Annotated in this window: 39 protein-coding genes, 9 pseudogenes and 1 riboswitch (2 of these 49 cut by a window edge); of the genes and pseudogenes, 31 read left to right on the top strand and 17 right to left on the bottom strand. The window is 58.3% G+C overall.

Features of this window, described 5'->3' with window-relative positions:
- The 3 genes from LCM4576_RS12275 to LCM4576_RS36805 form a co-directional block, all read right to left on the bottom strand.
- A protein-coding gene (locus LCM4576_RS12275) for a 2-oxoglutarate and iron-dependent oxygenase domain-containing protein (protein ID WP_071032338.1) crosses the window boundary here: on the bottom strand, positions 1–65 show its 5' end (the start). The gene continues 865 nt to the left of window position 1, outside the view; only the first 65 of its 930 coding nucleotides appear in the window; it begins with the start codon at positions 63–65; its stop codon lies beyond the left edge, outside the window.
- Between the two features lie 923 nt (positions 66–988).
- On the bottom strand, positions 989–1,570 hold the full coding sequence (locus LCM4576_RS12270; protein ID WP_071032325.1) for a hypothetical protein: 582 nt from the start codon (positions 1,568–1,570) through the stop codon (positions 989–991).
- A 243-nt stretch (positions 1,571–1,813) separates the two neighbouring features.
- Positions 1,814–2,263: a hypothetical protein gene (locus tag LCM4576_RS36805; RefSeq protein WP_198540236.1), complete on the bottom strand. Its 450-nt coding sequence runs from the start codon at positions 2,261–2,263 to the stop codon at positions 1,814–1,816.
- Between the two features lie 156 nt (positions 2,264–2,419).
- On the opposite strand from LCM4576_RS36805, the pseudogene LCM4576_RS34725 reads away from it, so the two are divergent.
- From LCM4576_RS34725 to LCM4576_RS37165, 4 genes and pseudogenes are all read left to right on the top strand, one after another.
- Positions 2,420–2,969: pseudogene (locus tag LCM4576_RS34725) on the top strand (transposase); the annotation flags it as partial.
- Positions 2,970–3,467: 498 nt separating this feature from the next.
- Positions 3,468–4,439 (top strand): tyrosine-type recombinase/integrase, encoded by a 972-nt coding sequence (locus LCM4576_RS12265; RefSeq protein ID WP_071032324.1) that lies wholly within the window; start codon positions 3,468–3,470, stop codon positions 4,437–4,439.
- The gene (locus LCM4576_RS12260) at positions 4,436–5,266 is read left to right on the top strand and encodes a tyrosine-type recombinase/integrase (protein WP_244510789.1); all 831 of its coding nucleotides are present in this window, start codon (positions 4,436–4,438) and stop codon (positions 5,264–5,266) included. Before LCM4576_RS12265 ends, LCM4576_RS12260 begins: the two co-directional genes overlap by 4 nt.
- Positions 5,263–5,448 carry a hypothetical protein gene (locus tag LCM4576_RS37165; protein WP_244510788.1) on the top strand — a complete coding sequence of 62 codons (186 nt, stop codon included), beginning with the start codon at positions 5,263–5,265 and terminating at the stop codon, positions 5,446–5,448. The genes LCM4576_RS12260 and LCM4576_RS37165 overlap by 4 nt, the downstream gene beginning before the upstream one ends.
- 65 nt (positions 5,449–5,513) lie before the next feature.
- Here the strand turns inward: LCM4576_RS37165 and tnpC are convergent.
- The 3 genes and pseudogenes from tnpC to LCM4576_RS12245 form a co-directional block, all read right to left on the bottom strand.
- Positions 5,514–6,609 (bottom strand): annotated as a pseudogene (gene tnpC, locus LCM4576_RS12255) (IS66 family transposase); the annotation flags it as partial.
- A gap of 76 nt (positions 6,610–6,685) precedes the next feature.
- Positions 6,686–7,027, bottom strand: a complete 342-nt coding sequence (gene tnpB / locus LCM4576_RS12250) for an IS66 family insertion sequence element accessory protein TnpB (protein WP_071032323.1) — start codon at positions 7,025–7,027, stop codon at positions 6,686–6,688.
- Positions 7,024–7,407, bottom strand: coding sequence for a transposase (locus LCM4576_RS12245; RefSeq protein ID WP_071032337.1), 384 nt, complete (start codon positions 7,405–7,407; stop codon positions 7,024–7,026). The genes tnpB and LCM4576_RS12245 overlap by 4 nt, the downstream gene beginning before the upstream one ends.
- 780 nt (positions 7,408–8,187) lie before the next feature.
- Between LCM4576_RS12245 and LCM4576_RS34715 the strand changes: the two genes are divergently transcribed.
- Both LCM4576_RS34715 and LCM4576_RS12240 read left to right on the top strand, forming a co-directional pair.
- Positions 8,188–8,469, top strand: coding sequence for an SDR family oxidoreductase (locus tag LCM4576_RS34715; protein WP_244510787.1), 282 nt, complete (start codon positions 8,188–8,190; stop codon positions 8,467–8,469).
- Positions 8,470–8,477: 8 nt separating this feature from the next.
- Positions 8,478–9,242: an SDR family NAD(P)-dependent oxidoreductase gene (locus LCM4576_RS12240; RefSeq protein ID WP_071032322.1), complete on the top strand. Its 765-nt coding sequence runs from the start codon at positions 8,478–8,480 to the stop codon at positions 9,240–9,242.
- A gap of 36 nt (positions 9,243–9,278) precedes the next feature.
- On the opposite strand, the pseudogene LCM4576_RS12235 reads toward LCM4576_RS12240, so the two are convergent.
- Both LCM4576_RS12235 and LCM4576_RS34710 read right to left on the bottom strand, forming a co-directional pair.
- Positions 9,279–9,667: pseudogene (locus LCM4576_RS12235) on the bottom strand (transposase); the annotation flags it as partial.
- A 1,321-nt stretch (positions 9,668–10,988) separates the two neighbouring features.
- A pseudogene (locus tag LCM4576_RS34710) lies at positions 10,989–11,148 on the bottom strand (transposase domain-containing protein); the annotation flags it as partial.
- Between the two features lie 283 nt (positions 11,149–11,431).
- Between LCM4576_RS34710 and LCM4576_RS37160 the strand changes: the two are divergent.
- Positions 11,432–12,218: pseudogene (locus tag LCM4576_RS37160) on the top strand (IS5 family transposase).
- Here the strand turns inward: LCM4576_RS37160 and LCM4576_RS34705 are convergent.
- Both LCM4576_RS34705 and LCM4576_RS12220 read right to left on the bottom strand, forming a co-directional pair.
- A complete protein-coding gene (locus LCM4576_RS34705) occupies positions 12,181–12,861 on the bottom strand; it encodes a CmcI family methyltransferase (protein WP_157901210.1) in 681 nt (226 codons plus the stop codon). The pseudogene LCM4576_RS37160 and the gene LCM4576_RS34705 overlap by 38 nt on opposite strands.
- A gap of 678 nt (positions 12,862–13,539) precedes the next feature.
- Positions 13,540–13,771: pseudogene (locus LCM4576_RS12220) on the bottom strand (transposase); the annotation flags it as partial.
- A 101-nt stretch (positions 13,772–13,872) separates the two neighbouring features.
- On the opposite strand from LCM4576_RS12220, the pseudogene LCM4576_RS12215 reads away from it, so the two are divergent.
- Positions 13,873–14,238, top strand: a pseudogene (locus LCM4576_RS12215) (transposase); the annotation flags it as partial.
- 293 nt (positions 14,239–14,531) lie between these two features.
- Here LCM4576_RS12215 and metE read toward each other — a convergent pair.
- Positions 14,532–16,877 (bottom strand): 5-methyltetrahydropteroyltriglutamate--homocysteine S-methyltransferase, encoded by a 2,346-nt coding sequence (gene metE, locus LCM4576_RS12210; protein WP_071032318.1) that lies wholly within the window; start codon positions 16,875–16,877, stop codon positions 14,532–14,534.
- A 95-nt stretch (positions 16,878–16,972) separates the two neighbouring features.
- Positions 16,973–17,173: riboswitch (cobalamin riboswitch) on the bottom strand.
- A 1,476-nt stretch (positions 17,174–18,649) separates the two neighbouring features.
- Between metE and LCM4576_RS12200 the strand changes: the two genes are divergently transcribed.
- Together LCM4576_RS12200 and LCM4576_RS12195 are read left to right on the top strand one after the other, a co-directional pair.
- Positions 18,650–19,876, top strand: coding sequence for an acetyl-CoA carboxylase biotin carboxylase subunit family protein (locus LCM4576_RS12200; protein WP_042646757.1), 1,227 nt, complete (start codon positions 18,650–18,652; stop codon positions 19,874–19,876).
- Positions 19,877–20,125: 249 nt separating this feature from the next.
- A complete protein-coding gene (locus tag LCM4576_RS12195) occupies positions 20,126–20,671 on the top strand; it encodes a GNAT family N-acetyltransferase (protein WP_042646756.1) in 546 nt (181 codons plus the stop codon).
- A 92-nt stretch (positions 20,672–20,763) separates the two neighbouring features.
- Here LCM4576_RS12195 and LCM4576_RS37155 read toward each other — a convergent pair.
- Positions 20,764–21,311: pseudogene (locus LCM4576_RS37155) on the bottom strand (DDE-type integrase/transposase/recombinase); the annotation flags it as partial.
- Between the two features lie 84 nt (positions 21,312–21,395).
- Here LCM4576_RS37155 and LCM4576_RS37150 point away from each other — a divergent pair.
- Positions 21,396–21,591, top strand: a pseudogene (locus tag LCM4576_RS37150) (helix-turn-helix domain-containing protein); the annotation flags it as partial.
- A 202-nt stretch (positions 21,592–21,793) separates the two neighbouring features.
- On the opposite strand, the gene LCM4576_RS12190 reads toward LCM4576_RS37150, so the two are convergent.
- From LCM4576_RS12190 to LCM4576_RS12180, 5 genes are all read right to left on the bottom strand, one after another.
- Positions 21,794–22,636 (bottom strand): hypothetical protein, encoded by an 843-nt coding sequence (locus LCM4576_RS12190; RefSeq protein ID WP_071032317.1) that lies wholly within the window; start codon positions 22,634–22,636, stop codon positions 21,794–21,796.
- Complete coding sequence (ectB, locus tag LCM4576_RS12185) at positions 22,626–23,885, bottom strand: diaminobutyrate--2-oxoglutarate transaminase (protein ID WP_071032316.1); 1,260 nt, start codon at positions 23,883–23,885, stop codon at positions 22,626–22,628. Before ectB ends, LCM4576_RS12190 begins: the two co-directional genes overlap by 11 nt.
- A 545-nt stretch (positions 23,886–24,430) precedes the next feature.
- Positions 24,431–24,640 carry a hypothetical protein gene (locus tag LCM4576_RS34690; RefSeq protein ID WP_244510786.1) on the bottom strand — a complete coding sequence of 70 codons (210 nt, stop codon included), beginning with the start codon at positions 24,638–24,640 and terminating at the stop codon, positions 24,431–24,433.
- Positions 24,585–24,923 carry a transposase gene (locus tag LCM4576_RS37725; protein ID WP_407067373.1) on the bottom strand — a complete coding sequence of 113 codons (339 nt, stop codon included), beginning with the start codon at positions 24,921–24,923 and terminating at the stop codon, positions 24,585–24,587. The genes LCM4576_RS34690 and LCM4576_RS37725 overlap by 56 nt, the downstream gene beginning before the upstream one ends.
- 251 nt (positions 24,924–25,174) lie before the next feature.
- Positions 25,175–26,413: an acetyl-CoA carboxylase biotin carboxylase subunit family protein gene (locus LCM4576_RS12180; protein WP_071032315.1), complete on the bottom strand. Its 1,239-nt coding sequence runs from the start codon at positions 26,411–26,413 to the stop codon at positions 25,175–25,177.
- Between the two features lie 302 nt (positions 26,414–26,715).
- On the opposite strand from LCM4576_RS12180, the gene LCM4576_RS12175 reads away from it, so the two are divergent.
- The 20 genes from LCM4576_RS12175 to LCM4576_RS12085 all read left to right on the top strand — a co-directional run.
- Positions 26,716–27,729, top strand: coding sequence for an IS110 family transposase (locus LCM4576_RS12175; RefSeq protein ID WP_244510785.1), 1,014 nt, complete (start codon positions 26,716–26,718; stop codon positions 27,727–27,729).
- A gap of 317 nt (positions 27,730–28,046) precedes the next feature.
- Positions 28,047–28,205, top strand: coding sequence for a hypothetical protein (locus tag LCM4576_RS36500; protein WP_157901208.1), 159 nt, complete (start codon positions 28,047–28,049; stop codon positions 28,203–28,205).
- Positions 28,206–28,565: 360 nt separating this feature from the next.
- Positions 28,566–31,760 (top strand): VPS10 domain-containing protein, encoded by a 3,195-nt coding sequence (locus LCM4576_RS12170; RefSeq protein ID WP_071032314.1) that lies wholly within the window; start codon positions 28,566–28,568, stop codon positions 31,758–31,760.
- Between the two features lie 1,048 nt (positions 31,761–32,808).
- The gene (locus tag LCM4576_RS12165; RefSeq protein ID WP_071032313.1) at positions 32,809–34,407 is read left to right on the top strand and encodes an ABC transporter substrate-binding protein; all 1,599 of its coding nucleotides are present in this window, start codon (positions 32,809–32,811) and stop codon (positions 34,405–34,407) included.
- A gap of 210 nt (positions 34,408–34,617) precedes the next feature.
- The gene (locus LCM4576_RS12160) at positions 34,618–35,622 is read left to right on the top strand and encodes an asparaginase (protein ID WP_071032312.1); all 1,005 of its coding nucleotides are present in this window, start codon (positions 34,618–34,620) and stop codon (positions 35,620–35,622) included.
- A 186-nt stretch (positions 35,623–35,808) separates the two neighbouring features.
- Positions 35,809–36,972 (top strand): M20 aminoacylase family protein, encoded by a 1,164-nt coding sequence (locus LCM4576_RS12155; protein ID WP_071032311.1) that lies wholly within the window; start codon positions 35,809–35,811, stop codon positions 36,970–36,972.
- Positions 36,973–37,858: 886 nt separating this feature from the next.
- Positions 37,859–39,469: an ABC transporter substrate-binding protein gene (locus LCM4576_RS12150; protein ID WP_071032310.1), complete on the top strand. Its 1,611-nt coding sequence runs from the start codon at positions 37,859–37,861 to the stop codon at positions 39,467–39,469.
- Positions 39,469–40,410 carry an ABC transporter permease gene (locus tag LCM4576_RS12145; RefSeq protein ID WP_071032309.1) on the top strand — a complete coding sequence of 314 codons (942 nt, stop codon included), beginning with the start codon at positions 39,469–39,471 and terminating at the stop codon, positions 40,408–40,410. Before LCM4576_RS12150 ends, LCM4576_RS12145 begins: the two co-directional genes overlap by 1 nt.
- A 1-nt stretch (position 40,411) precedes the next feature.
- The gene (locus LCM4576_RS12140; RefSeq protein ID WP_071032308.1) at positions 40,412–41,293 is read left to right on the top strand and encodes an ABC transporter permease; all 882 of its coding nucleotides are present in this window, start codon (positions 40,412–40,414) and stop codon (positions 41,291–41,293) included.
- On the top strand, positions 41,293–42,300 hold the full coding sequence (locus LCM4576_RS12135; protein ID WP_071032307.1) for an ABC transporter ATP-binding protein: 1,008 nt from the start codon (positions 41,293–41,295) through the stop codon (positions 42,298–42,300). Before LCM4576_RS12140 ends, LCM4576_RS12135 begins: the two co-directional genes overlap by 1 nt.
- Positions 42,297–43,328, top strand: coding sequence for an ABC transporter ATP-binding protein (locus tag LCM4576_RS12130; RefSeq protein WP_071032306.1), 1,032 nt, complete (start codon positions 42,297–42,299; stop codon positions 43,326–43,328). The genes LCM4576_RS12135 and LCM4576_RS12130 overlap by 4 nt, the downstream gene beginning before the upstream one ends.
- Before the next feature lie 270 nt (positions 43,329–43,598).
- On the top strand, positions 43,599–45,023 hold the full coding sequence (locus LCM4576_RS12125) for a CapA family protein (RefSeq protein ID WP_071032305.1): 1,425 nt from the start codon (positions 43,599–43,601) through the stop codon (positions 45,021–45,023).
- A gap of 109 nt (positions 45,024–45,132) precedes the next feature.
- Positions 45,133–46,128, top strand: coding sequence for a succinylglutamate desuccinylase/aspartoacylase family protein (locus LCM4576_RS12120; RefSeq protein ID WP_071032304.1), 996 nt, complete (start codon positions 45,133–45,135; stop codon positions 46,126–46,128).
- Between the two features lie 1,020 nt (positions 46,129–47,148).
- Positions 47,149–49,428 carry a N,N-dimethylformamidase beta subunit family domain-containing protein gene (locus tag LCM4576_RS12115; RefSeq protein ID WP_198540235.1) on the top strand — a complete coding sequence of 760 codons (2,280 nt, stop codon included), beginning with the start codon at positions 47,149–47,151 and terminating at the stop codon, positions 49,426–49,428.
- A 932-nt stretch (positions 49,429–50,360) separates the two neighbouring features.
- Positions 50,361–51,959: an ABC transporter substrate-binding protein gene (locus LCM4576_RS12110; protein WP_071032302.1), complete on the top strand. Its 1,599-nt coding sequence runs from the start codon at positions 50,361–50,363 to the stop codon at positions 51,957–51,959.
- 482 nt (positions 51,960–52,441) lie between these two features.
- The gene (locus tag LCM4576_RS12105) at positions 52,442–53,695 is read left to right on the top strand and encodes a methylaspartate ammonia-lyase (protein WP_042646762.1); all 1,254 of its coding nucleotides are present in this window, start codon (positions 52,442–52,444) and stop codon (positions 53,693–53,695) included.
- 16 nt (positions 53,696–53,711) lie between these two features.
- Complete coding sequence (locus LCM4576_RS12100; RefSeq protein WP_071032301.1) at positions 53,712–54,863, top strand: CaiB/BaiF CoA-transferase family protein; 1,152 nt, start codon at positions 53,712–53,714, stop codon at positions 54,861–54,863.
- A gap of 113 nt (positions 54,864–54,976) precedes the next feature.
- Positions 54,977–55,879: a CoA ester lyase gene (locus LCM4576_RS12095; RefSeq protein WP_071032300.1), complete on the top strand. Its 903-nt coding sequence runs from the start codon at positions 54,977–54,979 to the stop codon at positions 55,877–55,879.
- A gap of 125 nt (positions 55,880–56,004) precedes the next feature.
- Positions 56,005–56,931, top strand: a complete 927-nt coding sequence (locus LCM4576_RS12090) for a LysR family transcriptional regulator (protein ID WP_071032299.1) — start codon at positions 56,005–56,007, stop codon at positions 56,929–56,931.
- 189 nt (positions 56,932–57,120) lie between these two features.
- A protein-coding gene (locus tag LCM4576_RS12085; protein ID WP_071032298.1) for an NAD-dependent succinate-semialdehyde dehydrogenase crosses the window boundary here: on the top strand, positions 57,121–57,671 show its 5' end (the start). It continues 883 nt past the right edge of the window; only the first 551 of its 1,434 coding nucleotides appear in the window; its start codon is at positions 57,121–57,123; its stop codon lies beyond the right edge, outside the window.

Below are 57,671 nucleotides of genomic sequence, written 5' to 3'. Positions count from 1 at the left end.
TGCTCCTCCAGTCGCGTTGCATCGGACGCCAGTTTCGCCACTGATATTTGCGGTAGTGTGGTCATAATCGTTTCTCCTTTGGTGCTTTGCCCCAACGGGCTCCTGAAACTACAGTTCACATTCTTGATCGCGATTTCTCAGTCGTCACCTAGCCAGTATGCTGGCAAAGGCAAGGTCGCATTGGAGACGGCATATCTCGTCACCATCAAAGGATGTGAGCTCCCCATACCTCTTAAGCTAAGCTTGATAAATTCCGCTCGGGCGCGTGACGCGAGCCAGTCTGAGYAGCCAATCCGGCGTAGACATGCCCGACGTAAGACACTATTTTGAGGGTRGTTGATCACGGTCGACATTGCCTCGGACATGGGGGTAAGCGTGGGTTGTCGGACATTTCTGGCCCAAGGGGGACTGTACCGGCGGCATGCAGGAGCAAAAAGGTTATTTTTGATAATTCTACACTACGTTATGTTGCAAATTCGAGATACACGGGTTAATTAAGTTTCATATTTCGAGATACGCGGCACACGCCGTTATAATCCTTCGGTATGACAACGTTGTATTTGAAGTTAGCCCAAAACAGGGGGTAGAGATTAGCCTCGGGTGAGGCGTTAGTAAGTGGGCGTGAGTCGGATCATTGTGCGTCCCCTGTGATACACTTTCGAGCTATGCAGCAAACTGGAAGAGACGTCGAATCGGCGACCAAGAGATACATCAGCGCAGCGCGATGCCGTCGGGAGGGACATCCATWCTAGAAATCTTGCCGCCGATCAAGATTCCAACAGATGTTCTTCATGACCTTCTTTTGCGCAGAACCCGCCAGCGGCTCGATCACTCGTGGCTTCGGCCATGACGCCGTTCACAACATCATTGTGAGGGYGACCGCCTCGACCAAAACCCCTCGGTCGCCCGGCAGCGCATACAGGGACGGGCCTCTCGCGCCAGCGCCAAACATCAAGCAGAGACGACCGTCGACGGGAATGCGACCGCTTCAATGCAGAAAACGCAGGCAACAGCGGATACTGCACGCGACGCCACTGACGTACGACCGGGAATACCGTTGTGCGCAAGCGACGAGAAAGGCGTCGACATCAACCAAGCGTRTCGAATGCCAGTCTTCGCCGGCCCGCGCCAGGTGATCCTGAAGCTTGCCGATATGATACAGCTTTTGGTCTACGGTCGCTTGCGGATTGCCGCGATGCCGCAGAAGATAGCCGGCGTACTCCGAAAGCAAAGATGTTGCCGGCGGCTTTGCCGGACCCGCCGATCGCCAATGCGGCGGGGCTAACCCCAAGCGGTGATAGATCCGGTTGAGTGACCGCAGACCGCTCCGGAAAAGATGTAGCGAACGCGGATCGAGATTCCGTCGTTGCGCATACCAGTCGATAAAGCGGTTCACGCATTCGAGGGTAAGTTCTCCGCGCTCCACCAGCCCATGTTCGACACAATAGGCGCGGAACAGCTTGATCCTCTGCATGTAGACAATGGCTGCGCCACTGCTCAGGCGGCGGTCGGCGCGCAAAACGCGGCGGATATCCTCGGYGGAGGGCGTGACATTGGGCTCGGTCTGCATGGCGATCCTATCACCTCGACCGATCCAGCGTAGCGGGCTGCGGGATTGTGGTCAGGCCCCACTTCGTGTTGGCCGCAGGCACCTGGTGATGCCGCCCTGAAGCCCGTGACCCAGCGCGCACCAGACGTCCGGGCCATGGCACGGGCATCACCAAGCGCTACCGGAGCGAAGCCCAATGGAGCGGGGATGCAGCTCAGCGCCGGGGTTGGCAGCGCCCGGCGCAACTTGGGCAACATCGGTACGTCATCTGCTGCGGCCGCGCACGCCTGCACATCTGCCGCCAATGACGGCGCCATCACCCTGACAGCCATGATCGACCCACGCACGGCAATGACCCGCCGCCGAAGCCAGCGCACCGCTCCCGCGAGGCCAATCTCCGGTCCGCGCATCCGCCGCCACTCCCATGCTTCTTGCCGATGCCGCCACCGCGACGGTGCATTCGATCGTTGCAAGCAGCCCGGGCAAACGGGCTGCCAGGAAATCCGGCAGCAAGCTGAATGTCATCCGCCCTTCCGGGCAATACCAGCGGGCGATGCGCACGCCGGGACTGGTCAGCCGTGCATAGCTGCCATGGCGTCGAAAGGTACAGCCACCGTGCGGATGAAGCGGGCAGCCCGACAGATACGCGCRCTGCCACTCCTGCGTGGCGACATAGTCCTCGATCGTCGACGATGTGCGCAGCGGTATCTGCAAGTCCGTCCCCTCRCTCGCAAGCATCCTGCGATCCTGCCGCAGCTTTTGTCCGGACACCAGAATGCCTCAACCTCTCGTAAATGCAGYGTGCGCCGCCAAATACCCGAGATAAAACTTCGCCCTGGATAATGTGCCTTATCCGGTGGCCGAGATAAGGCTCATCTGCGTCACAAGCTTTACGACCTGCATATAAGCAAGGTCTCGCAAGTCGCGACGGATTCGATCATCCCCATGATTGAGCTGTGGAAGATCGAGGATGAGGTCCGCGGCAAGAATGCCGATAGCCGCGCTGCGCTCCGCCAGGAAAAATCGACGGGCATCGTCGCGAGCCTGTTCGAGCTGTGGGAAACGGAACTGCGCAAGGTCTTCGGAAAATCCAAAATCGCCGAGGCAATCCGCTATGCGCTCACCCGACGGGAGGCGCTAGAACGCTTTCTGACAGACGGTCGCATCGAGATCGACTCCAACATCGTCGAGCGCGCCATCAGGCCGCAGACAATTACGCGTAAAACAGCCTATTTGCCGGCAGCGAGGGCGGTGGACGAACTTGGGCGACCGTGGCCACACTTCTGCAAACGGCCAAATGAATGGCGTCGATCCTCTCGCCTGGCTCTCCCAGACCTTGACTCGCATCGCTCAGCGCTGGCCCGTAGCCGAAATCGAAATGCTCATGCCCTGGAACTTCAAGCCAGACGCCATCAGCTAACCGCTTACGATCGAGAAGATAAARCCGCACGTCCAATTCGGTGCGGTGGCTCTCTCCGGAGATAGCCGACGCAGCGAACTCTCCAGCACCGGCTCGCGCTCAATTTCTCACATGGCATTGAGCCGCGCGATCATCCACCTCGCACTCGGGCGATGGAAACTCGGAAACACATCGCATTCAGAGACGCCCTTTGCAGCGTGCCGAGATCGATCTGGYGTGCCGCATGGGAATGGCGCAGAACGTGGCTGCCGAGGAACGGTGGCGAAATCCCCGCAGTCTTTGCATGCTTCGCGATGATGTGGCGCCCCATGGACACACCCACCCGGCATCTGTTCGTGCAGATGCATGTGCCGTTCGGTCCCTTGGCCGCTTCAAGCGCGATACGCCCCCGCCGCGCGTGGTCTCAGAGCTTCTTGGGCATCGGGATCCGGAGTCCCTTTCCGCCTACGTGCGGATCGCAACGGAGACGTTGCGTGATGTCGCATTGCCGGTGCCGGCATGACCACCATCGTCACCCTTTCCGAACTGGAGCGCGACGCGGAGAGCTTTCTGCAGTTCAAGCGCGCCATGGGCCACACCTACAAGCGTGGCGCGATCGAGATCGATCGTTTCCTTCGCTTTGCCCGGCAGCATTGGGGCGAAGAAGACCCCATTCCTCTGGCGGAGGCTATCCAGCGCTGGTGCGGGCGGCGCCTCGGCCGCAAGGCCGTCACGCTTGCCAACGAATTCGGCGTCGTTCGCCAGCTCTGCCTTTTCCGCCGACGACGCGATCCGACCAGCTATGTGCCCGAGCACGGCTGGGCGCCGGTGAAGGAGTCGACCTTCTTTCCCTATATTTTCAGCCAGAACGAAATCCGCCGAATCCTTGCTGTCGCCTCGGCGCATCAGGGGCACTTCATGTGGGCCTCGATGTTGCGCAGGCTTGTTCTTGTGCTCTATTGCACTGGCCTGCGGCTTGGAGAAGCCGTGCGCCTTAAGATGGCCGATGTCGATCTTGAACGCTGCATCCTAACGATCCGCGACAGCAAGCGGCGCACACGGATCGTACCCATGCGCGACGACCTTGTGAGAGAGTTGCGGCGCTACATCGACRATCGGCGTCAACTCCTTATCGACCAACRCTGCGCGGACCCGGAAGCTCTGTTYGTTCGCCGCAACGGAATGCCGCTGACAACCGCCTCAGCATCCGATGCCATCCGCCGGATTCTCCGTCGCCTGGGTATTAAATCCGCACAAGGACGGGGCGGTGCGCGACCCTACGAGTTCCGTCATGCCTTCGCAGTCCACCGTCTCACGATCTGGGCCGAGGAAGGCGTCGATATTCACGCCAAGCTTCCCTGGCTGTCAGCCTATCTCGGCCATCAGAACATCCTTGGCACAGAGGTCTACCTCAAGGCGACGCCGCAACTGCYGGAGTTGGCCAGCACTCGGYTCGAACAGCATCTGCGATGCGCTCRCCAGCCCCAATGAGCCAAGCTACGTCACAGGCGCTTTTCGCGCTCGTCGAATCCTTCTTCACCACCTATCTGCCCCGTCAGCGCGGCGCGAGCCCGCACACAATCCGCGCCTATCGCGATACGCTCAAACTGTTGCTGTTGTTCGCGGCCCAGCATCAGAACCGCGAGATCGCCGCACTCAGGCCGGACGATCTCGACRCCAATATGATCGCTGCATTTCCGAATCATCTTGAGACCACAAGATCCAATTCCGCCGCCACACGCAATTGCCGCCGTGCCGCGCTCCGCAGCTTCTTCAAGCACCTTCTGCGCAACGATCTTGACCCCGCGCTCCGTTACACACAGGTGCTGGCGCTGCCATCGAAGCGGGCGCGGCTTCGACCTGCTCACTACCTCGAAGCCCCCGATATTCGGGCCATCATCGAGGCCCCAGATGGACGGACCCGCCAAGGCTGGCGCGACTATACGCTGCTGCTTTTTCTCTACAATTGCGGCGCACGGGTCAGCGAGGTGACCGGCCTRCTTTGGGGTGATCTACAGCTAATGCCGCCACGGCAAGTCCGTCTGCGGGGCAAGGRCCGCAAGGAACGGCTCGTACCAATATGGTCCCAGACGGCCGATGCACTGCGCCGCCTGCATGGCATGACGGCCGAGGATCAGCGGCACGTTTTCGTCAACCGGCACGGGCAGCCCCTGACCCGTGACGGCGTGGCCTACATTCTCACCAAGCATGCCTCGGCAGCAGCCCAGGATCGGCCGAGCTTGACGCGCATCCCATTACGCCACACGTTTTTCGTCACAGCTGCGCCGCGGCGCTGCTGCAGTCGGGCACCGACGTGACCGTAATCCGCGACTACCTCGGCCACGCCAGCATTGCGACCACGAGCCGCTGCATCGCCACTAACCTGAAGATGAAGCGCGATGCGCTGCAGAGATTCTGGAAACATGCCGATCTCGAACCCGCCCAGACCAAGGCGTGGAAGCCGAAGCCAGACTTGCTTTCTTTTCTCCAGTCGCTCTGATTTTATGTCGACAAACGCCGCCGACTTTTCCGCCAGAATACAGCTTCTCAGCGGCAGTACTCGAGATAAAACTTCGCCCTGGATAATGGGCCCAGCAGCCCGCCAGTCTGACCGTTTCATTGCTGCTGATTTTGGCCCGCGTCTCGGCTATTGGTATAGGCTGAGTAGCCGTCGACMTGGAGGATGCCGCTGAACCCGGCGAGATGACGCGCCACGCACTCGGCGCCTCTGCTGTCCTCAAAACGATAGGCAACCATGGGCGGACTGGTTCCACCGTATGGTCGATCATCGCGCGCATAGGCCCATAACCAGGCTTTYATGGTCTGGCCGGCTCCTGGGACAAGGGTAGGCAAGGTGGTTGGTTTCGTCAGCGAAAATCCTTTCGCCCTCCTTGATGCGCTCAAGGATATAATCAGCCAGCATCTGCAATTCGAAGCCCAGATGCCCCATCCACTGAGCCATTAATGATCGGCTGACCTCGACGCCATCGCGCAGATAGATCGCCTCCTGTCGGTAAAGCGGAAGCCCGTCCGCGTATTTCGACACGGCGATATAGGCAAGCAGCCTCTCTGTCGGCAGGCCGCTTTCGACGATGTGTTCCGGCGCCAGCGCCTGGACCACACCGTCACGATCCTGAAGGCATATTTGGGACGGCGCGTCACGATGACCCGGAACTTYGGCGGCACGACGTCCAGCCGTTCGGATCGATCCTCTCCGATCAGAACCTTTTCCAGCCCCTCGCAATCGGCCGGGATGTCTGGCTCGAGGACTTCCTTCGATGCGTTCGAGATGCGCGGCAAAGCCCTTGCGCGGACGCGCAGCACGCTTCGGCTTGTTGCCAACTGCCTGGGCGAGTTCGCTCTGGATCGCGGAAAGACCAGTCTCGACCTCTTCGAAGGCAAAGGAAGCCTGCTCGTCGTTGATCGACAGGCGCAGCCGTTCGGAACGCTTGCCGTATTGCGCAGGCTCCAGCACCTTCACGATCGATGTGAGGTTGGCGATCCGCTCGTTAGCGCTTCTCTCGACCGCCGTCAGCCGGGCGACCTCCGCCGTCGCTGCTGCAAGCTGGGCTTCGTTTGCAGCCCGCTCGCTGGCCATCGCGAGGACCATCGCCTTCAGCGGATCGATGTCGTCCGGCAGGTCAGGAGAGGACAGAACCATGGAGGGAGATAGAGCACAAAAACAGCCGCTTTCCCAACAATTACAACACCATGATTCATCTTGCCGCAGGCCGATTTCAGCCCGTCGACAACGGCCGCCTACCCTTGGCCGGGCGAATCTTCTTCCAGTCCAACCCGGCAAGAAGAGCCATCAACTGCGAATGGTCCAGGCGCATCCGCGCCGCCGATATCGCCGGCCAGCAGAAGCTGTACTCCTCCAGGGTTTTCGAATAAAGGCAGACCCCGCTGCCGTCCCACCACACGATGCGGACACGGTCCGCTCGCTTCGAGCGGAACACGTGAAGCGCTGAGAACGGGTCGAGGCCGCCATCCCTCACCAGAGCCATCAACGATGCGGCTCCCTTGCGGAAGTCGACCGGCTGGCACGACACGTAAACGATAACTCCTGAGGCGATCATGTCTTGCGCACCGCGCGCATGATCTTGACCRGACGATCGGGATCAACATCGCCGCCGACGCGCACCACCACGTCGCCGACGACGATTTCCACCAGCTCACTGCCTACCGCTTCAAAGCGCGTGAACCTGACTGGCTTGACCTGTTCCCCTATCAGCGGCGAAACCGCTCCAGACGCCAGCGCCTTGCGGCGCCACGCATAGACCTGCGAGGGGTCCAGTCCGTGAGAGCGGGCAATCGCAGAAACATTGCTCCCCGGCGCCAACGCCTCCGCAACAAGCCCCGCCTTGTCCTCGTCCGACCAACGACGGGGCTTGCGACGCGACCGCACCGGCTCCGCCGTCAAAACCTCAAATGTCCGATGATTCACACCTTCCCTCATAGGATTCTCCGCATGACTCATGCAGAAAATGAGCGTTGAGAATCCCGCACGCCACGTGGAGTGGCCTACGCGCTTACTCTCGATCGCGTTCGAAGAGAGTTTTCAGCCTGGCGTAACGGGCTGGAAGAAGGATCACATGATCGACATGACCATGCTCGGCCGGATCAGCGGCTAGTGCTAACGAGAGAGATTGCGATCGCCTCAAGCCTGATTGGYAGGCCAAACATTCTCGCATGAGACATCGAAGTTGTGGATGGAAGAGCCCGCCTCGCATGACCAGCGTCGCGACCGCTTCGTGAGGTATATGTCTCCTTCCTCCTCTGCCCAATGTGTCAGGGATAGCTCTCGAGTGCTTTCGGCCGTTTGTGCAATAAACGACAATATCAGCTCGAAAAACGACAGTATCCGAGACAAGAGTGTGTCGGAAGCGTCGCATCTTGTTGAGGGCTTTATCATGCCCTGGTCACGCCRCCTACTGCGCCAGCAAGGGGCGGAGGTGACGGCATTTCTCCTAGTGTCTTGGACCCGTTTCCCATGTTCTTCTCGTTGGCACGACAAATGCAGTGCTCTTCGCAGAGCGTCTGTACCAGCGAGTGACGAGAAATCAATCCGCGCGCACAACCGGGTCTACGGCTATCAGATACCAGGAGAGAACATGATGACAAAGGTGCAGATTGGCGTGGCGCAGGGTGCAAGAGCGCTCACCGTCCTTATGGGGGTGAGTCAGCAGRCCTAACCTGAGGTCGACCTTCTACACATGCCGGAGAGGCTATCGGACAGATGAAGGGCCGTGGCGGTTGTGCGATCGTCAACTGTTGGCGACGGTATCCGGGTCAACGCGGTTTGCCCGAACGAGGTCAACAGCGCGATGCTGCGCATCGGCTTTGCCAACGCGGCTTCAACCCTGACWCCRCTATAGCCGWGTTGAATAAGACGGTTTCGCTCGGGCGCATTGCCGAACCGCAAGAGATCGCGGACCTGGTGTACTTCTTGTGCTCCGACGCGGYTCGCTACATCTCCGGCACGGCGCTTGAAGCGAACGGCGCAAAGCCGGTCTACTAAGGAATACTATGGCTAACAGACTGAAAGACAAGATCGCGATCATTACCGGCGGCGGACGCGRCATCGGCGCCGGCGTAACCCAGCGCTTTGYTGAAGAAGGGGCCAAAGTCGCCCTTGTACAAAGGAACCCGCCGCCCGATGCCATGCTTTGTGAGCGCACCATCTATATAAAGGCGGATCTCTCCAGCGCCCAGGAAATCGCCTCCGCGGTCCATACGGTTGTCGAGCGGCTCGGCGGACTGGATATTTTGGTCAACAATGCCGGCATCATGTTCGAGAAGACGGTCGAAGATATGACCGAGGCGGACTGGGACCAGATGATGAATGTCAATCTGAAAGCGCCATTTCTGTTGACGAAGGCGGCGATGCCGCACCTTCGAAAGCGTCGCCCCGCAAGCATCGTCAACATCGGCTCGATCGAAGGGCTRGCGTCGAATCCGGGGCATCCGGCCTATTCCGCCTCGAAGGCAGRCATTCACGGCTTCACCGCGGCTGTGGCCGTAGACCATGGGCACGAGGGCATCCGCTGCAATGCCATCGCTCCTGGTTGGATTAACTCAGATCTCAGTCAGGCCTACATCGACAGCATGGCCGACAGGGAGCGCGTCCGCAAGGAGCTGATGGTCATGCACCCGGTAGGGCGCCTAGGGGAGCCTGCTGACGTCGGCAATCTAGCGGTCTGGCTTGCCTCCGAAGAAAGCGCCTTTGTGACTGGGCAGGTCTGCGTTATCGATGGCGGCCGCACCAAAAAGCTTTCATTACCCATCACTTGAAGAGTAACGCGACTACTAACTTAAAGCACGTCGCGTTTAATTGGCCTCATATCCGGCAGCTTTGAATAGGTTTCTGCACTGCAGCGGGTTGAATAGGTCGCATATATTCTTGAGCGCGTTGCATAACGCGTCGAAGAATCGCGCGGCCTTCTTTCTGAGCAGCGCCTTGAGTTCGAGAACGCCATTTCAATTGGATTGAGGTCCGGCAAGTAGGCCGGCAGCGGCAGCAGCCAGGCACCGCGCTGGCGCACCAGCTCGGCCGCCCGCTCGCTCCGGTGGGCAGCGAGATTGTAGAGGATGACGACGTCGCCCGGTTTGAGTTCGGGTGCAAGCTGGGTCTCGACATAGAGTTCGAAACGTGCCTTGTTCATCGGCGCATCGATGATCCAAGGCGCGATCATGGCGTGGCATATCAAGCCCGCGATTCTGTCGCGCCCGCCCGTCAGACCCGCTCTCCGGTCGGGGCTCCGCCCCTCCCTAGGACCGGGCCCGATGGGCGATCCCACCGGCCATCATAGTCGTCGCTGAACCGGCTACCGCAGTTGTCGCCGCRCATACATGCGCGCCATCTTCGGAATCCGCAGTCTGGGACAACGATTTCCTCGATCTCGTCGAAGAGGCGCATCTGACATTCAAAGGAGCGACGGACGGCGGGATCGGCTTCGGTGCCCTCAAAGGCTTAGGAAAACTAAATTTGAACGCTTTTAGAACAAGGAGCAGCTCGAAAAATTTGGCCTGCGCTATAGTGAGGAAGGGTCAACTTAAACTGCGATCCAGCGCTGAACCTCATTTCGGAATCCGAAATGATACTATTGAGGCACCTCTAAGTTACTAGCAATACGAGGACCGCGAGACCATCAGATCCCCAATGGTGGGCCGTAGACCAAATTGTTAAGCGCGACAGTTGGCTCAAGGATTATTGAACGCCTTATCGGCTGGCCCGCAATGGCTGCGACAAATGACCGAGGTTGGATCCCGCAAGTGTCTTGGCGCCGCTGCGCATCCATCGTGAAACCTGTGGCTCCGGTCCATCGCGACAGATGATGGAACCGTTTCTAGCCGGGCGCTCGCCGCTGGAAAACCACCCATAGCCAAGACCTTCTCGAAGGCTGTCTTGCAGATTTCACAACAAGGTTGGCCTTTATACATGCTCTTCGCGGCAGCTCCCTGTCAAGTGTCTGCCGTGGCAGGCCGAAGAGCCGCGCCCTGGCGTTCTGGTGGCGACGATAGATGTGCCGGCGGTCCACAAGCCATTGCCGGCAGCGAYGAACGTGTCCGGCCTCATGCAGCATGTGGGCGGACCGGCGGTCTTGAGGTCCACTTGAAGTCCCCARGCAAATTCGACTCTGACCCTGCATCTGGCCGCACGTTCGAAATCGGGAAGCAGCGGGACTACCAACGATGATATCATCCGCGAAGAGGCCATCTCTCGCCAAATCCTGGGCCATGTACGATTTCGCTGCCTAGGATGTGCTAACGTCACCCGAGACATCCGCCGATGCTGTCTCACTCTGGCTTGTCTACCTGCTCAAGCGCAAACCGCGGAGCGGTACCATCTGAGAAAAGTGCAGGAGCACCGGAGCACCTTGACCTCTATAACTACCTTAGGTCCAGCGTATGCCTACGCTGAAGGCCGCGCAATGAAGCGTCGCGTGGGCCAGTAGTGGTCGTTATGGTGATGCGATCAGTTCAGGCTGCGGCGGTCTGCTGACCGGCCAGTTCGTCGGCGCGCAGATTTTTCCATTCTCATGGCAGCAGTTCGTGCGGCGGGAACTTGGCAGATCAGAGATCCGTGYGAGAACGTCGGCGAGCCAGGCTTTTGGGTCGACGTCGTTCAGGCGGCAGGTGTGATGGACGTCAACATGACGGCAGCCCGGTCGGCGCCGCGCTCGGTCCCGGCAAATGTCTACGCATGCGCTTTATGGAGAGGGCTCCATATGCGCACCCGGTGATTATGCACAGCCTCGCCGGGACGAAGGTTCCATTTATTACAGTAGATCAGTTACATAGCGATCGGCTTGATAGCCTGACCCAAAACTCAAGGTTGGGCGGACTCGCAGCCTGTCCAGGCAATATAAAGGAGTGCGTCCACCTCCGCCCGAAGCTCGGTCGCGCGGTCGTCCTGACCGTTGAACCGTCGAAACCGGCGGAAAGYGGTCCGGCAATGCCCGCCACTGGCAGCAAATGCAATGACGGACCGGGAATGGGCGTTGCCGTTCATGCCTGGAGCGAAGGCGCATCTCGCTGCCCCGCGCGGCAATACTGCCGCTGGGTGGTCTCCGTCCAACCCATGTTGTGAAATCCTGCTCAAGTCTAGACAGCTCAAGCGAATCACAACGGACGGAGCCACTCAGCTATTTCTATGCCTGGCGGGACAGTGGCCTGTGGAAGACCATCAACTTCYACCTGGTGGCTGCGGCACGCCTGGYGTTTGGTCGCGAGGCGAGCCCGAGCGCCGGCATTATCGACAGTCAATCAGCAAAGACCACGGACGTTGCCGGTTTGCGTGGCTATGATGCCGGCAAGAAGATCAAGGGCTGCAAGCGCCATATCATTACCGACACCGAGGGGCGCCTTGTCCGGCTGAGGGTGCACGCGGCCGACACCCAGGGGCAGTTGGCGTCACCGCCTCCATTAGATAGCTTTACCCGTGTCTGCGCCATCTATTCGCCGACGGTGGCTATGCCGGAGAAAAACTGACGCAGGCCCTGGCCGACCTGGGCACGTAGACCATCGAAATCATCAAGCGCTCCGACACTGCCGCGACTGTGGGTTGTCGAGCGAACTTTCGCCTGGCTCGGACGTTGTCGCCGGCTCACCAGGGCTTCGAGGCGACTATCGCAATCGCCGAGGCATGGATATTCGTCGCCTCCATTCCGCCTCAAGCTCCGCCGCCGCGCAGCTCCACCTCCACGTAACCGAGTTTGGAGCCAAGCTCTTAAGACTTCCGAAGCCATGCATTTGGAGCGCAAGTAAAATTGGTCCCGAACGCGTCGGTGTAATAAGTATCAATCAAAAATCCAGATTTCTCGATCAACTGCAGTCCATCGATAATCTCACTATCCGCACGCATTGGATCATCTTCAATAACATAGTAATCTCCAGATACAAGGAATTTCTCCAAGTAATCAAACGTAGAAAATATTTGTACGTGCGCATCGTCAACCGCAATCCAAGGATGAGGCAGATTCTCCAGAAGGTGTTCGTCGAAAGTCGCGAGGTCTAGGAGGTCAATCTTATGAAATGTAAGCATTGGATGATTTGCATCTACGTGGATGCATTCGGTATGGATGTCAAAAGAATGAACTTCACCTTTATTCTCGCAGAGCACAGACATTTGATCGGCAAACCACAGCCCGCTTCCACCCTGAAGAGAACCGAGTTCCAGTATTGTCCTCGGCTGAAGTTCCCAAATAAGCCTCGTATACAAATATAGGTCAAAAGGCGTCTTGACATTAAGTAACCCCTTGTACGATTGCGCCAAGGCTCCAATTTTTGTGTCTTGGTTAGGAAAAAGCTTTGCGTGAAAAGACGAGTTCCATCCTCGTGCCGATGGCTTTGCAAAGCGGCCGGAACACTCAGCATTCACAGCGCTGCTTATCGCAATTTGCCCAATCAAGATTACCACCGGGCTTTGTTTGATCCGGGTAGTTCTTGTGGGCGGCTTCCCAAAACGCCTTGTATCCGGAAGCAAGCTTCATAGGTTTATCCTCCTTACCGCGTTTGCCATTGTACCAACAAAACCACGGCCTCGCTCCCTTGGGGAGCCGCCAAATCAAGTAGGGGCTAATCGGCTCCTGAAGGGCGTTCTGTTGCGGCATGCCCCGCTTCGAGGCCAAGGCGAATTGGGCCATGGCCATTGGCGTTGGTTGCGGAACAGGTCTTCCCCTTACAGCAATCGACAGTTCGTCCATGAGGAATATAAGCGATGCATTCGGGTCGGAAAAAGTTCTGGTGGAGCTGTCACGGATTGGCCGCTGGCTTCGATTCGTCAGGCGCTTCAGGCTTTGCGCGGGGTCAAGCTTATGACGGCCGTGACGCTTGTTGCTGAGACCGGCGACCTCGTCGGTCCGACAACCCCAAGCAGCTTATGGCCTGGATCGGTCTTGTCCTGCCGAGCATTCCAGCGGTAAGCGGAGCAACCGGGGCGAGATCACCAGCATCGAACGACGATGTTGATTGAGTCGGCATGACACTACCGCTTTCCAGCGCGTGAAGGACGAGCGTTGCGAGAGCGAAACGCCGATTCCCGATCCGATCCGCGCCAGGCGCAGACACACCTATGTGCCAAATTCCGCCGATTTTCAAGCTTGCCGACCCGCGTCACAAGAGTGCGGCCGTAATAGCCAGGAGCGATAGCCAAGACGCTCCGGCGTGCGCTCGCTCTTCGAAGCACCCAGCGCCTCGTCCATCTCGGCCTCGAGCACCTCGTGCATCACCGCGCGGATCACCTCGTGCAATCCATCCGGGTTCGAAWGCAGAATGTCTTTGACGGCGGCTATGGCGGATTTATCTTCAGTCTTGGTCATGGTGGCGTTCCTTCGCGGGAATCGGTGACGTGAACAATCACCAGCCTGCCATGACCGCCCTCTCGCAGCAATTTTGCAGAACTCTCAGCACACTACCCCACCTGGTGGCTGCGGCACGCCTGGCGCTTGGTCGCGAGGCGAGCCCGAGCGCCGGCATTATCGACAGTCAATCAGCAAAGACCACGGACGCTGCCGGTTTGCGTGTCTATGATGCCGGCAAGAAGATCAAGGGCCGTAAGCGCCATATCATTACCGACACCGAGGGGCACCTTGTCGGGTTGAGGGTGYACGCGGCCGACATTCAGGACAGGGATGGGGCAGTTGTCGTCACCGCCTCCATTCGACAGCTTTACCCATGGCCGCGCCATCTATTCGCCGACGGTGGCTATGCCGGAGAAAAACTGACGCAGGCCCTGGCCGACCTGGGCACGTGGACCATCGAAATCATCAAGCGCTCCGACACGGCCGGCCGAAACCGCGACAACGCCTCGACCGGTCTCGCGGATTTCAGGAAAATAAATGGCCTGAGCTTCGGAAGTCGCAAAAAACGGTAACGACGAACCATCACTGAGAGGGAAGGCCACGCGACTTCCGCCAAGTCCCCTAGTCTAATCTAAAGGCGCAGACGACGCTTCCGCCGTCTGCGCGTAGGATGGTATCATGTTGCCAGGACGTTCTGCGAACCGAGGCGTTTTCGCGAAATCCTCCGCAGCAGTAGCCGTCGGGGAGCCACATGACGAGAGTTGAATTCGGCAAACCCTCAGACCTGCACTTTCTCCCGGAGCGCGCGTGCTGCAGCGACCATGTTCACGAGGGCAGGGCGGACCTCCTCCCAATTGCGTGTTTTGAGACCACAGTCGGGGTTTACCCAAAGTTGACCATCAGACAAGCGCTCGCGGGCAAGCATGAGGAGGGCCGAAATCTCGGCGACTTCCGGAACGCGCGGTGAGTGGATGTCATAGACTCCGGGACCGATTTGGTTGGGATATTTAGAGCTCGTAAAGGCGTCAAGCAGTTCCATTGCCGAGCGCGATGTCTCAATCGAAATTACATCCGCGTCCAGCTCAGCGATCGCGTCGATGATCTCGTTGAACTCCGAATAGCACATATGGGTATGGATCTGAGTCGTGTCCTTTACACCTGTTGAAGAGATCCGGAAGCATTCGACCGACCAGTCGAGATAGACCTTCCTGTCGCACTTGCGCAGTGGCAAGCCTTCGCGAAATGCGGCTTCGTCGATCTGGATCATCCTTGCGCCGGATCTTTCGAGGTCCGTCACTTCATCGCGAATGGCCAGCGCGATCTGGCGGCAGACCTCGGAGCGGGGTACGTCGTCGCGAACAAAAGACCAATTGAGAATGGTCACTGGGCCTGTGAGCATTCCCTTCACAGGCTTTTGCGTAAGCGACTGGGCGAATTGCCACCAGCGCACCGTCATCGGATTGGAGCGCGATACGTCGCCGAAGATGATGGGGGGACGCACGTAGCGCGACCCATAGCTCTGCACCCAGGCATGTTCGGTGAAGGCAAAGCCGGAAAGTTGCTCGCCGAAATGCTGCACCATGTCGTTTCGTTCGAACTCGCCATGCACCAGCACGTCCAGCCCGATCTCCTCCTGCCAGCGAATAGCAGCCTCGATCTCCTTCTTCAGAAAGGTTTCGTAGTCGACATAGCTGAGCTGGCCCTTCGCGTGAGCGGAACGCGCCTTGCGCACCTGAGGCGTCTGCGGAAAGGATCCAATGGTCGTTGTCGGGAACGGCGGCAGGCCGAGCGTGCGGGCTTGGACCCTGGAACGTTCGGCAAATGCGCTCTTTCGTTGCTTCATAGCGCCGTTGATGCCGGCGATCCGCCCTTCAACGAGCGGGTCATGGACCTTCGTGGATGTTGCGCGAGTCGCGGCAGCCTCGTCAGAAGCTTTCAACTCGCCAGCCACGGCATCTCTACCTTGGGACAAGGCCCGGGCCAGGATGACCAGCTCGTCGGTCTTCTGGGCCGCGAAGGCGAGCCACGACCCGATGTTCGCATCCAGTACCGTCTCCATACGCAAGTCCATCGGCACATGCAGCATCGAGCACGAAGGCGCGATCTCGACTCGGTCCAAGGGCCAGCCCGCGACGATCGGCTTGATGCGGTCGAGAATGGCAGTGAGGTTCGCGCGCCAGACGTTGCGGCCATTGATCAAGCCAAGCGAGAGCACCAGGTCCTTAGGCGCGAGCCGACCAGCCGTCTCCAGCTGTTCGGGAGCACGCGAGAGATCAAGATGCAGGCCCGCCACAGGCAGCGATATCGCCGTCTCGAGATTGTCCCCCAGCGGCCCGAAATAAGTAGCCAGCATGATCTTCAGCTCGGGCGCGGCCTTCGACAACTGGCCATAGGCAAATTCAAGTGYGGCTCGTTCGTTCGGGTTTAGATCGAGCACAAGCGCTGGCTCATCGATCTGCACCCAATCGGCTCCCGAAAATATCAACCTCCGCAGGAGTTGCTCGTAGACGGGCAGAAGCCGCGGCAGGAGCGCGAGGGGATTGAAACCTTCGGCAGGTGACTTCGCCAGCTTCAGAAAAGTGACCGGTCCAAGGATGACCGGGCGTGTATGAATGCCCAGGGCTTTAGCCTCGAGGAAATAATCAACCGGTCTGGTCGACGCGAGCGTGAACGCCTGATCGTCGTCAAGTTCCGGCACAATGTAATGATAGTTGGTGTCGAACCATTTGGTCATTTCCATCGCAGTTAGCGTAGGGCAAGCCGCATGCTCCCGACCAGCGTCGCAATTCCCCGTCTGACCTTGTTTGCCGCGGGCCATGGCGAAATAGATGTCGAGTGGGACCTCGCCGCCATTCCATACGTAGYGGGACGGCACGGCGCCAACCATGGCGGCGGTGTCGAGTACATGGTCGTAGAGCGAGAAGTCGTTCGACGGGATTTTCGACACACCGCGATCGCGCTGCTCCTCCCAACTCGCGGCACGGAGCGCCTTTGCCGTCGCCAGAAGCTCGGCAGCGCATGATTTTCCGGACCAATAGCTTTCAAGCGCGAATTTCRGTTCCCGCCTGCGACCGATACGCGGCACACCAAGCGTTGCTACAGGAATTTGCTGAGAGAGAGTCATGYGATACCCCGATGGTTGGGGCGTGGGAGGCAACGAAGGCGCCAGTAGGCCGGTACGTGCGCCGGGCTGCAGCGGCCACCGAGACACCCCGCCCGTGGACAATAGTTCGCCGTGGCAGGTCTCCTGGCTCGGGGGTCATAGCCTCTACCCGTCTTCCCGAGGCTGTWCGCCTCAGTGACATGAGTGGGGTCGGCTCGCCTCTAACAGTTGCGGGGGCAGCGCCGGCATCGCACCGGCTTCCCTCTTAGCTCCGCTACGGCAGCACCGTACGGAGAACCATGGCTTGGACACAATCACAGCAGTCGGCTCTTTTGTCAACCTCGCATAAAGAAATCTTTATGTCATTATGTGAACGCACTTTGTGCTATCGCAGTGATTTCCAAAGCGGTGGAGGGACGAACAAGGGGCACTTGGATCGTGGATATGTTTGGATTCGGCGCGCGGTAAGGCAGATTGGCTACATTAAGCCAGACCTTGGYTGCTGCAGGGGCCGGGCCAAATCGCCAAATGGGCGCACTGTGCAGAACTGTGCCAGACGGCGGTTCGGCCCGGCTGAGTAAGGGTAGTTTGCCGGGCGTTTGGTCGGACGGATCGATTGGCGCGCGAAGGCAGGGYGCCTGGCTCCGCGCCGTTGAGGTCTTCTTCGCCGAGCTGTCGAAGCGACCGCCCACATTTGACGGCGATGATTCTGCCCGGGTCGGCGGTCCAGGTCAAGCGTTTGGGTTGTCGGATTATGATCGGCGAGGAAGCGGTTGATGGCCGCCTACAGGTCGACGACAGGATGAAAGCCGCCTCGCTTGAGGCGCCAAGTGTTAGATTCAATCCCACTACTATGGATAGCGACTACTGCCCGAAAAGCAGTGCCAGCCGCGCGATCGCAACTCGACCTATATCCGATTGCCAGATGCAGTACATTTAGCCAACCTGAAGCACATCTCAAGCTCGGTGAGGATTTACTTTTAACGAGACCCAGCGGAAGGTTTCCAGTCGCGCGAAGGCGAAATCCTTGCTTCGTCTCGAAATTCGCTTGGAGTGGCCGTGAAAGACGAGACGCGGGTTGTAAGAAGGAAGGCTGCCATTGATCCCCCTGAGCTGAAATCCGCGCTCGCAGATTACATTGCGGGTGACGGAAGCGCGCATGGCCTCGATTGTATAACGAAACCAAGGAGTCTGCGGAAGTTAGACGACACCATCCTTCGGCCGCGGCAGCTAAACTACGTCGTACAGTTTTCTGGACCGACCGGCTCCAATGCCCTCGAGGCTGCCCTCAAGCTAGCGCGCAAGATCCCCGGCCGGCCTCAACATCATAGCGTTCACCAACGGCGTTCATGGCATGAGGCTTGGCGTCTCTCCTGCACCGGCAACCGATACCACCGTGCAGCCGCCGCCCAGCTGCTCGGCGGCGTCACACGGCTACCCTATGACCGCTATCTTGGATTCACTGTAACACGGGCGATTTTGATCACCTGCTGTCGGATCCCTCTAGTGGCGTGGACGGCCTGATTGCGAGAGAGTCCAGAGGCGAAAACGGCCTGCGTGGCTATTTGCGCCGGCGGGCGGTGCGGCTTCACGGCGAGATCAGACTGGACGGGCATGCACTGCAATGCCCATTTCACCGCCGCGTTAGGAGGTCGCGCAACAAAATGATCAAACAACCTTAAAGAATATTTCGCGAAACAATGTCGACAGGAATGATAAATTACTTCAAGTCTGACCGGTCACACGGGCAAAGACGCACAAACCATTTAGAACATCGTGAGTGGTCGGAAAATATGCCAAAACGCGCAATAATATTTCTGGAAGGCGCAAGTAATAGCCCATTATATTGCGAAGCAGCTAGACGTCTTGATATTCATCCAATTACGATCTCTGGGAATCTGGAGTCATTTGATTATCTCACGCAGTTCGGAATTGAGGCGATCCGTGTCGATAACAATGACTTTGATTCGCTGATCCGAGAATGTATCCGGCTGCGCTCGATCTATGAAATAGCTGGTATTACCAGCGCCCAGGAGTCGGTCTATGCGATGGTTGGCCAGCTCTGCCGGTACTTCGATCTGCCGGGCCCGAACGCTAGGGCGGTTGAACGGTGTTGCGACAAATCCGTTCAACGTCAGGTGCTCGCTGAGGCTGGCCTTCGCGTACCTGCATATCGTATGGCAGCGGATGCGACGGAGATTAAACGCTCTGCCGCCGAGATCGGTCTACCGGTAATTCTTAAGCCAGCTATCGGCATCGGCAGCAGTGGTGTCCGATTGTGCCGCACTCTCGATGAGATAGCCGAACATACGATCTATCTGTTGAGCGGGAAGCACAAATGGCAGTCCTCACCGATGATACTTGTCGAGGAGTTTGCGCAAGGCCCTCAGTATAACCTTGAAATAATGGGAGATCAGGTCATAGCCATTGGCGCGGCGAACTACGCTCCACCTAATTTCGTCTGTCGCGGGCACCTCTATCCGGCCCCGCTGAATGACGAAGATTGCAAGCGTATTGCAGATCTTTCGCTGAGTTGTTTGCGAGCTCTCGGGCTCGGTTGGGGGCCAACGAACGTTGAACTTAGGTGGACGAACCACGGTCCAACCGTCATTGAAGTCAATCCGCGGCTTGCGGGTTCGCCCGTTCCTGACATGGTCCAACTGGCTTACGGTGTCGATCTCATCACCAACCACATCAGGCTCGTTGTTGGTGAGGAATTGGATTTGCGGGAAAGGCAGTCACACGCAGCGGGCTCGCGGTACCTACTTCCCGAGTGCGATGGCACTCTCGATTGGATCGACGGCCGGAGACGGGCGGCCGCCCTATCCGGTGTTGCCGAGGTAAAATTGTACGTTGAACCCAAGACGCCGATAATCATGAACGGCGATTCCGGAGACCGCATCGCACATGTCGTCGCTACTTCGCCCAGCCGTGCTCGGACAGAGGCGATACTGCAGGATGCCGTCGACTTAATCGATTGGTCGATAACTCCATTTCCGACCCTATCTGGAGTAGATTAAGCCTCGAACTATTTCGGGTAGTGGCGTTTTAGGCCGATGTGAAGCGCCGACGACCCGCCGAGACAAGCTGGCGAATTCCCCCGCCTGCAACATAAGGAATCGCGACGCAGCACTGGCGCAGCTCTTGTGGCCAACTGATGGAGTTCGTTCCACATTGCCTCTCTTGGTCTTTCAAAAGTCCATGGTCACCATTGATGCGGGGAGGCRCTTGCCTCTGACATCACAACAGCGTTCAGATTGGAAATACCTATGGCCACGTATCAGACGGAACGTTTGATTCTCACCTCCATGCGACCCGAGCACACCGCGGAATTGTTCCAGTTGCATGCCGATCCCGTGGTTCAGAAGATAATCTATGATAATACTCCGCAAACGATTGAGGATGTGCTCAACTGGATCGAAAGGTCTTTGGCACAGTGGCGCAAGAACGGCTTCGGCACTTGGATCGTATATGAAAAATGCGTTGACAGTCCTGTTTTCATCGGTCGCTGTGGCCTGCGTGACTACGCTGACACAAACAATATCGAACTCTCTATTTCATTGCTCCAACGCGGAGTAGGACGAGGTTTGGGGCTGGAGGCCGCACGATTCGCCATCACGCACGCTTTGCGAGGTTCGACCAAGGAAAAGGTAGTCGGCCTCATTAGGCATTGTAATTTGCGGTCGCAGCGGGCAGCCACAAAGCTTGGGCTGCGGTATATTGACGACCGCTGGCATGACGGCAGATTCTACCAATATTACGAAATGACCCGCGAGGAGTATTTTTCCCAGCCGCGGGACGGGGTCTCACGGTAAGTGGAAACACAGGCTCCGCTTGTTTGGATAGCGTCCCGCCGAATTTAAATGGCATCCTGCCGGGTTACGTTGAGCGCGGGGCGCGGCGACGATCATGCGGCCGTCGCCATGGCTTGGGCCGAAAGAAGCCTCGTTGGGCGCGCGCCCGCCGAGGCTCGAATGCGAGCGCACTCCATTATAGAAGGCAAGATACCGGGCGATCGGCGCGCGTGCCTCGGACACGCTGTCGTAGGAGCGCGGATAGGCCTCTATTTGATAGCGCGCCACAGCCGCTCGACGAAGACATTCTCGCGTCAGGCACCTTTGCCATCCATCCTGATGGACACACTCGCCGCCGCCAGCACGCCTGTGAACTCAAGGCTGATGAACTGGCTGCCCTGGTCCATGTTGAAGATCTCGGGTCGGCCATGTCTGGCCAGGGCCTCCTCGAGCGATGYGACGCAAAACGCCGCCTCCATCGTGATTGAGACCCGATGGGCCAGCACCGCTGGCTGAACACGTCGACGACGGCCGCAAGATAGACGAAGCTGTGCCGCACCGGGATGTAGCTGATGTCCATCGCCCAGACATGGTTCAGCCGTGCGATCATCGTCCCGCGCAAGAGATACGGGTAGATCTTGTGGCTCGCGGCTGGCTTGCTAGCACGTCCGGAGATCGATGATTCGATTTTGATGAGACGGCCGACGCCGCTTCTGATTCAACGTCTGCTTTCAGGAGGTGGACGATGGCGCGAGYGCTCGGAGAGGATCTTAGGTTGCGTGTTTTGAAGGCTGCGGATGAAGGGACTTCCGGCGCGTCAGGCGGCGGCACGATTTGGGGTGGGGATATCRAGCGCGATCCGCTGGATCGCAAGGGCCAAGCTGGGTGAGACGACGCCCCGGCCGCAAGGACGACGACGCGGGTCGCGGCTTTCCTCAAACCCTCCCGCCGCGAGATAGTCGTGCCGAGCGGGATCAGCCCCTAGAGTAATTGGTTAGAGCCCAAGACACTGGGCTGCCTTCACGTAGGGAAGGCCGTTGCTCCTTGTGCCCTCGACCAGGATGAGAGCCCTTTTTGACATTGTCTTTGACCCTCCTCTGCGCAGCTGTCGAAATCCGGTCAGTCACTGCTACATCCAAGCCATCAGGTCCACCAGACAACAAGATCTGGCCGCGCATGTCCGAAAAAGCTGTTCAGCACCAAGCGACGCTTTCCATTGCCTGATTGACCGGTGACCCCGTGAACGAAACCGCCATCAAGTAGGGCGATGTCCCCGGGTTTGAGCTGGATTTCGCGACTAGGCACCGCATCGAGATAAGCTGCGGAGTAGGGATATCCCGTGTTCTCCACGCCCTGCGACTTTCGATCTGCGACGGTCGGCTTGTGACTCCAGAGCCTCAAGTTTCCACCCTCATCAGGCATGCTGGGATAAAAGTTGAGTGCTGCGACGATGTTGTGYGCCACCGCAGAAAGCTCGAAATCGTTCCCGGCACGTAACACTTGAGCGACATCGTCGTGAGGGTCCAAGGAAAACGTGCCGCTGCCAGACCAGCTGAGACCGCGACAAACATTGGCCTTGCCATGTTCTGAACGGGCCAGCCGCAATTCAACGCCCTGTTTGTGAAGCTCGCGCTTCAACGCGTCGAAGAGGGCTCGGACCGGGTCAACTAAATTGCCAAAAAGGGCGTCAACGTGCGGCCGCGCATTTTCCGCCTCCTTGAAATAGGTGGCTGCATCCTTCCTGTAGTGGGATGYGCCGACATATTGTCCGGGGACGCCATCTTTGCGCTCCTTGAGACCGGAGCTGCCAACAAAGTTCGTGGTGATCTCCTGGGCTACTTCGGTGCTGAAAGCTCGCTTGATGTGCAGTGCCGTGATCTCACCCTTCAGGACCGAGATGATCTCCGCAGTGCTAATCGAGCCGGTTCGTTCTTTGATTGTAAGAGGCGAGATGGCCGGCGTTTGAGCTACTTGGTTAGTCGCCATTGGTTTTCTCCTGTAGTGCGTGATCGAGGATGGCCATGCCGTGATCGAGTTCGTCATCTGAGATGGTTATCGGCGGAAGGACTTTGATAACGTCGCGATTTGGCCCTGAGGATTCGATCAGCAAGYCGTTTTCGAACGCGACATCGTGCACGCGGTCAACATCGGCCTGTGAACGGCACTTGAGGCCGGCCATCAAACCACGGCCGCGCTTTTKTTCGATGCACATGGGGAATTTCRCAACGAGGCGATCAAGGTGTTCTTGAAGTTTGACGGTTGTCCGCTCGATGGCTGTAGTAAAGAGCCTATCGGACCACATTGTRCACATGGCCGCCGAAGTCACGAAGGCGAGATTATTGCCTCTGAAGGTCCCGCTATGTTCTCCCGGATTCCATATATCCAAGTCTGGGCGAATCAGAACTATGGACAACGGATTACCTGAACCGCTTAGCGATTTCGAAAGGGTCACGATGTCGGGCTCGATTTTCGCGAACTCGAACGAGAAGAAATCGCCTGTTCGTCCCGAACCTGCCTGAATATCATCCACGATGAAAACAACGTCGTGCTTACGGCAAATGCGCTGAATTTCTGAGAGCCAAGGTGCGGATGCGGTGTTCATGCCGCCTTCTGCCTGGATGGGCTCCAGGATGATTGCGGCCGGCTTCTCTATCCCGCTGCCTGGGTCGCTCAACACGTGATCAATGTAACTCGCGGAATCGAAAGTTTGGTTCGGATAGTTCTCGTAAGGGACACGGATCACATCGTGGCGAGCAACGCCGCCAAGCTGTCTGGTTGACGCTGAACCCGACACCGCCAAGGAGCCGAGCGACATCCCATGATACGAATTTGTGAAGDCCATAACGCTCGAGCGGCCGGTATATTTTCGCGCTAGCGCCAAAGCCGCTTCGTTAGCGTTTGTCCCGGTCGGCCCAGGAAACTGTATCTTGTAAGAAAGCCCCCTGGGCTTCAAGATCGAGTCGACAAACACTCTGATGAAATCACGCTTTGCGGCCGTATTCATATCAAGCGACAAAACTATATTTTTTTCGACGAGATATTTAATTGCCGGCGACATGATATCTGGGTTGTTATGACCGTAGTTAAGCGCACCGGACCCAACTAGGAAATCAATAAACGGTTTGCCGGCCTCGTCCCAGATTGTCGCCCCCAGAGATTTAGTAAATACTGTTGGAAACGACCGTCCATAGCGACGAACGTTAGACTCATAAGCTTCGAAGATGTCGATGTCCATTAAATRGCCTCTGTATGCCACTTGCGGTGAACGCTGCATGTTCTATGTGTAGGCATTCCAAATCATTGGGTCAGACAACTAGCTACGGCCAATCTCAGTTTGAATCCAACTTATCATTGTCGGCGGCTTGCATTCGCAAAGACTCAGTAAATTTTTTTGACGAATCTGTTGCGTAAGGGGCCAGTTGATGGCGTCTAGGTTGAAGTTTCAGGGCATGAGCATTTGATTTTGGCTTCGGGCCAGCGCTGGGCGATGCGAGACAAGGTCTGGGAGAGCCAGGCGAGGGGATCGACGCCATTCGTTGTGYCTTATGCCGACCGGCAAACTAGCCGAGTGCTTCTTTTGATAAGGACACTAGACCGCATTCCCGGCCAATGCGGTAGGGAGCCGATGGTTGACACTCGGAATAGTTCTGATGCGCTCAGAGGGCGTTCAAGATTCCAGAAGCCGGTCGTTCGGTCGAAATCGCTAGGCCTTAGCGCATTCGTACGGCTTCAGCTTTGCGAGTGCGGATTCCTTCAGTTCAAGATGTGCATGAAGATAGGTCAGCGTCGTTTCCATCGCCTCATGGCCAGCCACACGGCAATAACTGAGCAATCGACCCTGGCATGTAGTAGCTCCATGGCAGCGCTGCGCCGCAAGACATGGGGCGACACCCGTTTTAACCGAAGGGAGACGCAGTGCTCGCGCGCTTTGGTGTCATATTTGTTCAGCAGTGCCTGGACTCCGTCGGCGTTCAGTTTGCCACCGTGCATGTTCGGAAAGAGAGCCGTTGCGCCAGAGCGGCGCGACGCCGTGGATCATCAGCGTGCGCAGCAAATAACGGTCGCCGCGTTTGCTGATGCCGAATAGTCGGACCCGTCCTCCACTTGATCGCTGCTGCGGCACAAGGCCCAACCACGCCGCGAACCGTCGACCGTACTTGAATCCGGTTCTGTCACCGACAGGTGCAATCAATGCGTCGCCACTATCGGCAATGCCTTCGATCCTGCCGAGGCGTTGGCACGGCTCGCTGTCGCGAACGTCGCCTCCGCTCACCTTCAGGCACTGGGAACTTCCTTGCTGTGTTTTACACCGCTGAAATCGTTGAAGTGCTTCTCGGCGGGCAGCGGGTCAAGGCCGACCGGAAAACGATTGTTGCTCGCAGATACGTGGCGCGCCTTGATCCCTTTCACAGTTTCACAGCGCGAACGTTTCCTGAAACGCGGAGGGGCGCCCCTTTTCGACCTTCGCCGCACTGATGCCGACCTGCGCTGGTGCGGCGAGGGCAAGGAGTCGCAGCTTTGCTCCTATTCGCCAACTGTCGGAAATGGTGCGATCGACCAATCGATCGTATCGACGGCACGCTGGAGAATCGCCTCAGTCCGACCGGGGCTGGGTGAAGCGGCAACGACGTGTCCGATCCAGTCTCGGTAATCGCCTTTCCTGATAATCGGCGTCTTGGGTGCAACATAAAATTTGACCTCGGCCACACCTGGCACGGAGGCCGCCCGACTCTCGCCCGCGACCCAATCCAGTGTGCCATCGCGATCAGGAACTATGTACCGCGCCGCCGCAGTGTGCGAATGCCGTCTGTGCACGTCGCAGTCGTCGCCAATGGTAAGCTTGACGTGCTCGGTGATGAGATCGATACCGTAAGCTAACTGAACAAGTTGAGGACCGGGCGCGCCAGCAAGACGAGGGTTCACTTCAATGATGACTGGTCCTCGCTTCGTCCACCGTAGCTCAATGCACGTTGGCCCCCAGCCAAGGCCGAGAGCTCGCAAGCAGCGCAGTGAAACATCGGCGATACGCTCATGCTCGTCATCAGCCAGCGGGACCGGAAAGGTGGCCTCACGCCAGACAAAATGTGGTGGGGGGCCGAAGCCGCCGATACCGATCCCAATAACCTCACTTCCAATGATCTCGGTGAAATAATGGGGGCCTTGGGCGAATTCTTCGACCAGTATCCTCGGCGAAGACTGCCATCTGTGTTTTCCGCCCAACAGATAAGTGGTATGTTCGACCAACTCGTCGGCATTGCGGCACAATCGCACGCCCATGCTGCCGCTGCCTATCGCTGGCTTAACAATTACTGGCAGTCCAATCTCCGAGACCGCGCTTTCAACGTCGCTCGCATTTGCTGCCAAGCGATAAGCAGGGGTTGGAACGCCGGCCTCCGCGAGGAACTGACGTTGCACGAATTTGTCACAACATCGTTCGATCGACGCGGGGTTCGGTCCCGGTAGATCGAAGTGCCGACAGAGCTTGCCAACTGTCGCATAGACCGACTCGTCGTCGCCCGAAAAGCCAGTAATGCCAGCTATGTCATAGGTCGCGCRCAACTGGCAACATTCGCGGATCAACGCATCGAGATCGGCTGTATTGACGCGGATCGCCTCACTTCGTTCCGCCGCGACATAGGCGTACTGAGCTGGATCAGTCGACAGGGTAATTGGATGAAGGCCAAGACGCTTGGCCGCTTGAATGTATCGTAAACCATTACCTCTTGAATGGCCTTCAACCAGAATGAGCGCTCTTGTTGACATTTGCTGCTGACTCCGACGTTGCGCGCTGTGCCGTCCGAGCGTAAATCGGCATAAGTGTCTTTTGCCACGCCTCAGACGTCGCGGTGAAAGTACCATTGCCGGAAATTTGCGCTCGCAAAGATTCTGTAAAATTGTTTGAAGGATCAGTTGCGTGCGATTCCAATGAAACCGGGACGGTGATTCCGAAACGAAACCGGACGCCCATTCCGATTGGAGTGATGATGTGGACGCCTCCATCACCGGCGTCAGCAAGCGTGATATGGCTTTGCTGTTGCCTCACTGGAAAGCAAGGAGCATCCGCAATGCAAATTACCACGATCGGGCTTGATCTGGCCAAGAACGTTTTTCAGGTTCATGGCATTGATCAAGAAGGCAAGGTTGGCGTCCGGCGAAGCCTTCGCCGTTCGGAGGTTGTTGAGTATTTCGCCAAACCTCCACCTTGCCTCGTTGGCATTGAAGCCTGTGCAACGGCGCATCACTGGGCTCGCGAGATCGGTYGATTTGGGCACACGGTTCGTCTGATGCCGCCTGCCTATGTAAAACCCTACGTCAAACGCAACAAAAATGACATCGCCGATGCCGAAGCCATTTGCGAAGCGGTGACGAGGCCGAACATGCGCTTCGTTGCCGTGAAGACAGCGGCTCAACAATCGGTTTTGATGCTGCATCGCTGCCGAGTTCTTCTGGTCCGGCAACGAACTATGCTGGCCAATGCAATTCGCGCGCATCTGGCAGAATTCGGCATCGCGATGCCGCAAGGGATTCGTACTTTGCTGACGGCCCTGAATGTGCCGAAAAATGAAATGAACAACCTTCCCGATCTCGTCCGGATTGCACTCACCCCCATGACAGCAAGCCTCATCGAACTGGGTCAGCGCATTAAAGCACTGGAGATCGAGATTGCGCGCGAGCATCGCGGCAACGAGACCAGTCGCCGATTGGAAACGATTCCCGGTTTTGGTGTCATCACATCAACAGCGATGGCAGCGACAGTCRCAGACCCGACAGCCTTCAAATCTGGCCGTGAATTCGCCGCCTGGCTCGGCCTTACGCCAAGAGAGAGTTCTTCGGGGGGCAARCAACGGCTCGGCAGCATCCAAGATGGGCGACGGGTATCTTCGAACGTTGCTCGTTGTCGGAGCGACGGCGGTGATCCGCTTCGCTCGCGAGGAAGGGTCCGCCAAGACGGCGTGATCCGTAAGCTCATGGAGAAAAAGCCTGCGAAGGTCGTGGCGGTTGCGCTCGCCAACAAGATGGCGCGCATTGCCTGGGCGCTGATGACGAGAGGAGAGATTTACCGTGCCATCCCCGCTTGATCTGGCGTGGGCTTGAACGCGACAACGAGTTGGTGAGGGAAAGACACTTGACGAGAACCGGTCAGGGGCCGGGGTTGGAAAGCCCGAGGGGTGCAGCGACTTTTGAGCGCGCTGGAGTGTTTAGGGATCCAATCCGCGGAGATTCATCAGGGCCAGCGGCTCAACACACCGCATCGAAGGCCGAACATATGACTGCAACCGACCGTTTTTGAGAATGGTGCCACTTTCGTCTTGCCAAGGAGGCGTCCACATATGCACCCTCAGACTGAGACAAGGAAGATCGCGGACAGTTTCCCCGCAGGAGAGGAAACTGGGGCATGGCCGGACGGCAAAGAGTTATTGATGAGGACCAAAAGCTGGAGCTGCTCCAGCGCATGGAGGCGGCCGAAACCGTCAGCAAGTTGGCAGATGAGGTTGGCATCAGTCGCCAACTCTTTACGAGTGGCGAGATCATCTCAGGCTTCGTGGTAACCTGAAGTCACGTCGGCGCGGCCGGCCGGCGAGAGTGGCGGGAGGAGTTGACGGCGAAGTGCCATTGCCGAGCGCAGTTGATCCCCCGGCGGCTCAGGRAAAGGCACTGACCAAGGCCAAGCGCCGGAAGGGATGGCGGTCTCGTCGGCGGGAGATGATATTCGGTCAGTTCGGCGAGGCATATCACCATGCCGTGCATCGGCAACCGCGGTGCCGTTGTTGCCATCTCTTTATCAGATGCCGGCAATATAAAAGCTGCATTTGACGCCCGCTGGGGCCTATCGCTATCGCTAGGCCGCGAGCCCAGCGTCCAACGCGCCGCGCCGGGCTTTGGCTACAAATCACGTCGATTTGGAGATAGTGCTATGACGACGCTGATCAGTGTTACTGACCCAAAGGGCCTCGAGGCGCTGACGTGGCGCTGTATAGGACCAGCCAGGGGTGGCCGCGTTGTGGCGGTCGCGGGGGATCCCAGCGACCCAATGGTGTTCTACTTCGGGGCCTGTGCAGGTGGAGTGTGGAAGACTATCGACGGCGGGATTTACTGGCGCTGCGTGTCAGATGGTTACTTCAAGAGCGCCAGCGTCGGCGCGTTGTCGGTTGCACGTTCCGACTCCAACGTAATTTATGCCGGAATGGGTGAGACGACGATCCGCGGCGACGTCTCATATGGCGACGGAGTCTACAGGTCGACGGACGCCGGTCGCAGTTGGACCCATATGGGACTGAAACAAAGCCGCCACATCGGCAGGGTCTGCATCCACCCGCAAGATTCCGATATTGTCTATGTCGCGGCGCTCGGGGACGCTTTTGGGCCCAATGAGGAGCGCGGCGTGTTCCGCTCCAAAAACGGCGGCAAGACTTGGCAGAAGATCCTTTACCGCAGCCCCGACGCCGGTGCCGTCGACATTTCGATGGACCCGAACAATCCGCGTATACTCTTCGCCACCACCTGGGAGGCGCGGCGGAATTTCTGGAGCTTGAACAGCGGCGGGCCGGGGAGCGGAATGTTCCGGTCTCTCGACGGCGGCGACAGCTGGGAGGAACTGTCTGGGCGGAACGGGCTACCGGACGGGGTACTCGGCAAGCTAGGCGTCTCTGTTTCGCAGGCGCAGCGCGGGCGCGTCTACGCCCTCGTCGAGGCCCAGGGCGATAAAATCGGCCTCTATCGCAGCGACGATTATGGCGACTGCTGGATTCAGGTTTCGCAGAACCGAGATCTGATGCACCGCCCTTTCTATTATACCCACATCTTCGCGGACACCGGCCATCCCGATACTGTCTATGTAAACAACTTGCAGATGTGGAAGTCCACCGATGGAGGGGCGAGCTTTACCGAAGTGACCACTCCTCACGGTGATAATCACGATCTCTGGATCGACCCGGCTAATCCCAAGCGGATGGCCCAGGGCAATGATGGCGGTGCTTGCGTCACCTTCAACGGCGGCAGAACCTGGTCGTCGATCTACAATCAACTGACGGCGCAGTTCTATCGCATCGACGTCGATGACAAGCACCCTTATCGCGTTTATGCCACCCAGCAGGACAACACCGCAATCTCGGTCCCGAGCGCCTCGGAATGGGGTGTTATTCCGCTCGGCGAATCCACCTATCCGGGCACTGGCGAGAGCGGCTTCATCGTTGTCGATCCGAGTAATTCCGATGTGGTTTATTGCGGTGCGATCGGATCGAGTCCGGGCGRCACCGGAGCTTTGCAACGATACGACCACCGGACCCGGCAAATCAGGGTGGTCAACGTCTGGCCGGAAAACGGGAACGGCATGGCGCCGAAGGATATGCGCTACCGCTTTGGCTGGACCTTCCCCCTCACATTCTCACCGCATGATCCGAACACGCTTTATGCCGGAGGCAACCATGTTTTCCGTAGCGAAGACGAAGGATCGAGTTGGACAGCGATGTCCCCCGATCTCAGCCGGAACGATCCTATTCGGCAGGATTACTCAGGGGGAATCTTGACTCGCGATAACTCCGGCGCCGAGGTGCATGCGACATGCGCCTCGCTTGTGGAATCGACCCACCGCAGGGGCGAGATCTGGGCTGCTACGGACGACGGTCTTGTCCATGTGACGCGCAACAGTGGAGCGCAGTGGAGAAACGTCACGCCCGACAGCATGCCAGAGCTAGCTTATGTCGGCTGCGTCGAAATCTCACCCCACGATGCGAACACGGTATATCTAGCGGCCACACGGTACAAACTTTCCGACTACCAACCCTATCTCTTCCGCACGAAGGATGGTGGCAAGAGTTGGCAGCCAATCAATGGCGATTTTCCGACGGACGAAATCACCCGGGTGGTGCGCGCGGATCCAGYCAGGCCCGGACTCCTGTTTGTCGGCACGGAAACGGGTGTTTTCTTCAGCCTCGACGAYGGCTCGCATTGGTCGCGCATGGCCRGCGGCCTCCCCGTTGTCCCGGTTTACGACCTCAAGATCAAGGAGAGCGATCTCGTCGCCGGCACTCACGGACGGTCCTTTTGGATTCTGGATGATATAACGCCGTTGCGCGAGTTAGYCCCGGATCAGCACGACGTGAAGCTCATAACTCCGCGCCCGACAGTTCGCACCAAACTTTCTGTTTACGCCGGGACGGATTTCGCCAACTTTGGCACGAGCTACAGCTCTGCATTCGGCGTTGGCGCTGGTACAGAGAGTGTTGAATTGGTCGACGGCCGACGCGTTCGCCTTTACCTCGACTGCGGCGAGAACCCGCCTAACGGTGCCATCGTCTACTATTGGCTTCCAGAAGATGTGAAAGAGCCTGTCAAGCTCACGTTCCGGGACGCTGCCGACAACAGCATCATTTCCTTCTCGAGCGACGATCAGGGTACATCGTTTGATCGAAGGCCCGGCACGAAGGTTGGTCTCAACCGATTTGTGTGGGATCTAAAATATCCAGGGCCCGTCAAGCTCGATCCGTCGCTAGTGACACGAAAGTACCAGCCGCTTGCGGCGGAGCCTGAGGACCCGAGCGGCCCGACGATAGTCCCCGGGGTTTATAAGGTCGAGCTACAGGTCGGCGGCAAGAGCCAGACAATCGCATTCACCGTGATCAAGGACCCTCGCGTCGGCACAACCGAAAAGGAGTTCCAAGAGCAGTTTGCACTGTCGCAAAAGCTGTTGGACAAGCTGTCAACGCTCAATCAGGCGGTCAATCGCCTCCGCCTCCTGAAGCGCCAGCTCGCGGATATACACAAAAGGCTCGCTAACAGTCAGAGATCGCTGGGAGACAGAGCCCAAGCTTTGATCGCGCGGCTCGAAATGATCGAGGGAGCGCTGGTCGACAACAAGCGGGAGACGCCGCGAGACCGAGACGACCGCAACCCAGTCGGCTTGGACGATAAACTGATCGACCTTGTCAGCACGGTGAATATCGCGGACGCCCCGCCAAGTCTGCAGGCTCGGCATGTCGCGGACGTGATCATGTCGAAGGTCGATACCGAAATCGAAAACCTTGCCGAGCTCGTGAGAAACGAGGTCACTGCGCYCAATGTCGAGCTTAAGAGCGCTGGCATAGAACTGCTCGGTACCACGGCACCCTAGTGTGTCCGTGGGGACACACGTGTCGATTTAGCAATCGTTCCAGGAAAGGACAGAGACATGGATTTCATTGAGCGAATTTTTGGCGTGGCTCCGGATGGAGGTGATGGTACGACCGAGATGCTCTATATCGCAGCTGCGGTCGCCCTAGTTGCGATGGTGGTTGTCTGTCGGTGGCTACGTAGACGTGCTGTAACGCGGCATCGGTAAACCTGCAGCCTTCATCTTCGCCGTAATCCGTTACCGCGCGAGAGCCCTCCCTGTCAGCCAGCCCCCCTAGGGAGAAAGCAAGTGTGATTGGGTGATCGCAACCGACCAAACAGCCGATTCTGTTGTCCGAAGATGGCGCCAAATAAAATCATCGCGACAGAGGGGCGCCGGCCCCCCCCCTCGCGTGCTCTCGCGGCGGCTTGTCATGATGCAGCGTGTCGGGCCGGGCGGGGGTACCGTCGCAGGTTCCCGCGTAGCTGACCRCTTTGCCGCGGTGGGCATAAGTGTTCGTCGTAAAAGCGGACCTTCTAGTCTAAACAGTCTTAGGTGGCTGCGACTCGGTTTCTCATGCGAGGTCTCTATCGCTGAGATTTCAGCATCCGCCCTAACTGCGGCGAGGTTGAAGGGCTGGTTGGCCGATGCTCGTCAACGCCTTCGCACCCAACTGGCTGGAGGTGTGGTGGGCTTCGCGCTCGACCCGTGAGTATCGATGATGAGTTCGAGAATCACGAGATTAACGCGCCGGTGCTTTGGTATTGGCGAAGTCGGGCGTCGTTCTCCCATCTAAGGAGCCAGATGGCGATAATCCCAAAACTGAATTTGACCCGGGCGGGCCCAGGTCACCAAAGTTATGACAACGAGGGTCACACAACAGAGTACCCACACCGGATAGCAATGTGAGCAGGCCGGCGGGTAGATGGTCGATCAGCGCATCGCAAAAGATTGAGCTGCTTCGATAGGGGTAAAAGTCGGACCGAGGGCCAACCACAAAGGCACCGTCGGCTTCTGTGGTTAGGCAGATGCTGTATTGCCTAATTGAATCAACATAAGAGACCGGAACATGAAAATCTCTCGACGTGAAATCATAAAGGCAGGTTTAGCCGCTGGAACGGCCTTAGCGATCCCTTCCGTCCTGCGGGCGCAGACAGCGCCAACCGACGCGCGGACCGTCCGTATGGTGAAGACCGGCGGCCTAAGCATCTTCGATCCTATGGCTACGACCGCTACCATCACTTTGGACCACGCCATAGCGATTTACGATACGCTGTTCTCGCTTGACTCTAAACGTATGCCACAACCGCAAATGGTCGGGAAATGGGGCCTTTCCGACGACAAGAAGAATTATACATTTGAGTTGCGAGATGGCCTCAGCTGGCACGACGGCAGCCCCGTCACCGCCGCGGACTGCGTCGCCTCGATCCGCCGATGGGGCCAAGCGAAATCAGGTGGCCGATTGGTGATGGCGCGGGTCACGGACATCTCGAAGAAGGACGACAAGACATTCACGATCTCACTCAGGGAGCGGCTGGGGCTTCTGCCCACTATCCTGACGTCGAACCTCTACGTCATGCGCGAGAAAGATGCCACTAGACCTGCGACCGACGCAGTTACCGCGAACATCGGATCGGGGCCTTTCAAGTTCAATCAAGCTCTGGCGAAACCCGGCGTCAGTTTCGCCTACGACCGCAATGAAAAATACGTGYCACGCGGCGAGCCATCTGACGGGTTGGCTGGCRCCAAAGTCGTCAAGGTCGATCGTGTCATCTGGGACAATATCGGCGACCAGCAGACTGCTTTCACGGCTTTGCAGGCGGGGGAGATCGACTACTTTGATGGGCCGCCTGCCGATTTCTTCGGCGTGATAGAAAGTGACCCTAACTTGGCCCTCGAAGTTCTCGATAAATCCGGTCAAGTTTATATCTTGCGCATGAATTGTTTGCAAAAACCGTTCAACAATGTGAAGGCACGCCAAGCAGTCCTTCACTTGGTCAACCAGGATGCTTATCTCCGGGTTATTTCGCCGGACCCACAGTATGGCAGTACCATCACTTCATTTTTTGGGGACGGTAACCCAATATCGAACGATGAAAATACAGCCTGGTACAAAAAGGGCGGTGATCCTGAGAAGGCGAAGAAACTCTTTGAGGAGGCCGGATATGCAGGCGAAAAAGTCGTCATTCTGCAACCGACGGACTGGGCAGAGGGAAGCAACGCCTCGCAAATTTTGGCGGCGGAATTGCGAAAGGTTGGCGTCAACGCGGAACTCGCGGCAAGCGACTGGGGCGGTGTTGCAGCCCGCCGCGCCAACAAGGGTTCAGTTAGCGAGGGTGGCTGGAGCATCTTTGTAACAAGCGAGTCAGACGCCACCCGAGGTGATCCTATCAGCCAATCGTCTCTCGCCGCCAATGGTGACAAGGCTTGGTATGGTTGGCCGAACAGCGAAGAGTATGAGGCTCTTCGCGCTAAATGGGCCGATGCCGAAACGCTGGAGGAGCGCAAGGCGCTTGCCCGTAGGATGCAGCAAGTCGCTTGGGATCTTGCTGGTACAGTTTTTCTGGGTCGGGTTGTTACCCCAATCGCACGCCGCAAGATCCTTACCGGCCTCATCGGCATGCCAGAGTCTGTCCCAATGTGGAATATGCAGAAAGCTGAGGCGTAATGGCTGGCTATCCTTCACAGATTGGAGCCCACCATCGCCGGCATGGAGTGCTATCATAGATTTCCCGCTCAGCTTCTCGCCGGTCGATTCGAAGATACTTTCTGTCGGTGGCAACCAGCTTATTCAGGGCGAGGCCTATCGCCGATCCGGCCATGTCCGGGTTTATTGCAGACAGGGCCAGCGACTGCATTCTACTCTTGTGGGGAATTCATGACTAATCCGGTACTAGTAGAGGTTTTGCGCGGCACGACTGTCGAGAGTGCCCATCGCGGTGCCATCGCCGTCTTCGACGCCGATGCCAAGYCGGTGTGGGAACTCGGCGATACAGCACGCCCGGTGTTCCCGCGTTCGGCGGTCAAGGCCATCCAAGCGTTGCCGCTGGTGGAGAGCGGCGCAGCGGAAGCGTTTGGCTTCGGCGATCGCGAACTGGYGCTCGCCTGCGCCTCTCATTCAGGCGAACCGGCACATGTCGAACTGGCACGGGCGATGCTGTCAAAAGCAGGTCTTGATAAGACAGCGCTGGAGTGCGGCGCGCACTGGCCGTCGAGCCATGAAGCAACAGTCGCGCTCGCTCGCGCCGGCGGATCGCCGAACGCATTGCATAACAATTGTTCCGGCAAGCATTCCGGGTTCCTTTGCACTTGCGTCCATGCCGGCTTCGCCCATAGYGGCTACGTCAAGGCCGGYCATGCCTTGCAGGGGATGGTGCGGGAGGCCGTGCAGGCGGTGACCGGCGTCGCCCATGATGTCGACCATTGCGGCACCGACGGCTGCTCGATCCCGACCTATGCCGTGCCGCTGCGCAGCCTTGCGTGTGGATTTGCCCGAATGGCGACTGGTGTCGGCTTCGAACCGGTGCGCGCCAGGGCGGCGAAGCGGTTGCTCACTGCCTGCATGGCCGAGCCTTTCCTGGTTTCTGGCACCGACGGGGCCGACGTCGCGCTGATGCAAGCTGCACCCAGCCGGATTTTCGTCAAGATCGGTGCCGAAGGCGTCTACTGCGCGGCGCTGCCGCAACTTGGTTTCGGTATCGCGCTCAAATGCGATGACGGTGCCGGCCGTGCCGGCGAGGTCATGATCGCCGCCGTGCTGGCCAAGTTTCTGCTATATGACGTCGCACTTACGGCGGAACTGACCGAATTGACGCGCCCTGCCATCTTAAGCCGAATGGGCGCCAAGGTCGGAGCACTCCGACCGACCGCCGCATTCGGGTAACTAAGTAGAATTCAGCTAGCGTCGCAATTGCGCTCAACGATCAGATGCGCATATCGGCACTGCCAGATTCCGGTCGCCGGCACGGGGTGGCGGACGACATGGCCCGGTTGTGCAGCCCGACTAACCCCAGCCAAATACAGAGCGGCGAATGTGAACCGCCTGCCCAACAAAAGACATGGACCTAAAATGCCAATTCTCAACTGCGCCGCGGAAATGCAGGAAGAAGTTGCCGGCTGGCGACGACATCTCCACCAGACGCCGGAGCTGAATTTCGACGTCTTCCAGACCGCCGGCTTCGTCACCGAGAAGCTGAAGGCCTTCGGCTGCGACGAGGTGGTGACGGGGCTTGGCAAGACCGGCGTCGTCGGCATCATCCGCGGCCGAAAGGGCGATGGCCCGACGATCGGGCTGCGCGCCGACATGGACGCGCTGCCGATCGACGAGATCRCCGGCAAGCCATGGGCCTCGACCGTGCGCGGCAAGATGCATGCCTGCGGCCATGACGGCCATACCGCGATGCTCTTGGGCGCCGCCAAATATCTTGCCGAGACGCGCAATTTCGCCGGCACAGTGGCTGTGATCTTCCAGCCGGCCGAGGAAGGCGGCGGCGGCGGCAACGAGATGGTCAAGGATGGCATGATGGAACGCTTCGACATCGAGAAGGTGTTCGGCATGCACAACATGCCGGGCTTGCCGGTCGGCCAGTTCGCCATCAGGCCCGGTCCGATCATGGYCGCGACGGCAGCATTCACTATCACTGTCAAGGGTCGCGGCGGGCATGCCGCGATGCCGCACGGCACGATCGATCCGATCGTCATCGCCAGCCAGTTGGTGGGCGCGCTGCAGACCGTCGCCTCCCGCAGCACCGATCCGGTCGAGGCGGTGGTGGTGTCGGTGACGAAGTTCCACGCCGGCGATGCCTATAATGTCATTTCCGAAAGCGCCGAGATCGCCGGCACCGTGCGCACGCTGAAGAAGCAGATTGCCAAGAAGGCCGAGGAGCGCATCCGCGCACTTTGCGAAGGGCTCGGCCTGGCGTTCGGAGCGACGGTCGCGGTAGAATACAGTTCCGGCTATCCCGTCACCTTCAACCATCCGGAGGAGATGATGTTTGCGAGCGACATTGCGGCCAACGTCGCCGGCGACGGCCAAGTGCACCGCGCTATCGAGCCGATAATGGGCAGCGAGGATTTCTCCTATATGCTGGAGGCGCGGCCGGGAGCTTTCATCTTCATCGGCAATGGCGACACTGCGGGCCTGCACAACCCCGCCTACGACTTCAACGACGAGGCCATCCCGCATGGCATGAGCTATTGGGTGAAACTCGCAGAGACGGCGCTTGCCGCATGAGAATTTTGCAGCCAAGTGGAGCCGCGTGTTGTCGCAGAAAATGCGGCGAAACTACAGACATCCACTCACTGCGAACCTTGATGTGGGTTTCCTCAACATGTCATTTGGCGGGGTAACGGCACGCTTGCCGCCCTTCAAGCGCTCTGGCGACCGCGGCACGAAATGAATGACTCAGCGATGGATCGCTGAATGATCAACGTCGAGCCGCGTTCGGCCATCATTTCTTTCAAGTCACGCAGGCTAGATTGTAGGCTAGATATCAGCACACGCATAACAAGACGAGGGACTGGTCGACCTGATGACCTTTGAGCACCTCGAAGCTCACGAAAATTGATGCAGGGTTCTCCCACGTGACCATCATCAAAACTTTGCAACAAAATACTCATGCGAGCTCTGTCTCTGAGTTTCATTATAGCAGCATTTGTCTTGACTGGGGCGAGGTTGAAAGGCTGGCTGACCGGTGCGGAGTCAACGCCTTCGCAACCAACTGGCTGGAGGTGTGGTGGGCTTCGCGCCCGACTTGTGAGTGTCGATGATGAGTTCCGAGAAATACGGAATTAATGCGCGGGTGCTTTGGTATTGGCGAAGTCGAGCGTCGTTTCCCCATCTAGGAGCCAGATGGCGATAATCCACAAACTGAATTTGACCCGGGCAGCCCCCGGGTCAACAAGTTATGACAACGAGGGTCACACAACAGAGTACCGACACCGGATCGCAATGCGAGCGGCGGCGGGTAGACGGTCGATCAGCGCATCGGAAAACACTGAACTGCTTCGAGATGGGGGCAAAAGTCGGACCGAGAGCCTCCCCACAAAAGTCACCGTCGGCTTCCGTGGTTGGGCTACGCAGCAATTACCTAAATGAATCAACATAAGGGGAGCGGAACATGAATATCTCTCGACGCAATCTCTTCAAGGTGGGCTTGGCTGCCGGAACGGTGCTTTCGATGCCTTCAATCCTGCGCGCGCAGGCTTCCTCGTCTGGGGCCCGTTCGGTGCGGATGGTCAAGGCAAGCGATCTTCGTGTGTTCGATCCGATCTGGACGGCCACGAACATCACCGCGGACCACGGCGCCGCGATTTACGACACCTTATTCTCGCTTGATTCCCAGTTCATGCCGCAGCCGCAGATGGTGGGAAGATGGGATGTTTCTGATGACAAGAGGACTTATACGTTCGAGCTGCGGGACGGACTCAGTTGGCATGACGGCACACCAGTAACAGCGGCTGATTGTGTCGCCTCCATCCGTCGCTGGGGCCAAGTGCATCCTGGTGGGCAGCTGATTGTAGCCCGCGCGAAGGATATCTCCAAGAAGGACGACAAGACTTTCACAATTGCCCTTAAGGAGCCGCTCGGGCTACTCATCGACATCCTGGCAGACCTGACCCCGCCCTGCCTCTTCATCATGCGCGAGAAGGACGCTAACCGCCCTGCAACGGAGCAGGTGACTACGACGATTGGGTCAGGGCCATTCAAGTTCAACGAAGGGCTTGCTAAGCCCGGCGCGAGYATCACCTACGATCGCAATGATAAATACGTGCCGCGGAACGAGCCATCCGATGGACTGGCCGGTGGCAAGATCGTCAATGTCGATCGCATCGTTTGGGATGTCATTGCCGACCAGCAGACAGCAATGGCGGCGCTGCAGGCTGATGAGGTCGACTACTTTGAGACGCCACCGGCTGACCTTTTCTCGATGGTGGAGAGCGATTCCAATCTCGCGCTCGAGGTTTTGGATAAGCTGGGCTGGGATGTGATCCTGCGCATGAATTGTCTGCAGAAGCCGTTTGACAACGTCAAGGCGCGGCAGGCAGTGCTTCACCTGATCGACCAGGAGGCGTGCATGCAGGCCATGTACCCCGACCCAAAGTATGTCAGTACAGTCACTTCGATATTTGGCCGCGATACRCTCGTTTCGAATGACGAGAACACGGGATGGTTCAAGAAAGGCGGCGACCCGGACAAAGCCAAGCAACTTTTCAAGGAAGCAGGCTACGCAGGCGAAAAAGTTGTTATTCTCGACCCGAYGGACTGGCATGAATCCGACAATGCGTCGCAACTTCTGGCAGCGACGCTGCGAAAGATCGGCGTTAATGCGGAGCTTGCACCGAGCGACTGGGGCGGGCTCACCACCCGGCGGGCAAAGAAGGAGCCCGTCGAGAACGGCGGCTGGAGTATGTTCATTACTTCGGAATCCAACTATTCTCTTGGCRATCCCCTCGCGACTCCGCTGCTTCTCGCGAACGGGGACGATGCGTGGTATGGCTGGCCAAAGAACGAAGAATATGAAGCACTTCGGACCAAATGGGCCGATGCCGGAACGCTCGACGAGCGCAAGGGAATGGCGMGCAAGATGCAAGCAATTTGGTGGGACTACGTCGGCGATGTAAGGCTCGGAACTTATGTTTCGCCGATAGCGCGTCGTAAGACGCTGACCGGTCTCATTGGCATGCCTCAGATCGTTCCAATGTGGAATATGCAGAAGGCTTCCGGCTGATGGTAGCATACCTGCTACGCAGGTTAGTTTCGACCATCGCCGTAATGGCGATGGTCGGGATGTTTGTTTTCCTGCTGCTGAGGCTGGCGCCTGGAGATCCGGCGGCCATTATCGCCGGTAAGTCCGCCACGGTGGAGATGATTGCTRGCATCCGCGAGAAGCTGGGGCTGAATGAGCCCATGCCGATCCAATTCGTCCGGTGGGTAGGGGACATGCTTGGCGGTGATTTCGGCACTTCGATCTTTGCCGGCCGACCCGTTCTGGAGCTTCTCGGGCAAAGGCTGGAGCCGACCCTTTCCCTCTCGATCCTGACCATGATCGTTTCGGTTTTGCTTGGAGTTTCATTCGGGATCTTCGCCGCGTGGCGGGCTGGTGGCGCAGTCGACCGCATGCTTTCGGTGTTCGCGGCGATTGGCTTTTCGGTGCCGGTATTTGTCGTCGGCTATTTCATCATATATTGGTTCGCGATCAGCATGCATTGGCTGCCGGTRCAGGGATATCGGCCAATCGCCCAGGGAGTCGGGCCTTGGTTTGAGCACCTGGTTCTTCCTACTATGGCGCTTAGTCTCGGCTATATTGCTTTTATCGCCAGGATCACGCGCGCGAGCATGCTGGAGGTTCTGTCCGAGGACTATATGCGAACGGCCGCTGCCAAGGGTGCGTCGCCATACGCCATGCTTTTCCACCATGCCTTGAAGAATGCGGGGGTGCCGATCCTGACGGTGGTGGGCTTGTGTTTCGCCTATTTGATCTCCGGGGTCGTCATCACCGAAACCGTCTTCAATGTACCCGGGATCGGTCGTCTCACGGTCGATGCGATCAACAATCGCGACTATCCGATAATCCAGGGTGTGCTGATCCTTGCTTCAGGCATGTATGTTCTGGTCAATCTCGCCGTTGATCTTGCCTACACACTGATCGACCCTCGTATCCGGTATTGACATGACGCTTCTCTCCGCCCCGGTTGAAGCAGCGCCGATCGGCCGCTTGCAACTGTCCAATGTTCCGCGCTTTGCGAAGCGGCATCCGCTCGTCCTTCTGGGCGGTGGCCTTCTGACCGTGCTGATCGCGTTGGCGCTTGCTGCGCCGCTTTACGCAGGCGATGCCGTGAACATGGACCCATTCAAGCGGCTGCTGCCGCCATCAGCGGACATGTGGTTCGGGWGCGATAATCTGGGACGGGACGTGTTTGCACGGACAATCTTTGGTACTCGGATCTCGCTTATGGTGGGCTTGCTTTCGGCAACCTGCGCAGCTGTGGGCGGGCTGTTGATCGGCATCCTGGCCGGTTACAGCCGAGCTTTTGACGGGGTGGCTATGAGGGTCATGGACGGCCTGATGTCCATCCCAACGATCCTCTTGGCCATTGCGCTCATTTCCCTGACCGGTCCCGGCATTGGCATCCTTATTGTCGCTATTGCCATCCCTGAGCTTCCGGGTGTCGCTCGGCTGGTCCGCTCGGTCGTTCTTACAGTGCGTGAACGTCCCTACGTCGAGGCTGCGGTTTGCGGCGGCGCGCGTCTGCCGAAGGTGTTGTGGCGCCATATTTTACCGAGCACCATCCCGCCGCTCATGGTCCAGGCCGCCAATGTATGYGCCAGCGCGATCCTGACGGAGGCGGGACTGAGTTTCCTGGRAGTCGGTGTGCCGCCCGAAATCCCGAGCTGGGGGAACATGATTGCCAGTTCACGACTTTACCTGGCAATCGCGCCGATGACGATCTTTGCTCCMGGCATCTGTCTGGCCGTCACGGTTCTTGCCGTCAACCTGCTCGGTGATGGCCTGCGCGACCTGTTCGATCCCCGCGCGAAGCGGAGGCGCTGATGCAAATGCACACGACAGTAACCAACGATGTGCTTCTCGAGGTGCGCGACCTCGAGACCCATTTTTACGGCGAGGAAAGCGTCACTCGCGCGCTGGGCGGCATCARCTTCCAGGTCATGAAAGGCGAGACGCTCGGCGTGGTGGGAGAGTCCGGCTGCGGCAAGAGCGTCACCGCTCTTTCTATTCTTCGACTGCTGCCGAAGCTCGCCGCCAGGACTGTCGGCGGCGAGATYCGGTTCGACGGATGCAACCTGCTCGAGCTCTCCGACCGGAAGATGCGAAAGATTCGCGGCGACCGGATCGCGATGATCTTCCAGGAGCCGATGACGAGTCTGAACCCGGTTTATACCGTCGGCCACCAAATTGCCGAAGCGGTGCAGATCCACACAAGAGCCTCCCGAACAGAAGCGATGGCAAAGGCTCAAGAAATGTTGCGCCTGGTCCGCATCGCGGACCCTGAGCGCCGCGTCAACAACTATCCGCACGAAATGTCAGGCGGTATGCGCCAGCGCGCAATGATTGYCATGGCGCTTGCCTGCTCGCCGCAGCTCTTGATCGCCGACGAGCCAACAACGGCCCTCGATGTTACAATTCAGGCGCAGATCCTTCGGCTGATCGTCGATCTGAAAGAGCGTACAGGAACGGCAGTCATGTTCATCACCCATGACTTGGGCGTGGTGGCAGAGACCTGCCAACGCGTCATCGTCATGTATGCCGGTCGCATCGTGGAGCAAGCGGGCGTCGTGGATCTGTTCGCGCGCCCATCGCATCCCTACACTCAGGGCTTGATGCGCTCGGTGCCGGATCGGCGGCGCGGTCGACAACAACGTCTGTCGGAAATTCCCGGAACCGTACCCAGCCTGCGCGAGCCGATCGTCGGCTGCAGTTTCGCTTCACGCTRTCCATTCGCGATAGATATTTGTCGCGAAAAGACACCAATATTGCGAGATGTCGTGCGTGGTCATTCCGCCGCTTGCTGGCGCGCCGAGGAGGTCATGGGGGCATGAACACTCCATTGTTGAATGTCGACCGTCTGACCAAACATTTCCCGCTCAGCGCAGGTATCTTGAACAGAGAGATCCCGGTGGTGCGGGCCGTGGAAGACGTTTCATTCTCGGTTTCGGCCGGCGAGACGCTGTGTATCGTCGGCGAATCCGGTTGCGGCAAGTCCACCGTGGCACGTCTGCTCATGCGGCTTGCGGAGCCGACGAGCGGACGCGTCTTGATCGAAGGCACAGACATCGCCGGTCTGAGGAAGGGCTCGCTTCGGACCTGGCGTCGTCGGATGCAGATGGTATTCCAGGATCCTTACTCTTCGCTGAACCCGCGGCTTACCGCCGAAAAGATCATTACCGAACCTGTCGAGAACTTTGAGCGCCTCAGCCGCAGGCAGCGCAAAGCTCTGGCAGCCGATCTTCTGCGCAAGGTTGGCATGTCGCCTCAGATGATGGACAGGCTTCCATCCGAACTGTCGGGTGGGCAGCGGCAGCGGCTGGGCATAGCGCGAGCACTGGCACTCCAGCCCTCGCTCCTCATCGCCGACGAGGCGGTGTCGGCTTTGGACGTCTCCGTCCAGGCCCAAATCCTGAACCTGCTTCTGGACCTTCAAAAGCAGATGGGGATCGCGTTGATCTTCATCTCGCATGACCTTGGCGTTGTCGAGCATATCGGGCATCGCGTGGCGGTCATGTATCTGGGGAGGATCGTTGAACTCGCCCATTGCGAGGCGCTGTTCGCCAAGCCTGTCCACCCTTACACTGAGGCGCTGATCGCAGCGGCTCCAATACCGGATCCAACGCGGGTGCGCCTGGAAGCTCCCGTCGAAGGGGAGGTGCCGAGTCCGATTAATCCTCCCAAGGGCTGCGCGTTCCATCCGCGCTGCCCGCTAGCGGTCGAACGATGTCGTATCGATGTGCCGCCTCTGGTCGCCATGGCAGATGGGCGGGTTGTGGCGTGTCATGTGCGCGCTCCCGCGACAGAGGCGCTGRCCACCACTCGAACACCCGAAGGGACAGCCGCGCAAACACATGGCTGAGGATCTCCTGCCGAAACGTATGGCAGCATACGAGGACTGGAAATCCGACGGCTAGCATAGCTTGAGCTGGAGCATTGAGCCTGKGGTCCCAGCGTTTTCGGTGTAAGCGATATGCTGAGCCTGCCCGCTTGCCGGCCGGTCAATCCTCGTCGAGCGTCCCAGGCCACACAGCATCTGATTATCTTGTCGCAAGATGGCAGCCACAACAAAGATATATTGGATCGAGTTAATAAATAGAGGCAATTTAGTTTGCGTTCCCCTATTCAGCCGATGGAGAGGTCATTGAAGAGCGACATCAACGAGCATAGCTCCCATTTGACCGGGCCGGACGACGAATATGATAGGGTCGGCTCAATTAAGACGAACGTAGCCGATGGCTTTACGATGGTGGCAGTGGGCGACCTAATCCTGTCCCGACCGCTGACCAACGGGAACCACCCTGGTTTTGATGAAATCCTGCAAGTCCTGCGCAACGGCGACGCCACGTTCGGCAACATGGAAACTCTAATCTTCGACATTCGTTCATTCGAGGGGAGTCCACAGGCGGAGCATGGCGGAGCGTATCATATCAGTGTTCCGGAGCTTGGACCTGATCTGAAGGCTATGGGGTTCAACCTCATGAGCCGCGCGAACAACCATACGCTCGACTGGGGCCTTGAAGGCATGCGAGAGACGAGCCGCATATTGGATGAGAGCGGGATCGTCCATGCAGGTGCAGGCGAAAATCTCGCGCAGGCCGGCGCCGCTCGCTTTTTGGAGACTGCGCGTGGTAGGGTCGCGCTGGTGTCGTTCGGTACAACGTTCGGGCCGATGTTTCGCGCGTGTGATGCTGCTGGAGAGGCTCCCGGCAGACCAGGACTGAACCCGCTTCGTTTGACAGAAARCATCGTCGTCCCAGCCGACATCCTGAAAAGTTTAAGGCAATTGCGGGCGATGTTGCCTGGCTCTAAACCAGACGACAATGATCCAGCCCGTGTCGTGGTCGCTGGGGCGACATTCAGAGCGGGCAACGAAGCTGGCTACGCCTACGAACCCAATCGGGGTGATGTCGCCGAAATCTTGCGAAACGTTCGGCGGGGCAAACAATTCTCCGATTTCTGCATTGCCACCAATCACGGGCACGAGCCTAACTGGAGTCATAAAGTCAGCCAAGATCCGCCGGATTACGAGCAGTCTTTTGCGCATAAGCTCATCGACGCTGGGGCGGATGCTTATATCGGGCACGGCCCACACCTGATCCGTGGGATTGAAATCTACAAAGGCCGTCCAATCCTCTATGGCTTGGGCAATTTCTTCTACGACGACCTGCGAACTCCGGTCGGGGCGGACATGTTTGAGGCTTACGGCAAGGACCCGCGGCAAGATACCGATGCCGAAGTGACGGTTGATGAGGAAGCTAAAGGTTACCCCACCGCTGATGGCTTTGTGGGGGCACTCTCTCAACCGATCTTCTATGAGAGCATCATCACGGTAAGCCAGTTTGAGCAGAATCGACTCGTGCAGTTGCGGCTATACCCCGTCGAATTGGGCTATGCCAAGAGGTTTGCAAATCGAGGCATACCGCAGCTCGTAACCGGTCCACAGGCAAGGGCTATCCTCGAACGGTTGCAGAAGCTCTCTGAGCCGTTCGGGACTCGAATTGTCATCGATAATGACATTGGCATAATAGGCTTCGAGCGCAGCCCGTCGTCATGACGCTAAGCAGCGTGACCCAATAGCAAATCCAACTCCGATGTTCTTGGCGCCATCGCGCACAAATTCGAGTTTTCAATCCGCTGCAATTCCACACATACGGAGGCGGGCCATGAGCCATGCACCACGACTTACCTTCGACATCGGTGCGCCTGGTTTGAGCACTGGACATCTTGTTGTCGCCGGTGGCACTGACTGTGAAACGCTTTCGCTGCCGGTCTTTAGCCTCAACAAGGGGAGGGGGCCGCGTCTGCTGATCACGGGCGGGAATCACGGAAATGAGTTGGAAGGGCCAATTGTCGCGCGAAGGCTGGCCGAATGGCTGCCTGATGCGCAGACATGTGGAAAGATCATCATCGTTCCCGAGATCAATCCACTTGCCGTACGGGCTTGGACCCGAAACACACCGGTCGATGGAAAGAACCTCAATCGAGAGTTTCCGGGGCGCGCCGACGGATCGGTGACAGAGCGCATTGCGCATACCATCTCGCACCTGCTTTTACCTGAGGTCGACACGGTATTCGATCTGCACAGCTTCGGACCGACTTGGGACTTTCCACCAGCAGTCATAACGCATCCAATCGCTGACGCAGATCTCATGCGCAAGACCGTCAAGATGGCGGAAGCCTTCAAACTTCCTATCACACTGATTTGGGAGCACGACGATACTCCTGGAATGTTCGACACCTGGGTGCACGAGCAAGGCAAGCTATTTATTTGCGCTGAACTCGGCGGCAGCACAGTCGGAGCTGAGGCCCTAGCGATCTACGAGACTGGCCTGCGCAATGCTCTGATTRCACTGGGATTGGTCGAGGGAAAGGCCGAATATCCTAACTTCCGGCACCAGAAGTCCGCCCAGACATTGGAGACTCTTTTGTCGGACCAGGTGAAGTCACCGGTGGCAGGGATTTTTGAACCTCGCTGCTCCATCTTCGATCAAATAAAGCAGGGCGACGTCATAGGGGTGCTACATCCCATGGATTCGTTGCRATACAGGCCGGTTGAAGTTCTCGCGCCTACCACAGCTCTCGTGTGCGGGATATCATCCGGAATGCACGTGGAGGCCGGCACTGAGGTCGTCATGCTTGCGAGGCCGTATACCGTCTGAATACGAGTGGACTGTTTCGATCAAGCCAAGCGCTTCAAGACTGCTCCGGCCAGGGTCGTGGTCGAGTAGCTCAGGCATTCGGCTTTCGCCCTCACAGATCCGGGCGGGCGGATTTCCCGCACCCGGCTCTGCCCGAGAGTAACCCGAGTCATATCCGTGCTTGCGCCCAGGTTTGAGTGATGCGCGCAGTTGGCAGGGGGAAGCGCGCCGTCAGGGTCTCGAACTCCGACCAGCCCATGCGCCAGCTTTTCTGGCTGCGCCGTCTCAGACAGCGTAGCCATATCCGGCGCATTTGCCGATGGAATCCGTTGAGCGCTGGATAGTTGTGGGGCCTGCCGTAGTAGCCGTAGTGTCCACGCAGAACGGCGGCGAACCACCTGTGCTGCGCAGCCATTGGCGCGTGCATGAGCCGCCAGGCATCCTGGCGCAGCGCCGTCAGCTTACGCGTCAGGCGTTCCCTTCCGTCTTGTACTTCACGATGAACCGGCCATCCCGGGTCCGCCCGCATTAGTGGGTGAAGCCCAGAAAGGCGAAGGTCTCGGGTCGCCGCTCGGCACGCCGCTGTCGTGAAAGGGTCGCAAACCGCCCAAACTCGATCAGCCGCGTCTTGTCCTCGATGCAAAGGGTCTGGTGGGATTTCGTTGGTGACGTGAGATTGGGAAAATACGTCTCGCCAATCGCACGCCGTAAGGCCGTAAGACGCTCACCGATCTCATCGGAATGCCACGGATCATCCCGATGTGGAACATGCGGAWAGCCTCAGCTTAATGGCGGCTACGTCCTGCGAAGATTATTTCGACCCATGGCCGTAATGGCGATGGTCGGAGTTTTCGTCTTCCTGCTTCTCAGACTGACGCCCGGTGACCCGGGGCGTCATCGATCACTTCCTCGCTGCGTTTTCGGCGCTTGCATAATAACTTATATTGAGCGAGCGCATCAGGAGGGGATCCGGTCAATCTCGCTCCCAGATGGTATCAATACAAAAACGAAAATTGACGCAGGCCGGTGGACGCTTGATGCTTGGCTGAACGCGCCAACTCTTCGCATAAATCGCCGATCCACTTGGCCGTGCGCGATATCGAGAACGAAGGTGAACTTGATATGACCGAAGTCCCCATCACCGGCTATCTAGATCGCTTCTCCCACCGCCMAGGGGAAACATTCGTCGCGCACGTGAGCCTTCGGGAACCCGGGCCCTATCGCGCGCGTCTCCTGCGCGTTATCAGCGGCGACCCAAATCCTCAGGGCCGAGGAATGCGATTCGAGGACTTGTCGGATCTTCTAGACCAAACCCATGAGGGACGCCGACAGGAGGTCAAGCTCGGCTCGCATGGCATCATTAAGAGCGGGCCTGTGAGAGATCGGAGCGCGGCCTGCACCTGGACGCTGCTGGTCCAGCCGGGCGTGCTCAGTCCCTCGGCTGCTGTATTGGCAGAGGAGGCGGGCGACAACGCCGTCGTTCTTTCCATCGGCGCATCTGGCGCTGAGGCCTCAATTGTATGGCCCGAAGGGTCGCTTAAGCTTGCAACGAAGGTGYCACTCAAACCGAAAGCGTGGTATCGCCTTTGGCTCGCTATTGACCCAGCCTCCGGGCGCGTGGTGCTCGGACAGCAGCCGCTCGACAAAGGCGAGCTTGTTAAGGTCAATAGGCACGCCGCAGGTCTGAGCCTGCCTTCTTCGGGCACAGTCCTCTTCGCGGCCGAACGCGCGCTCGCACCGCAACGCCATTTCACGGGCAAACTCGAGGATCCGGCGATTTTGCGCGGCTGCGTTGAAGCCTTTGCCAATCCTTTGGCGGAGGTGGAACGGCTGGATGGCGAACTGCTCGCCGCCTGGGACTTCTCGCAAGGGATCGACAGTTCAAGAGTGACTGATGTAGGGCCCGGGAAATATCACGGGCGGCTCGTCAACCAGCCCATGCGCGCGGTAGTTGGCGCGAAATGGAGCGGGCGAGAAGTATGCTGGCGCAATGCTCCGCGCGATTACGCGGCCATCCATTTCCACGACGACGATCTCGACGATTGCCAATGGCAGCCTAGTTTCACCTGGACCGTTCCGAAGGATATCCCCAGCGGCGCCTACGCGTTTCACCTGACTTGCCTTGACGGTGAGGACTGGCTGCCCTTCTACGTCCTCCCAAAGCGCCAGGGTCCTTTCGCGCAGATCGCATTTCTTGCTCCGACGTTCACCTATCAGGCCTACGCCAATGATCGGCGAGGTGGGGCCGACGTAGCTTATCTTGAGCGTGTCAGGCAATGGGGTGCCTATCCGCACAATCCCGATCAGCATCCGGAGTACGGAGGCTCGACCTACAACCTCCATCGCGACGGAAGCGGCATCACCTTTACTTCGCGCCTGCGTCCAATCCTGACGATGCGACCAGGCTTCRTCAGCATCAATGATCAGCGCGGCTCGGGCTTGCGGCATTATCCGRCCGACACGCATATCCTTGCGTGGCTCGAGGCTAAAGGCTTTCAGTTTGATATTGTGACGGATGAGGATCTGGACGATGAAGGTGTGGACCTTCTCACCCCATATCGCACCGTACTAACGGGAACGCATCCCGAATATCACACCCACGGCACGCTCGACGCCTTGCAGGCGTACACTGAGAACGGCGGGAGACTGGCCTATCTCGGCGGCAATGGCTTCTATTGGCGCATTGCGCGTGACAAGAAGGCACCGCATCTCTTCGAACTCAGGCGCGCCGAGGGCGGCATGCGCGTCTGGGCCGCAGAGCCAGGCGAATATTTTCATGCGCTTGACGGCCAGTTAGGCGGACTGTGGAGGCGCAATCGGCGTCCACCGCAGATGCTCGTAGGGGTCGGTTTCGTGGGCCAAGGCGATTTTGAGGGCACATACTATCGCCGCCTGCCGGCATCGCGCGATCCGGCTCATGCTTGGATCTTCGAGGGAATCGACGAGGACGTTATCGGAGACTATGGCCTTTCGGGTGGTGGCGCCGCGGGCTACGAGCTCGACTGCACGGATCCCGCGCTCGGGACACCGGAGAATGCCGTTATCCTTGCCCGATCGGAGGATGAGCCTGCTTCTTTCATGCTGGTTCCAGAAGAGTACATTGCGCGTCGGGGCACAATCGAGGGCGATCCACCTCAGAAGGTACTGCCCAATGAGCCCCAGTTGAGGGCCGAAATTGTGTATTTCGACAAACCCAAGGGAGGGGCAGTTTTTTCCGTCGGATCGATCACTTTCTGCGGCAGCCTGTGGCGAAACGGCTCCGAGGGACCGGTTTCCCGCATGCTCGAGAATGTCGTGCGCCGGTTCAGCGCAGTCGGCTGATGTGGCGGCGTACCTCGCCTTCTGAACTCCGAAGTTTCGAAACACGCGTGCACCAATCTTTCTGGATGAGCAAACCGGCCGCTCGGAGTGAGTAAGCCTAAGCTTAATTTATATTTTCAGTGCCTGCGGTTATGGTCTAGTGAACTTCAAGAAAGGTCTGTTCGTAAGTGCCATTCGCCCCGAAGGGCGTGGCGAAGGGCAGACGCCGCTCGGAGGGCCGATTTGTCGTGGACAAGGGGTTTGGCCGGCGCGCTCGCCAGCACGCAACTGAGCGTGGTCCGATTAACCGTCAGTCATGTCGGTTGAGGGCAAAGATGACGAGTTCGCACGCCAGTCACCGAGGATCACAACGCCTTAAAGTGGTCAACCCGCGCCAACTGGCACGCCCGCGCTCGGTAAGTCGAAGTCGCCCGCCATTGCGCCAGGCACGTCGATTGTCGGACGCCGCCGTCCGGCATGAGGTGCAGACCTTGCCAGCTCCATCTCAGTGCTAGATGGCGATGATACACAAACTGAATTTGACGCAAGCTGCCACGCAATCAACAATCGGCTAATCCATGGAGCTGTGGCCGCAGAACGAAAAGATTGGGAACGTGATGGTGCTCAGCGTTGAGACTTTCTTCGGTTCCGCGACGAGGCAAGAGGGGGGAAGCGAGGTTCGGGACCAAGAAGCTGGCTTCGTTCGATATCACTCACTTCGACACAGTCGCGACAAAGGCGGAGCCGAGCTAACGAACGGGTTGAGCTTGGTATTGACGATGCCTCCAATAGCCAACGTTTCAGTTATTCCGGTCGCTCGGCCATACCGGACAAGATGCAAGCGTGCGACCAAGGCGGTCACACGCCCATGCTGCTAGGCGTCGCGAAAGGCCGCGGCCGACCATCTCGGTATTTGTTCGCAAATCGACGCGCCTAACCAAGAGGGAACTAATATGAGAATCTCTCGACGTGACCTTTTCAAGGTGGGTATTGCCGCGGGAACGTCCTTTCCGATTCCATCAATCCTTTGGGCGCAGACGGTGCCAACCGCCCTGCGCACAGTGCGTATGGTGAAGGGCTCTGGCCTTGCCGTCCTTGATCCGATCGTCTCGACCACTACCGTCACTCAGGACCATGGTCTCGCGATTTACGACAATCTCTTCTCAATTGACTCGAAGTTCATGCCGCAGCCGCAAATGGTGGGGAGGTGGGGTGTTTCAGATGACAGGAGGACCTATACGTTTGAGCTCCGGGATGGTCTCGGTTGGCACGACGGTACCCCGGTCACCGCGGCGGACTGTGTCGCCTCGATCCGTCGCTGGGGCCAGGTGCATCCCGGCGGGCAGTTGATCATGGCGCGGGCTAGTGACATTTCAAAGAAGGACGACAAGACCTTCACAATCGCGCTCAAGGAGCCGCTTGGGATTTTGATCGATATGCTAGCAACACTGGCTGGATCGTGCTTGTTCATCATGCGCGAAAAGGACGCGACTCGCCCCGCAACCGAACAGGTGACCGCGAATATCGGATCGGGACCGTTCAAGTTCAATGAAGCTCTGGCGAAGCCAGGCGCGAGCATCACCTATGATCGCAATGACCAATACGTACCGCGCAAGGAGCCGTCCGACGGATTGGCCGGCGGGAAGATAGTCAACGTCGATCGCGTCATCTGGGATGTTATCGCCGACCAACAGACGGCGGTGGCGGCCTTGCAGGCAGGTGAGGTTGATTACATCGAAACGCCGCCAGCTGACCTTTATTCATCGATCGAGAGCGATCCCAATCTTGAACTGCAGGTTCTGGAGAAGACCGGGTGGGACGGATGCCTCCGCATGAACTTCCTGCAGCCGCCGTTCAACAATCTCAAAGCGCGCCAGGCGGTACTTCACCTAATCGATCAGGAGGCCTTCATAAAGATCATGGGGCCGAACGGTGGTCGCCCAGTGACCTCGATATTCGGCAACGATACTCTCGTGTCCAACGACGAAAACACGGGATGGTATAAGAAGGGCGGCGACCCGAAGAAGGCCGAGCAACTCTTCAAGGAGGCGGGTTATGCTGGCGAGATGGTCGTCATCCTGCAGCCCACGGATTGGATGGAAGCAAGCAATGCATCGCAATTCCTTGCGGCCGCGCTGCGCAAGATCGGGGTCAATGCCGAGCTCGCGCCGAGCGACTGGGGCGGGATTGCCAAACGCCGGGCGAACAAAGGCCCCGTTGAGAACGGTGGCTGGAACATCTTCATCACGACCGGGTCCGAGTATGCCCTCGGCGATCCGTTCGCCTCACCCTTTCTCCCTGCAAACGGCGACAAGGCCTGGTACGGGTGGCCGAAGAACGACGAATATGAGGCTCTTCGGGTGAAATGGGCAGATGTCGCAACGCTCGAAGAGCGCAAGGCACTTRCTCGCAAGATGCAAGGGATCTGGTGGGACTTTGTGGGCGATGTGAGATTGGGGCAATACTTCCTGCCGATCGCCCGACGTAAGACGCTGACCGGCCTCATCAGCATGCCGGTGGTCGTCCCGATGTGGAACATGCGGAAGGCCTAAACCGAACCTAAGCAAGGGCGAATTGTCTGAAAGCGAAACCGCCGCCGCGCGCTCCAGCAACGTCTCTTCGACCAGATGCGTCAATATCCTTTCCTTTGGTAACCTGGCAAGGAGCGAAAATGAGAATTACGCCGCGCATAGCGGCAGTTATTCTAAAATCATGGTTGACGCCTTCGAGGAAAACTTGGGAACCAGGAACCCAATAACGGGCGCGGCGAGCGCATTTGTCTCTGTTTAGCAGCGAACAACGCGAATGTTCACCGTTATTCGGGCGGTGAGCAGGGCCGGAACAATGTTTTCGCTCAGGGTGGGGCTTTCGACGACGGCTTCGACGGCTTCRCACATCCGACTGCGCGGCATCTTGAAACACGATGGCACCAGAATGGACTTTATATTGGCGCCTACAATGCTGGCTAGAGCATAGTGGCTGACACTCGACAGCACCTACGGCTGCCCGATTACGCCTCGAATCGAGTAAAATGATGAAGATAGTTGACGTGCTTCTTGCGCCGGGGAACGGCGCCTTCTTCTACGACGATCAGGCTGCCATCAGGAAGGGCGCAGCACAGGATGGTTTTTTTTACCTCGGTGAACCGGTAACGCCGGGCTTCAGCTCGATTCGGGTGCCTGCATCTTCTCTGAGCATCGGGCTTGTCGTTTCCGACGGAGCTGTTTTGTGGGGCGACATGATGGGTGTCCAGTACTCGGGCGCTGGCGGGCGCGACGCGCTGTTCGATCATGCCACCATCTCTGATCGGACGTCCCACATCGTCTCGCCGCGACTGCTTGATCTTGACCCCTCGCGGTATACCGAGGCCTGTGACAAAGTGTGTGCGCCATACGAAGGTGAAAGGCTTCCCCTTTCTATCGAATATGGCGTCTCGCAGGCGCTTCTGCGGGCAGCCGCTCATGTTCATCGCAAGACAATGGCGGAAATAGTATGCAGTGAGTTCGGCCTGCCGCTGCCTCAGCGCAGGGTCCCGATATACTGTCAGAGTGGTGACGCTCGCGACATCAACGTCGACAAGATGATCCTGCGAGGCGTGGACGTACTTCCRCACGGACTGATCAACTCGCGTCAGAAATTTGGCGTCGGCGGTCAAGCATTCATCGAATTTGTGAAATGGGTAGCAAAGCGCACGCGCGAAATCGGCAGCCCAGACTATCAGCCAGTCCTGCATTTCGATGTGTATGGTTGGATCGGCCAGGAAATCGGCCTTGAGCCGATACGAATAGCCGACTTTATCTGCAAGGTGGCCGACACCATTCCTGGTTTCGCGCTCAACATCGAGTCCCCTGCAGATTTTGGCTCCACCCAAGCCCAGATCGAAAATTACGCGCGGATAGTGTCCATCTTGGATGAGAGGGGTTCCAGCGCCCGCATCGTCGTTGATGAAAGGTGCAACACCCTCGATGACGTGCGCCTCTTCGCCGAAGCCAAAGCAACGCATCTGGTGCAGATCAAAACCCCTGATGTTGGTTCATTGGCCGACACTGCGCGCGCCGTTCTCCTGTGCAAGGCCAACAAGGTTGGGGCGTATGTTGGCGGGAGCTGCAGCGAAACGGATATTTCCGCCCAGGCCACGGTCCACATAGCGGTGGCAACGCAGGCGGACATGATGCTCGCCAAGCCCGGCATGGGCGTCGACGAGGGTTTTTCCATTGTGGGGAACGAACAGAGCCGGTTATTTGCGATGCTGGACCGTCGTCGACCTCAAACAGATACCTCCAGCTGATGTGCGCGGTGTTGGCATGAGCAATTGTCTTGAAGGAATCACTGTTGTTGCAGTTGAGCAGGCGGTAGCTGCGCCCTACGCCTCATCTCGGCTTGCGGACGCGGGTGCTCGCGTTTTCAAAATCGAGAGACCCGAAGGCGACTTCGCGCGCAACTACGACAAGTTGGTGAAGGGGCAAAGCGCCTACTTCGTCTGGCTCAATCGCGGCAAGGAGTCTGTCTGCCTAGACCTTAGGTCAGAGGCAGACCGCGTCCTTCTGGAGGCGCTGATCGCCACCGCGGACGTTTTCATCCAGAACTTGAAGCCGGGCAGTATCGAGAAACTGGGGTTTGGCTCGGCGGATCTCCGTCGCCGCTTCCCCCGGCTGATTACCTGCGACATTTCCGGTTTCGGCAGCGAAGGTCCTTTTTCCCACCTGAAAGCTTATGATCTCATCGTCCAGGCTGAGGCTGGTTTGTGTGCGATCACGGGAACGCAACAGGGACCGGCAAGGGTGGGGGTATCGGTCTGCGATGTCTCGGCAGGCATGACAGCCCACAGCGCCATTCTGCAGGCGCTGTTCCACCGGGAACGGACGGGGGAGGGCGCTGGCATCCACGTCTCCCTTTTTGATGCTGTCGCTGACTGGATGAATGTGCCGGTCCTGCAGCACGAGTACAGCCGCTACGAGACGGTACGCGCTGGGGTCAAACATCCCTCTTTGGCTCCATACGGCGCCTATCGCTGCTCGGACGGCAAAGATGTCATCTTCTCTGTGCAGAATGACCGGGAATGGGTGAATTTTTGCGAGAAGTTCCTCAAGCAGCCCGAACTGACACGCRCACCTGGCTTTGCCGACAACATGGAGCGGCTCAATAATCGCGCGCGCCTCGACGCAATTATCGAACAGCGTTTTGCTGAACTTTCATGCGTAGAGGCAATGCAAGAGCTCGAAGCGGGGGGGCTTGCATATGGGCGACTGAACGAAGTTGCAGCTGTTTCTGAGCACCCGCATGTCCGCAGAGTGYATGTCGGCACGCCCGAGGGGGTAATTGAGGCAATAGCGCCCGCTGCGATCGTGAACGCTCAGYAGCCCACGCTAGGCCCGGTTCCGGCTCTTGGCGCTCATACGGCGGCTGTCCGCCGCGAAGTCGAGATACGTTTGCGCCAGCAGGCAGCGYGCGGGTGAAGAACCCTGCTCATGTCAGGGCAATCCCAACTGGCAACGGACGTCAGCCTTGGCCCGTTCTCCTATACGCGAATGGACCTCGCTCATCCAAACCAACCGAAGGGCCCGATGCCATGAGCAGGCAGGGCAATACCATCGTCAGAAACGCCAAATGGCTTCCACGCTGGAGGTCCTTGCTGTTTGTTCCGGCACATATTCCGCGCTTTGTGGAAAAAGCTCATGATCGCGGTGCCGACGGAATCATACTCGATCTCGAAGACTCCGTTCCTCTGGAACAGAAGGGGGRGGCACGCTGCCTGCTTGCTCGATCCGTGCCGAAAGTTGGCCGCGAGGGCGCGTCGGTACTGGTTCGCGTCAATTCTGGTTTGCGGGCCTTGGCGGCCGATCTCGACGCAGCCATCATTGCGGGCGTTGATGCGCTGGTTCTGCCTAAAGCAGAGTCGGCGGACTGGATAGTAGAGATCGCGAACGCGGTTTCGGAACTCGAGCGAGAGAGAAATCTCAGCGAGGGGCATATTCGCTTCCTTGTTCAAATCGAAACTCCTGGGGCATTGCAAAGATTGAGAGCTATCGCCTCGGCCCACCCCCGCGTGGTTGCGATGGCGCTCGGTCCTGAAGACTTTTGCGCGTGTGTTGGGGGCGTGCCGGAATTTGACCTGCTCCTGGGTCCCAACCTCTCCGTCCTGTTTGCCGCTCGCGCGGCTGGGTTGCTGCCATTGGGCTTTGTAGGAAGCATTGGCAATTTCTCGGATAAGCACAGAATTCGCGATACCGCCGTGCAGGCACGGCGGCTTGGATTCGCTGGAGCTTTGGCAGTCCACCMAACGCAGGTGCCAGTGTTCAATGAGGCCTTCTCGCCAAGTACACAGGAGAAGGAGTGGGCTCACCGTGTCCTTGCCGCGGAAAACGATGCTGCTGCGAGGGGAGCATCCGCTTTTTCCCTCGATGGYCAGATGATCGACCCTCCAGTGGTGCGGCGCGCGCRCGAACTGATAGCACTGGCGGGTGAGAACTGAGCGGATCGGAATCCGTCGCCAAGCTGTTCGCAGTGCTGCCGAAGGGTGGATTTGCATTGCCTCCTATCTCGTTTCAAGATAGGTATTAAACACGCTGGGTTCGYTCACCGGCTGGACAGTGTATCGTGGAAACTAGGCAGTTAAGATATTTCGTTGGCGTGGTCGAARCAGGCAGTTTTACGAAGGCCGCTGGACTCMTTAACGTCGCTCAGAGCGCGCTGAGCCTCCACGTGCGTCAACTGGAGGAAGGCTTCGGCACTCAGCTGCTGATACGCGACAGGACCGGGGTGAGCGTGACGGCATCAGGAGCCAAACTGCTCGAGAGAGCGCGGGCTATTCTCAAGGAAATTCGGCTTACCGAGGTGGAATTAACCAACACAGCTGCTGCCMCGGCGGGGGAGGTGACTATTGGCATTMCGTCTGGAGCTGCTCGAGTCCTAAGCGGCCCGCTGCTTGAGTCGGTAAGAAACGAACTGCCCAAAGTGTCCCTCAAGATGGTCGAGGGTATGACTGGACCGCTAGAGGAGTGGATGGCTGCTGGACGCTTCAATCTGGCAGTTCTCTACCGCACCGCGGACAGTGTGGGGCGAATGACAGTCTTGGCGCGCGAAGACCTCTGTCTGGTGGTGCCGCCAGGTGRGCCGCCTTTCGAGGAGTCGATATGTCTGGCGGACCTGCATGCGTTCCCGTTGKCCGTTCCCATGCGCAATAACAACGTCAGGCGTTCTGTGGCTGACGTCGTGGCACAACACGGTTGCGCGCTGGACGTCGAGTTTGAAGTGGACTYGCTCTCAACGATCATCAACATGGTTATAGAGGGAAAAGCCTATTCTATTCTGGCCCCATCCGCGGTCCAGAAAGAAGCCTCTCAAGGGCTGGTGCGGACCGTCAAGATCGTCGATCCGGTGATTACCCGCTCGGTTGTGCTTGCTGTAAATCCTAAAGATGAGCGTTCCGCGGCCGTCTCCGCGGTCCGCAAGCTCATCCCCAAGGTCGCCAGAGAATTAATTGTKAGCCGGGACTGGGCAGCCGCGGCTCCTGACGCGGCCTGACAGCCGTCGATCTATAACACACGACCTTTGTTGCCATTGGATTAGATCGATCTGGATTCCAGATGGATTTCGGCACTAATCGATATTTGACCCGACGCGACCGTCGCGATGAAACTGGCTCAAGCATGTTGCCGGTTTCAACGTCGAACGGCACTCGCATGGCTGGAATTCACACAAGTGGAGCACGCGATGTCCGACGCCAGGAGCCACGAGCTCTTCATCAACGGCAAATGGCGGGCCGGTGGTAGGAGAGCCACATTGCCGGTGATTAATCCGGCAACGGAAAAGGTATTTGCCTCGGTGGCCTCGGCGACGGTGTCGGATCTGGATGAGGCCCTGGCTTCGGCAGAACGCGCCCGCAAGACTTGGTCTTCACGGCCTGCAAAAGAACGTGGCGAGATCCTGGTAGCAGCCGCAAGAATCTTGGCAACGAAGATTGAATCAGCAGCCAGGGACCTGACGGTTGAACAAGGAAAGACGATTGCCGAAGCGACAGGTGAGTACACGCGTGCCGTCGAAACGCTGGAATGGAACGGCAGGCATGCCGAAGAGCTGTCGGCCCCTATTCCGATGGGGCCGAACCGGATGATCGTCCCGGAGCCGCTCGGCGTCGTTGCTGCCTTTACGCCCTGGAACTATCCGGCCGTTCTCATCGCCCGCAAGCTCGCCCCCGCGCTGGYTGCAGGCTGCCCGGTGATCCTCAAAGGAGCTGAAGAGACACCGAGCGTGGCTGTCCATAT

Source organism: Mesorhizobium sp. LCM 4576 (assembly GCF_001854815.1).
GTDB classification, from domain to species: domain Bacteria; phylum Pseudomonadota; class Alphaproteobacteria; order Rhizobiales; family Rhizobiaceae; genus Mesorhizobium; species Mesorhizobium plurifarium.
Note: the sequence above shows the minus strand (reverse complement) of the source record. Positions and strands in the feature narration are given on the sequence as shown.

Coding starts and splice junctions, on each gene's coding strand:
- LCM4576_RS12200 (WP_042646757.1), top strand. CDS start 18,650: ATGCCAAAACGCGCAATAATATTTCTGGAAGGCGCAAGTAATAGCCCA.
- LCM4576_RS34690 (WP_244510786.1), bottom strand. CDS start 24,640: ATGCACGGTGGCAAACTGAACGCCGACGGAGTCCAGGCACTGCTGAAC.
- tnpB (WP_071032323.1), bottom strand. CDS start 7,027: ATGATCGCCTCAGGAGTTATCGTTTACGTGTCGTGCCAGCCGGTCGAC.
- LCM4576_RS36500 (WP_157901208.1), top strand. CDS start 28,047: ATGGCCGGACGGCAAAGAGTTATTGATGAGGACCAAAAGCTGGAGCTG.
- LCM4576_RS12195 (WP_042646756.1), top strand. CDS start 20,126: ATGGCCACGTATCAGACGGAACGTTTGATTCTCACCTCCATGCGACCC.